This is a genomic window from Paraburkholderia sp. J63 (assembly GCF_905220245.1).
Classification (GTDB): Bacteria; Pseudomonadota; Gammaproteobacteria; order Burkholderiales; family Burkholderiaceae; genus Paraburkholderia.
Genome location: NZ_CAJMZF010000039.1, coordinates 1 through 57671, shown reverse-complemented (window position 1 = coordinate 57671; position 57671 = coordinate 1). Strand labels below are relative to the sequence as shown.

At 67.6% G+C, this 57671-nt stretch carries 47 protein-coding genes (1 of these 47 running past the window's edge); 27 read left to right on the top strand and 20 right to left on the bottom strand.

Annotated features, from left to right (window positions below):
* Together U5775_RS30260 and asd are read left to right on the top strand one after the other, a co-directional pair.
* A protein-coding gene (locus U5775_RS30260; RefSeq protein ID WP_322061801.1) for a hypothetical protein crosses the window boundary here: on the top strand, positions 1–37 show its final stretch. It extends 212 nt beyond the left edge of the window; the window shows 37 of its 249 coding nt (coding positions 213–249); the start codon falls outside the window, past its left edge; the stop codon is at positions 35–37.
* 82 nt (positions 38–119) lie between these two features.
* Entirely contained in the window at positions 120–1241 is a 1122-nt protein-coding gene (gene asd / locus U5775_RS30255) for an aspartate-semialdehyde dehydrogenase (protein WP_322061800.1), read from the top strand.
* A gap of 10 nt (positions 1242–1251) precedes the next feature.
* Here asd and U5775_RS30250 read toward each other — a convergent pair whose 3' ends face one another.
* On the bottom strand, positions 1252–1392 hold the full coding sequence (locus U5775_RS30250) for a hypothetical protein (RefSeq protein WP_322061799.1): 141 nt from the start codon (positions 1390–1392) through the stop codon (positions 1252–1254).
* A 70-nt stretch (positions 1393–1462) separates the two neighbouring features.
* Here U5775_RS30250 and U5775_RS30245 point away from each other — a divergent pair, with 70 nt between their 5' ends.
* The 12 genes from U5775_RS30245 to U5775_RS30190 all read left to right on the top strand — a co-directional run bounded on the left by U5775_RS30245 (position 1463) and on the right by U5775_RS30190 (position 15339).
* The gene (locus U5775_RS30245; protein WP_322061798.1) at positions 1463–3886 is read left to right on the top strand and encodes a FimV/HubP family polar landmark protein; all 2424 of its coding nucleotides are present in this window, start codon (positions 1463–1465) and stop codon (positions 3884–3886) included.
* 16 nt (positions 3887–3902) lie between these two features.
* Entirely contained in the window at positions 3903–4727 is an 825-nt protein-coding gene (gene truA / locus U5775_RS30240; RefSeq protein WP_322061797.1) for a tRNA pseudouridine(38-40) synthase TruA, read from the top strand.
* 97 nt (positions 4728–4824) lie between these two features.
* Complete coding sequence (locus tag U5775_RS30235; protein ID WP_322061796.1) at positions 4825–5511, top strand: phosphoribosylanthranilate isomerase; 687 nt, start codon at positions 4825–4827, stop codon at positions 5509–5511.
* A 61-nt stretch (positions 5512–5572) separates the two neighbouring features.
* On the top strand, positions 5573–6766 hold the full coding sequence (gene trpB, locus U5775_RS30230) for a tryptophan synthase subunit beta (protein WP_322061795.1): 1194 nt from the start codon (positions 5573–5575) through the stop codon (positions 6764–6766).
* A gap of 21 nt (positions 6767–6787) precedes the next feature.
* The gene (locus U5775_RS30225) at positions 6788–7723 is read left to right on the top strand and encodes a site-specific DNA-methyltransferase (protein ID WP_322061794.1); all 936 of its coding nucleotides are present in this window, start codon (positions 6788–6790) and stop codon (positions 7721–7723) included.
* A 58-nt stretch (positions 7724–7781) separates the two neighbouring features.
* Complete coding sequence (gene trpA / locus U5775_RS30220) at positions 7782–8597, top strand: tryptophan synthase subunit alpha (RefSeq protein ID WP_322061793.1); 816 nt, start codon at positions 7782–7784, stop codon at positions 8595–8597.
* Positions 8598–8720: 123 nt separating this feature from the next.
* On the top strand, positions 8721–9593 hold the full coding sequence (gene accD, locus U5775_RS30215) for an acetyl-CoA carboxylase, carboxyltransferase subunit beta (RefSeq protein ID WP_322061792.1): 873 nt from the start codon (positions 8721–8723) through the stop codon (positions 9591–9593).
* A gap of 272 nt (positions 9594–9865) precedes the next feature.
* The gene (gene folC / locus U5775_RS30210) at positions 9866–11176 is read left to right on the top strand and encodes a bifunctional tetrahydrofolate synthase/dihydrofolate synthase (RefSeq protein ID WP_322061791.1); all 1311 of its coding nucleotides are present in this window, start codon (positions 9866–9868) and stop codon (positions 11174–11176) included.
* A 48-nt stretch (positions 11177–11224) separates the two neighbouring features.
* The gene (locus tag U5775_RS30205) at positions 11225–12148 is read left to right on the top strand and encodes an SPOR domain-containing protein (protein ID WP_322061790.1); all 924 of its coding nucleotides are present in this window, start codon (positions 11225–11227) and stop codon (positions 12146–12148) included.
* An 8-nt stretch (positions 12149–12156) separates the two neighbouring features.
* Positions 12157–12651 (top strand): CvpA family protein, encoded by a 495-nt coding sequence (locus U5775_RS30200; protein ID WP_322061789.1) that lies wholly within the window; start codon positions 12157–12159, stop codon positions 12649–12651.
* A 127-nt stretch (positions 12652–12778) separates the two neighbouring features.
* The gene (gene purF, locus U5775_RS30195; protein WP_322061788.1) at positions 12779–14323 is read left to right on the top strand and encodes an amidophosphoribosyltransferase; all 1545 of its coding nucleotides are present in this window, start codon (positions 12779–12781) and stop codon (positions 14321–14323) included.
* A gap of 131 nt (positions 14324–14454) precedes the next feature.
* Positions 14455–15339: an MOSC domain-containing protein gene (locus U5775_RS30190; RefSeq protein ID WP_322061787.1), complete on the top strand. Its 885-nt coding sequence runs from the start codon at positions 14455–14457 to the stop codon at positions 15337–15339.
* A gap of 72 nt (positions 15340–15411) precedes the next feature.
* Here U5775_RS30190 and U5775_RS30185 read toward each other — a convergent pair whose 3' ends face one another.
* Both U5775_RS30185 and U5775_RS30180 read right to left on the bottom strand, forming a co-directional pair.
* Entirely contained in the window at positions 15412–16227 is an 816-nt protein-coding gene (locus U5775_RS30185; protein ID WP_322061786.1) for an AraC family transcriptional regulator, read from the bottom strand.
* Positions 16228–16277: 50 nt separating this feature from the next.
* Positions 16278–16619 carry an FKBP-type peptidyl-prolyl cis-trans isomerase gene (locus U5775_RS30180; protein WP_322061785.1) on the bottom strand — a complete coding sequence of 114 codons (342 nt, stop codon included), beginning with the start codon at positions 16617–16619 and terminating at the stop codon, positions 16278–16280.
* Between the two features lie 246 nt (positions 16620–16865).
* Here U5775_RS30180 and U5775_RS30175 point away from each other — a divergent pair, with 246 nt between their 5' ends.
* Both U5775_RS30175 and U5775_RS30170 read left to right on the top strand, forming a co-directional pair.
* On the top strand, positions 16866–17624 hold the full coding sequence (locus U5775_RS30175) for a HAMP domain-containing sensor histidine kinase (protein WP_322061784.1): 759 nt from the start codon (positions 16866–16868) through the stop codon (positions 17622–17624).
* 199 nt (positions 17625–17823) lie between these two features.
* A complete protein-coding gene (locus U5775_RS30170) occupies positions 17824–19284 on the top strand; it encodes a hemolysin family protein (protein WP_322061783.1) in 1461 nt (486 codons plus the stop codon).
* Between the two features lie 29 nt (positions 19285–19313).
* Here the strand turns inward: U5775_RS30170 and treY are convergent, their stop codons facing one another.
* From treY to U5775_RS30130, 8 genes are all read right to left on the bottom strand, one after another.
* Complete coding sequence (gene treY, locus U5775_RS30165; protein WP_322061782.1) at positions 19314–22226, bottom strand: malto-oligosyltrehalose synthase; 2913 nt, start codon at positions 22224–22226, stop codon at positions 19314–19316.
* Positions 22223–24532: a 4-alpha-glucanotransferase gene (gene malQ, locus U5775_RS30160; RefSeq protein ID WP_322061781.1), complete on the bottom strand. Its 2310-nt coding sequence runs from the start codon at positions 24530–24532 to the stop codon at positions 22223–22225. Before malQ ends, treY begins: the two co-directional genes overlap by 4 nt.
* Positions 24529–26439 (bottom strand): malto-oligosyltrehalose trehalohydrolase, encoded by a 1911-nt coding sequence (gene treZ / locus U5775_RS30155; RefSeq protein ID WP_322061780.1) that lies wholly within the window; start codon positions 26437–26439, stop codon positions 24529–24531. Before treZ ends, malQ begins: the two co-directional genes overlap by 4 nt.
* 21 nt (positions 26440–26460) lie before the next feature.
* Positions 26461–28698: a glycogen debranching protein GlgX gene (gene glgX / locus U5775_RS30150; protein WP_322061779.1), complete on the bottom strand. Its 2238-nt coding sequence runs from the start codon at positions 28696–28698 to the stop codon at positions 26461–26463.
* A gap of 78 nt (positions 28699–28776) precedes the next feature.
* The gene (gene glgB, locus U5775_RS30145) at positions 28777–30993 is read right to left on the bottom strand and encodes a 1,4-alpha-glucan branching protein GlgB (RefSeq protein WP_322061778.1); all 2217 of its coding nucleotides are present in this window, start codon (positions 30991–30993) and stop codon (positions 28777–28779) included.
* Positions 30986–34459 (bottom strand): maltose alpha-D-glucosyltransferase, encoded by a 3474-nt coding sequence (gene treS / locus U5775_RS30140; protein WP_322061777.1) that lies wholly within the window; start codon positions 34457–34459, stop codon positions 30986–30988. Before treS ends, glgB begins: the two co-directional genes overlap by 8 nt.
* Complete coding sequence (locus U5775_RS30135; protein ID WP_322061776.1) at positions 34456–38004, bottom strand: alpha-1,4-glucan--maltose-1-phosphate maltosyltransferase; 3549 nt, start codon at positions 38002–38004, stop codon at positions 34456–34458. Before U5775_RS30135 ends, treS begins: the two co-directional genes overlap by 4 nt.
* 392 nt (positions 38005–38396) lie before the next feature.
* Positions 38397–39053 (bottom strand): DUF1345 domain-containing protein, encoded by a 657-nt coding sequence (locus U5775_RS30130; protein WP_322061775.1) that lies wholly within the window; start codon positions 39051–39053, stop codon positions 38397–38399.
* Between the two features lie 290 nt (positions 39054–39343).
* On the opposite strand from U5775_RS30130, the gene U5775_RS30125 reads away from it, so the two are divergent.
* From U5775_RS30125 to U5775_RS30110, 4 genes are all read left to right on the top strand, one after another.
* A complete protein-coding gene (locus U5775_RS30125) occupies positions 39344–40051 on the top strand; it encodes a sugar dehydrogenase complex small subunit (RefSeq protein WP_322061774.1) in 708 nt (235 codons plus the stop codon).
* A 120-nt stretch (positions 40052–40171) separates the two neighbouring features.
* Positions 40172–41776 carry a GMC family oxidoreductase gene (locus U5775_RS30120; RefSeq protein WP_322061773.1) on the top strand — a complete coding sequence of 535 codons (1605 nt, stop codon included), beginning with the start codon at positions 40172–40174 and terminating at the stop codon, positions 41774–41776.
* Positions 41777–41882: 106 nt separating this feature from the next.
* Positions 41883–43247, top strand: coding sequence for a c-type cytochrome (locus U5775_RS30115; protein ID WP_322061822.1), 1365 nt, complete (start codon positions 41883–41885; stop codon positions 43245–43247).
* Between the two features lie 82 nt (positions 43248–43329).
* Entirely contained in the window at positions 43330–44064 is a 735-nt protein-coding gene (locus tag U5775_RS30110; RefSeq protein WP_322061772.1) for a metallophosphoesterase, read from the top strand.
* A gap of 48 nt (positions 44065–44112) precedes the next feature.
* Here U5775_RS30110 and U5775_RS30105 read toward each other — a convergent pair whose 3' ends face one another.
* Positions 44113–44964 carry a LysR family transcriptional regulator gene (locus tag U5775_RS30105; protein ID WP_322061771.1) on the bottom strand — a complete coding sequence of 284 codons (852 nt, stop codon included), beginning with the start codon at positions 44962–44964 and terminating at the stop codon, positions 44113–44115.
* A 115-nt stretch (positions 44965–45079) separates the two neighbouring features.
* On the opposite strand from U5775_RS30105, the gene U5775_RS30100 reads away from it, so the two are divergent.
* Entirely contained in the window at positions 45080–45463 is a 384-nt protein-coding gene (locus tag U5775_RS30100; RefSeq protein WP_322061770.1) for a tautomerase family protein, read from the top strand.
* A 91-nt stretch (positions 45464–45554) separates the two neighbouring features.
* Here the strand turns inward: U5775_RS30100 and ppk2 are convergent, their stop codons facing one another.
* Positions 45555–46526 (bottom strand): polyphosphate kinase 2, encoded by a 972-nt coding sequence (gene ppk2, locus U5775_RS30095; RefSeq protein ID WP_415913688.1) that lies wholly within the window; start codon positions 46524–46526, stop codon positions 45555–45557.
* A 377-nt stretch (positions 46527–46903) separates the two neighbouring features.
* Positions 46904–47122 (bottom strand): YdcH family protein, encoded by a 219-nt coding sequence (locus tag U5775_RS30090; RefSeq protein ID WP_322061768.1) that lies wholly within the window; start codon positions 47120–47122, stop codon positions 46904–46906.
* Between the two features lie 257 nt (positions 47123–47379).
* On the opposite strand from U5775_RS30090, the gene U5775_RS30085 reads away from it, so the two are divergent.
* Together U5775_RS30085 and U5775_RS30080 are read left to right on the top strand one after the other, a co-directional pair.
* Positions 47380–48945: a CHAD domain-containing protein gene (locus U5775_RS30085; RefSeq protein WP_322061767.1), complete on the top strand. Its 1566-nt coding sequence runs from the start codon at positions 47380–47382 to the stop codon at positions 48943–48945.
* 112 nt (positions 48946–49057) lie between these two features.
* A complete protein-coding gene (locus U5775_RS30080; RefSeq protein ID WP_322061766.1) occupies positions 49058–50014 on the top strand; it encodes a TOBE domain-containing protein in 957 nt (318 codons plus the stop codon).
* A 54-nt stretch (positions 50015–50068) separates the two neighbouring features.
* On the opposite strand, the gene U5775_RS30075 is transcribed toward U5775_RS30080, so the two are convergent.
* Positions 50069–50779, bottom strand: a complete 711-nt coding sequence (locus U5775_RS30075) for a phosphatase PAP2 family protein (protein ID WP_322061765.1) — start codon at positions 50777–50779, stop codon at positions 50069–50071.
* Positions 50780–51054: 275 nt separating this feature from the next.
* Between U5775_RS30075 and U5775_RS30070 the strand changes: the two genes are divergently transcribed.
* Both U5775_RS30070 and U5775_RS30065 read left to right on the top strand, forming a co-directional pair.
* Positions 51055–52257 (top strand): PHB depolymerase family esterase, encoded by a 1203-nt coding sequence (locus U5775_RS30070; protein ID WP_322061764.1) that lies wholly within the window; start codon positions 51055–51057, stop codon positions 52255–52257.
* A gap of 139 nt (positions 52258–52396) precedes the next feature.
* On the top strand, positions 52397–52576 hold the full coding sequence (locus tag U5775_RS30065) for a DUF3563 family protein (protein WP_322061763.1): 180 nt from the start codon (positions 52397–52399) through the stop codon (positions 52574–52576).
* 127 nt (positions 52577–52703) lie between these two features.
* On the opposite strand, the gene U5775_RS30060 is transcribed toward U5775_RS30065, so the two are convergent.
* The 3 genes from U5775_RS30060 to U5775_RS30050 form a co-directional block, all read right to left on the bottom strand.
* Positions 52704–53507, bottom strand: a complete 804-nt coding sequence (locus tag U5775_RS30060) for a BPSS1780 family membrane protein (RefSeq protein ID WP_322061762.1) — start codon at positions 53505–53507, stop codon at positions 52704–52706.
* Positions 53498–54520 carry a homoserine kinase gene (locus U5775_RS30055; protein WP_322061761.1) on the bottom strand — a complete coding sequence of 341 codons (1023 nt, stop codon included), beginning with the start codon at positions 54518–54520 and terminating at the stop codon, positions 53498–53500. The genes U5775_RS30060 and U5775_RS30055 overlap by 10 nt, the downstream gene beginning before the upstream one ends.
* 143 nt (positions 54521–54663) lie before the next feature.
* Positions 54664–55062 carry a hypothetical protein gene (locus U5775_RS30050; RefSeq protein ID WP_322061760.1) on the bottom strand — a complete coding sequence of 133 codons (399 nt, stop codon included), beginning with the start codon at positions 55060–55062 and terminating at the stop codon, positions 54664–54666.
* Positions 55063–55235: 173 nt separating this feature from the next.
* Here U5775_RS30050 and U5775_RS30045 point away from each other — a divergent pair, with 173 nt between their 5' ends.
* A complete protein-coding gene (locus U5775_RS30045) occupies positions 55236–56765 on the top strand; it encodes an AMP nucleosidase (protein WP_322061759.1) in 1530 nt (509 codons plus the stop codon).
* A gap of 87 nt (positions 56766–56852) precedes the next feature.
* On the opposite strand, the gene U5775_RS30040 is transcribed toward U5775_RS30045, so the two are convergent.
* Both U5775_RS30040 and U5775_RS30035 read right to left on the bottom strand, forming a co-directional pair.
* On the bottom strand, positions 56853–57155 hold the full coding sequence (locus tag U5775_RS30040; protein WP_322061758.1) for a hypothetical protein: 303 nt from the start codon (positions 57153–57155) through the stop codon (positions 56853–56855).
* A complete protein-coding gene (locus tag U5775_RS30035; RefSeq protein ID WP_322061757.1) occupies positions 57152–57337 on the bottom strand; it encodes a hypothetical protein in 186 nt (61 codons plus the stop codon). The genes U5775_RS30040 and U5775_RS30035 overlap by 4 nt, the downstream gene beginning before the upstream one ends.
* A 143-nt stretch (positions 57338–57480) precedes the next feature.
* Between U5775_RS30035 and U5775_RS30030 the strand changes: the two genes are divergently transcribed.
* A partial coding sequence (locus U5775_RS30030) for a hypothetical protein (protein ID WP_322061756.1) occupies positions 57481–57671 on the top strand: 191 nt, incomplete at its 3' end.

Sequence of the window (57671 nt, the reverse complement as noted above, 5' to 3'; positions counted from 1 at the left end):
GAAAACGACGATTACCAAAACGATCACCATTCGTTGATCGCTCGTCGTGCCCGCTCATCTTCCCCGCGCGGCCACGCCGGGCGAGCGAAGCGGGGAAGTGTCCATATCAAGGGTTAATCATGAACGTAGGTCTCGTAGGTTGGCGCGGCATGGTCGGCAGCGTGCTGATGCAGCGCATGCAGGAAGAACGCGATTTCGACCTGATCGAACCGGTGTTTTTCAGCACCAGCAACGCAGGTGGCGCAGCGCCGTCGTTCGCCAAAAACGAGACGAAGCTCAAGGACGCGAACAGCGTCGACGAGCTCAAGAAGTGCGACATCATCATCACTTGCCAGGGCGGCGACTACACCAACGAGGTGTATCCGAAGCTGCGCACGGCGGGCTGGAACGGCTACTGGATCGACGCGGCCTCGTCGCTGCGCATGAAGGACGGTGCGGTCATCATCCTCGACCCGGTCAACCTCGACGTCATCAAGGACGCGCTCGTCAAGGGCCAGAAGGACTTCATCGGCGGCAACTGCACGGTGAGCCTGATGCTGATGGCGCTCGGCGGCCTGTTCCGCGAGAACCTCGTCGACTGGATGACGGCCATGACCTACCAGGCCGCGTCGGGCGCGGGCGCGCAGAACATGCGCGAGCTGCTTTCGCAGATGGGCGCGCTCAACGCCGCCGTGGCGAGCGATCTGGCGAATCCGTCGTCGGCGATCCTCGACATCGACCGCAAGGTGCTCGCCACCATGAACAGCGACGCCATGCCCACCGCGAACTTCGGCGTGCCGCTCGCCGGTTCGCTGATTCCGTGGATCGACAAGGACCTCGGCAACGGCATGTCGAAGGAAGAGTGGAAGGGCGGCGCCGAAACCAACAAGATCCTTGGCAAGCCGGCCATGGGCGAGCCGGGCTCGATTCCGGTCGACGGCCTGTGCGTGCGCATCGGCGCGATGCGCTGCCACTCGCAGGCGCTCACGATCAAGCTCAAGAAGGATGTGCCGCTCGACGAGATCGACGGCATCCTCGCTTCGGCCAACGACTGGGTCAAGGTCGTGCCGAACCAGCGCGAAGTCTCGATGCGTGAACTTTCGCCCGCAGTCGTCACGGGCACGCTCTCGGTGCCGGTCGGCCGTCTGCGCAAGCTGGCGATGGGTGGCGAGTATCTCTCCGCGTTCACGGTCGGCGACCAGCTGCTGTGGGGCGCCGCCGAGCCGCTGCGCCGCATGCTGCGCATTCTGCTCGACAAGTGAATGAATTAAACTACGCGCCTAATGACGCGTAGACAGGGTGATAAAAGCGCCGCGCCAGTCGCGGCGCTTTTTTATTTCCGGCTTGCTGGCCGAGGTTGCCGGAAACCGGCGCATGGCCGGCGAGCTCACCCACCACGAATTCCCGTTTCATCGACTGCCGCGCGAGCGGTGTGCCAGGGCATCTGATGATCGTTCGATTTGAATCTGTTTCCAACGAAAACATGAAAGCGCGGAGGGTGCTGCGGACCGCCATGAACCTGGCCGCAGCGGCGCTGGTCGCGATTGCCGGTACTTGCGGCGTGGCTCACGCGCAAGGCGGCGGCAGTGCGGCAACGGCAACCACAGCGGCGAGCGGTGCGGCTGCTGCTGCATCGGGCGCTTCGGCCGCTGCGGCGGCGCTGCCCGTGATCGGCCAGTACACCGTCCGTGCGGGGCAGTCGCTGCACGATGTGGCCGTCGATGTCACGCTGTCGCATGACAAGACCGTGCTCGCGCGCGCGAGCCAGGCGCTGTTCGACGCGAATCCCGCGGCGTTCATGAAGCACGACCCGAGCCGCCTCAAAGTGGGCGCCGTGCTGAACGTGCCGGGGACGCCCGATATGGCGAGCGCTGCTGCTGGTGCTTCGGGGGCTTCGGAAGCGGCGCCCGGTGCTTCGGCGCCTGTCGCTGCGGCGAGCGCGCCGGCTAGTGCGGTGGGCGCGGCGCCGGCTTCCGGTGCTGGCGGCTCGCATTCCGCAGCCAATGCGGTAGCCAACACGGCGGCCAGCGCGGCCGCTGCTGCGCCGGCTTCCGCCGCCGCAAGCGCAGGCGCGAATGCCGGTGTGCTCGCGGCGAGCGGCGCGGCTGGCGCATCGGCGTCTTTGGAGGCGGGTGCGAGCGCAGCGGTTGCGTCGACGGCATCCGGTGCTTCGGCCGAGACGAGCGCAGGGCCCGCATCGGCGAGCGATGCCCATTCGTGGAGCGGCGCAATCCAGACCGTCCCGGCTGCGGCATCGGGGGCGTCTGCGACGTCGGGCGCGGCGGCTTCGGCGCCCGTCACGGTGTCGAGTCTGCAGCAGTTGCTTGCACTCAAGAACCGCGTGCTGATGGCGTTGCAGCAGCACGGCATCGGCAAGCAGGCGCAGATGGCCGGCGCCCCGGCCGGGACGGCCGGCACGCATGGCGGCGTTCCGGTGAGCGGCGCGGTGCCCGGCGCCAGCGCCGCACAGCCCGAGGTCTCGCCGGTCACGCTCGGTGTCGTGGCTGCGCTCGTGCTGGCAGTCGTCGCGCTGATCGTGCGCTTGCTGATGCGCAAGCGCCGCAAGCCGGCGTCCGCGTCTGCGATCGGCGAAACCGCGGCTGAGCCGCCGCGTTCGGTCGCTCCGCCGTCCGCCGCACTCCAGCCTGAGCGCGAAGATGCGCCGACGCCGCCCGCCGCGACCCTCGCAGCCGGTGCAGCCGCAATCGAGGCGAAAGCCGAAACGTCCGCCGAGCCGCCGCAACACGATGCCGCACTCGACCACGCCACGGATGCCGCGAGCCTCTCAGCCGCCGCCGAACTCGGTGGCGAGGCGCTGCCGCCGCTGGGGTTCGAGGCGCCGCAGGGTTCCGCGCAGGACGGTCCCGCCGAACTGCGCGCGGACCGCGTGGAGCGCGGCACGCACCCGCACGGTGTCGAGCCGGGCGAGCCGCAGTCGCTCGCCGACGCAACCGATGCCGCAAGCCTGGCCGCCGCGGCGGAGCTGGGCGCGTCGGCGCTGCCGCCCGCAGGGCTGGCGGGGCTGCGCACGGTGGGCGAAATGGAGGAACTGGCGCGCCAGGCCGAAGCGCAGGATGGGCCCAAAGCCGACGCGGCGCACGAGGCGAATAGCGCCGAACCGCACCCGATCGAGCTGACGATGCCGGGCGCCGAGGCCGAACGTCACGCCGAACATGAGGCAAAACACCCGCCCGAACCGCAAGCGCCCACCGCCGAGACTGCGCCCGGGGCGCCGACCGAACCCGCGGGGCCTGCTCTGGCAGCGGCGCCGCATCTGCAAGAACCCGAGAAGTTGGGCGACGAAGCCGCGCCCGAAGCGTCTCCAGAGTCGTTTGCAGCACCCGCTGTCCCACTAGAACAAAAAGTAGAAATGCCATACCAGGAAGTACAGCAGCAGGAAGTACAGCAGCAGGAAGTACCGCAGGAGTTCCCGAAGTCCGCCGTGGAGGCCCTCGGCGGCCTCGACATGCCGCTGCCGCCGCGCGTCGAAACACCGATGCCGATGCCCGGCGTCCCGCTCTCGACGGAGCCGGTCGCGACGCCCGAGACGATCGCGCGCCAGGCGCCGCCGTTTGCGCAGCCGCCCGAGCCGCCGGCCGGCGAGGCCATCGAGGCGGGCACCGCGGGCGCAGGCGCGATCGCGGGTCTGGGCGCACCGCGCTTCGGCACGCTCACGCTCGATTTCGACCTGAACCTCCCGGCCGATTCGGCCGAGCCGCTGCCGGTCTTCACGCCCGACCAGCTTTCGCGCATCGCCCGCAACAAGCTCGACCTCGCGCACGAATACATCGCGCTCGGCGACCTGGGCGGCGCGCGGACGCTGATCAACGAAGTGATCGAGTCGAACGACCACGCCACGCGCGCCGATGCGCAGGCGCTGCTGTCGACGCTCTCGCCGCTCTCCTGACGCCGCCGCCCGCCCTATGCGTATCGCCCTGGGAATCCAGTACGACGGGGCCGCGTTCTGCGGCTGGCAATCGCAGCCGCACGGCAAGACCGTGCAGGACGCGCTCGAGCGCGCGCTGCGCGAATTCGCGACCGTGCCGCTGCCCACCGTCGTCGCGGGCCGGACCGACACGGGCGTGCACGGCTTGGGCCAGGTCGTGCACTTCGACACCGATCTCGACCGCACGCCGTTCTCGTGGGTGCGCGGCACCAACGCGTTCCTGCCGCCGACGGTGGCCGTGCAGTGGGCGCAGCCCATGCCCGAGGCGTTCCACGCGCGCTTTTCGGCGTTCGAGCGCACCTATTACTATGCGCTCTACGTGAACCCGGTGCGCTCGCCGATGCTGGCGGGCCGCGCAGGCTGGATCCACACGCCGCTCGACGTCGACGCGATGCGCGAGGCCGCTGCCTGCCTGATCGGCGAGCACGATTTTTCGGCGTTCCGCTCGTCCGAGTGCCAATCGAAGACGCCCGTGAAGCACCTCTATCAGATCGACATCCGGCCGCTTGGCGACTTCATTCACTTCCGTTTCCGCGCGAACGCGTTCCTCCACCACATGGTGCGCAACCTGATGGGTTGCCTCGTGGCGGTGGGGCGGGGCCGCTATCCGGCCGCCTGGATGGCCGAGGTGCTGGCCGGACTCGACCGCAGGAAGGCCGCGCCGACCTTCATGCCGGACGGCCTGTATCTCGCGCAAGTAGGCTATCCTGACGAGTTCGCGGTTCCCGCGGCGCATACGGGCAGCGTGCCGTGGAGCACGGTCTGGGCCGATGCACCCGGCCTCGGCCGTGCCGCTCCTTAATCATGTGGGAACGTCGCGCAAATCGCGCGAAAAATGCATTAACGCGGCGCTAAAGCCTGCAAGCGTAATAGCGAAATCAGCCATCGAGCTTCAACCCATGACGTCAGCCGAGCAATCCGTCACCGCCGCCACCCACCGCACGCGCATCAAGCTGTGCGGGCTTTCGACGCCCGAGGCGGTCGCGCACGCGATCGACCTGGGCGCCGACGCCATCGGGCTCGTGTTCTACCCGCCGAGCGCGCGCTCGGTGAGCGTGGCCCAAGCGGTCGAGCTCACCCACGACATTCCGCCGTTCGTCTCGGTGGTGGGCCTGTTCGTGAACGCCACGCCGCAATGGATCAGCGAGGTGGCGAGCAACGTCTCGCTCACGCTCCTGCAGTTCCACGGCGACGAAACGCCCGCGCAGTGCGAGTCGCTGGCCTCGGTTGCCGGTTTGCCCTGGTTGCGCGCATTGCGGGTGGCGGCCGATACTCGCGAGGCTGATTTGATAGAATCGGCAAACCGTTATTCATCAGCCAGCGGCCTGCTTTTCGATACCCATGTCGAAGGCTACGGCGGCGGCGGGAAGGTCTTCGATTGGTCACTTATCCCCGCAGGGCTCGCGCGTCGGGCCGTTTTAAGTGGTGGCTTGAACGCGCAAAACGTCAGTGATGCGATTCGCCAGGTGCGTCCGTTCGCCGTCGATGTCTCCAGTGGCATCGAGGCGCCGGGCGCCAGGGGCGTGAAGGATCACGCCCGCATGGCGGCGTTCGTGCGCGCGGTGCGCGAAGCGGACGCGGGATAATTTCTTGGGCCAGCCAGCGCTTGGCGCACAAGGCGCTCCCGGCTGGCAGAGCGAGTGACTTATGTACAACTTACCCGATGAACGTGGCCATTTCGGCCCTTATGGCGGCGTGTTCGCGGCCGAAACCCTCATGCAGGCGATCGACGAGCTGCGCGGCGCCTACGCGAAATTCAAGGACGATCCCGACTTTGTCGCCGAATATCAGCGCGAGTTGAAGCATTTTGTCGGCCGTCCGTCGCCGATCTATCATGCGCAGCGCTGGAGCGAGCTGCTGGGCGGCGCGCAAGTCTATCTCAAGCGCGAAGACCTGAACCACACGGGCGCCCACAAGGTGAACAACGTGATCGGCCAGGCGCTGCTCGCGAAGCGCATGGGCAAGCCGCGCGTGATCGCGGAAACCGGCGCGGGCCAGCACGGCGTGGCCACGGCGACCATCGCTGCGCGCTTCGGCATGGAGTGCGTGGTCTACATGGGCGCCGAGGACGTGCGCCGCCAGGCCGCCAACGTCTACCGCATGAAGCTGCTGGGCGCGACCGTGATCCCGGTTGAATCGGGCTCGCGCACGCTCAAGGACGCGCTCAACGAAGCTATGCGCGACTGGGTCACCAACGTCGAAAACACCTTCTACATCATCGGCACCGTGGCGGGCCCGCATCCGTATCCGATGATGGTGCGCGACTTCCAGCGCGTGATCGGCGACGAATGCCGCGTGCAGATGCCCGAAATGACGGGCCGCCAGCCCGACGCCGTAATCGCGTGCGTGGGCGGCGGATCGAACGCGATGGGCATCTTTTACCCGTATATCGAGGATAGTTCGGTGCAGTTGATCGGTGTCGAGCCGGCCGGCGACGGCATGGAGACGGGCCGCCACGCGGCTTCGCTGGCGGCCGGCACGCCGGGCGTGCTGCACGGCAACCGCACCTATCTGCTCCAGGACGAGAACGGCCAGATCATCGAGACGCATTCGGTTTCGGCGGGTCTCGACTATCCGGGCGTCGGTCCCGAGCACGCGTGGCTCAAGGACAGCGGCCGCGCACAGTACGTGACCATCGACGACGAAGAAGCGCTCAAGGCGTTCCACGACTGCTGCCGCATCGAGGGCATCATTCCCGCGCTCGAGTCGAGCCACGCGCTCGCGTACGCGGCGAAGCTCGCGCCTACGCTGCCGAAGGACAAGGTTCTGCTGGTGAACCTCTCGGGCCGCGGCGACAAGGACATGCACACGGTCGCCGAGCGATCGGGCATCCAGTTCTGAGCGCCCGGAGCGATACCCGCGATGCGCGACGAGTTCGATGAGCCGCAAATGCCGGCGCCCGTGGGCGAGGCCGGTGCCGAAGCGGCTGCCCCGCAGGCAGCCGTGGAAGTTCCGGCTAACCTCGGCCTGGCCGCAGCGCGCTTGGCGCCTGCGGTGCCCGGCAGCATCCGGCTCCTGAACCGCGATTTCCTGACCGATGCGGCGAACTTGCCCGATGCCTCGATCGACCTGATCGTCGCCGACCCGCCTTACGGGCTCGGCAAGGACTACGGCAATGATTCCGACATGCGCTCGGGCGAGAACTTCCTCGCCTGGACGTATGAGTGGCTCGACCTGGCGATTCCAAAGCTCAAGGCGAGCGGCTCGCTCTATGTGTTTTGCACCTGGCAGTACGCGCCCGAGATCTTCGTTTATCTGAAGTCGAAAATGACGATGATTAACGAGATCGTCTGGGATCGTCGCGTACCCAGTATGGGCGGCACGACCCGCCGCTTTACCTCGGTGCATGACAACATCGGTTTCTTCGCGGTCTCGAAGGATTATTACTTCGATCTCGATCCCGTCCGCATCCCGTACGATGCCGTCACGAAGAAGGCGCGTTCGCGCAAGTTATTCGAAGGCAGCAAGTGGCTGGAGCTCGGCTACAACCCCAAGGACGTCTGGTCCGTCTCGCGGCTGCACCGGCAGCACGCCGAGCGTGTCGATCATCCGACCCAGAAGCCCCTTGAGATCGTCGAGCGCATGGTGCTCGCGAGCTGCCCGCCGGGCGGCCGCGTGCTGGACCCGTTCATGGGCAGCGGCACCACGGCAGTCGCTTGCGCGCGTCATCAGCGCGAATTCGTCGGCTATGAAATTAACGAAAGTTACTGCGCGATCGCGCGCGAACGCGTGAGCGCGGCCGCTTTTGCGGCTACCGCGCCCGCCGCCGCGGCCGCCATCGATGCGGCAGGCGCATGACGCGCCGCCGCCGTGGGCTTCGCGCCGCGCGGTAACGACCGAATCTGAGGACCTTGCTATGTCCCGCATCAAAACCACGTTCGAGGCGCTTGCCGCCGTCAACAAGAAAGGCCTGATCCCGTTCATGACGGCAGGCGACCCCGATCCCGCGCGCACGGTCGAATTCATGCACGCGCTCTCGGCGGGCGGTGCCGACGTGATCGAGCTCGGCGTGCCGTTCTCGGACCCGATGGCCGACGGCCCCGTGATCCAGCAGTCGTCGGAGCGCGCACTCGCGAAGGGCGTGACGCTCAAGAGCGTGCTCGCCGACGTCAAGGCGTTCCGCGAAACCGACAACCAGACGCCGGTCGTGCTGATGGGCTACGCGAACCCGATCGAGCGCATGGGCGCCGACGCGTTCGCCGCCGCCGCGAAGGACGCGGGCGTGGACGGCGTGCTCGTGGTCGACTATCCGCCCGAGGAATCGGTGGAATTCGCCGCGAAGATGAAGGCCGTCGACATCGACCCGATCTTCCTGCTCGCGCCCACCTCGACCGACGAGCGCATCGCCGAAGTCGGGCGCGCCGCGAGCGGCTATGTCTATTACGTCTCGCTCAAGGGCGTGACGGGCGCGGGGCACCTCGACGTCGCGAGCATCGCGAGTAAAATCCCGGCGATCAAGGCGCGCGTGCCGCTGCCGGTCGGCGTCGGCTTCGGCATTCGCGATGCGCAAACCGCGGCCGCCGTGGCGCAGGCCGCCGATGCCGTCGTGATCGGCAGCCGCATCGTGCAGCTGCTCGAACAGGCGCCGGCCGAGACCGCCGCCGAGGCGCTCACGCAGTTTGTGACCGATATCCGGACCGCGCTCGACGCGGTATCGGACAACGCGAAATAAGAGTGCTGTAAAATCGCTTTTTCGCCATGCGCGGTCGGGGTCGGAACCCGGTCGTCAAGACGCTGCCGTGTAGTCTGGAACCGGCCGCCGCGCCCGCGCATCACGATCAAGGAAAGAACATCAATGAGCTGGCTCGATAAGCTGCTGCCGCCCAAGATCAAGCAAACCGATCCGAAAAGCCGTAAAAGCATTCCGGAAGGTCTGTGGATCAAGTGCCCGTCGTGCGAAGCGGTCCTGTACCGCAACGACGTGGAAGCGAACCTGCACGTCTGCCCGAAGTGCGACCACCACATGCGCATCAACGCGCGCGAGCGCCTCGACGGCCTGCTCGATCCGGAAGGCCGCTATGAGATCGGCCAGGAAATCGTGCCGGTCGACGCACTGAAGTTCAAGGACAGCCGCAAGTACCCCGACCGCATCAAGGAAGCGATGGACGACACCGGCGAAACCGACGCCATGGTCGTCATGGGCGGCGCGATCCATACGTTGCCCTGCGTGGTCGCCTGCTTCGAGTTCTCGTTCATGGGCGGCTCGATGGGCTCGGTGGTCGGCGAGCGCTTCGCGCGCGGCGCGCAGAACGCGCTCGAGCAGCAAGTGCCGTTCATCTGCTTCACGGCTTCGGGCGGCGCGCGCATGCAGGAAAGCCTGCTTTCGCTCATGCAGATGGCCAAGACCACGGCCATGCTCACGAAGCTTTCGGACGCCAGGCTGCCGTTCATCTCCGTGCTGACCGATCCCACCATGGGCGGCGTCTCGGCGAGCTTCGCGTTCCTCGGCGACGTCGTGATCGCGGAGCCGAAGGCGCTGATCGGCTTCGCCGGCCCGCGCGTGATCGAGCAGACGGTGCGCGAGAAGCTGCCCGAAGGCTTCCAGCGCTCGGAATTCCTGATGCAGAAGGGCGCGATCGACATGATCGTCGACCGCCGCAAGATGCGCGAAGAAATCGCGCAATTGATGGCGTTGCTGCAGCGTCAGCCCGCCGACGCGGTGGCCTGAGTACGCGCCCGTACTGGCTTGAAGCGGGCTGAAGCGGGTTGAAGCGCCGCCGCAAGGCGGGAGCGACAACAGAGTTGCAAAGATAGAGGCCGGCGCGCGGAACTCGCAGCGTCCGCGCCTGGTCAGACGCGCCGCGAGCGAAAGCAAGCGGCGCGTTGTCATTTCCGCGATAATGCCGTTTTTTCGCAGCGGCTTGTGAGCGTGAGCGGCGTGCAGAACCTGCGCGCCACGGCACGACCGCACGCTGTGCATGGACTCCCTGAATCGTCCCGATGAGTACTTTTCCCACCCTCGACGCGTGGCTCACGCATCTTGAAACTGCGCATCCGGTCGGCATCGACATGGGCCTTGCGCGCATCCGCCAGGTCAAGGATGCGTTGAACCTGAAGTTCGAATGCCCGATGTTCACGGTCGGCGGCACGAACGGGAAGGGCTCTACCTGCGCGATTCTCGAAACCATCCTGCTGAAGGCGGGCTACCACGTCGGCTGTCATACCTCGCCGCATCTGCTGTCGTTCAACGAGCGCGCGCGCATCGACGGCGAGCAGGCCAGCGACGCCGACCTGCTGCCGCATTTCGAGGCTGTCGAGGCCGCGCGCAACTCGCTCGCCACGCCCGTCTCGCTCACTTACTTCGAGTTCACGACGCTCGCGATCATGCATCTGTTCGCCTCGCGCGGACTCGACGCGGTGATCTTCGAAGTGGGGCTCGGCGGGCGCCTCGACGCCGTGAACGTGCTCGACACCGATTGCGCGGTCATCACGAGCATCGACCTCGACCACACCGAATACCTCGGTGACACGCGCGAGAAGATCGGCTTCGAAAAGGCCGGCATCTTCCGCGCCGGGCGTCCGGCGATCTGCGCGGACCCGCTGCCGCCGCAGTCGCTGATCGACCATGCGGAAGCCATCGGCGCCGATCTGTGGCTCTTCGGCCGCGATTTCCGCTATGAAGGCCAGGCCGGCAGCGAGCGTCAGCAGTGGAATTACGTGGGCCGTTCTCAGCGCCGCTCGTCGCTCGCGTATCCGGCGCTGCGCGGCGCGAATCAGCTGATCAATACCTCGGCGGCGCTCGCCGCGCTCGAATCGATGCGCGATCGCGTGCCGGTGTCGGCGCAGGACATTCGCCTCGGGCTCGCCAACGTCGAGCTGCCGGGCCGTTTCCAGGTGCTGCCGGGCAAGCCGTCGATCATCCTCGACGTCGGCCATAATCCGCATGCCGCCGCCGTGCTCGGGCAAAATCTCTCCAGCATGGGCTATTTCCCGTACACCTATGCGGTGTTCGGCGCCATGCGCGACAAGGACATCGCGGGCGTGATCGCCCACCTGAAGGGCGAGATCGACCACTGGTGCCTGACCGATCTGCCGTTGCCGCGTGCGGCATCGGCGCAACAGCTTGAAGACGTGCTGCGCGAGGCCGGTGTGGAAGACGGCCCCGACAGCAGCATTACGCGCTATGAAACCCCGGCCGCGGCGTTTCAAGATGCGCTAAAACGGGCGACTGAAAATGATAGAATTATCGTTTTCGGAAGTTTTTTGACGGTTGCCGGGGTTATGGCCTGGCGAAAGTCGCAGCAGCACTGATCGCACGGCCCCCAACAGCCGCTACGCACAGGCCAAAAGCAGCCATACATGGGAATTTTCTCGTTCGGCAAGAAAGACGACGCGCCCAGCCGACGCGACGCCGAAGCCGGCTCCCGCCGCCGGAGCAGTCAGAACACGCGCGTGGAGCGGCGCAGCCGCCGGCCGTCCCGCTCCGGCGACGCCGAAGCGATGCTGCTCGATCCCACCCTGCCGGAGAAGCAGCGCGCGCGCCGACGCCTCGTCGGCGCGATTGCGCTGGTGCTGGCCGCCATCGTGATCCTGCCGATGGTGCTCGACTCGCACCCCAAGCCCGTCACCGACGACATCTCGATCGACATTCCGAGCCGCCCCGCGCCGAAGACCGCTGCGCGCAGCGACGAGGACACCCAGGCGGGCGTCGCCCCGGACAATCCGTCCGCGGCCGATGCCACGATGGGCGCCTCGGGTCTCGCGGCGGCGGCTTCGGGCGCCGCGCCTGCGCAGACCGCGCAATCAGCACAATCGGCTCAAGCGAAACCGGCCGCGCCGTCCAAGCCCGCGCCGTCCGCGCAAGCGCAAGCTCAAACTCAAGCGAATCCATCGACCCAGGCCGCGCAGGCGCCGCGTAGCACGGCCGCGAAGCCGTCCGCGGGCACGACGGCGCTCGCGTCGCGCGACAAATCCGCCGATACCGCCGCAGCCAACGCCGACACCAATACCGCAGACGAATCGGGCGCGCCGCCCGCGCCGCCGGGCTCGCGCTTCGCGGTGCAGCTGGGCGCCTTCGGCAGCGACGCCGCCGCGAACAAATGGGTCGCTAAGTTGAAAGCCGCGGGCGTACCCGCATATACCGAGCAGCGCAAGGAAGCCGACGGCACGACGCGCACGCTGTTGCGCGCGGGTCCGTTCGCCGACCGCGCTGCCGCCACGGAGGCGATCGCGAAGGTGCGCGGCGCCGGCCTGATGGCGGGTTCGAACGGCTCGGCGCAATAACGGCTCCGATGTTCACGGCATTCGACTACGCTGTAATGGCGGTGATCGGTTTGTCCGCGCTGCGCGGGGCGTGGCGCGGGTTCATCGGCGAAATTTTCGGGTTGATCGGCTGGATCGCGGCGCTCATCGTGGCGTGCCGCTACGTGGATCGCGTAGTGCCCTTCATTCCGGCCAACTGGCCGGGCGGGGCGCTGACCCAGTGGCTGATCGCCTTCGCGCTGGTCGTGATCGGCGTGGTGCTCGTGGCCGGAGTGGCGAACGCGCTGCTCGGCCGGCTGGTGCAGGTGAGCGGCCTGTCCGGTGTGGACCGCTCGCTCGGCATGATGTTCGGCCTCGTGCGAGGCGTCGTGCTGGTGCTGATTCTCGTCGTCCTCGCGGGACTGACCGAGCTGCCCCAGCAGGACTTCTGGCGCAAGGCGCTGCTGCGGCCCTATGCCGTGCAGGGCGTGCACGAACTGAAACCGTTCTTGCCCGAGACGCTCGCGGCCTACGTTCACGTCTGATCAGAAGCTGATCGCGTGACGCGAGGCGAAGCCGACCGGAGTTGCCCATTCGTGACACATTCCGCGGCATATCCCGCCGGTTCTTGCCGGTCGCCGTAACCGATTTCGCTTTTTTGAAGGACCTGCCATGTGCGGCATCGTAGGCGTAGTTTCCCGCTCTCCCGTCAACCAGCTCCTCTATGACGCGCTGCTGCTCCTGCAGCACCGCGGTCAGGACGCGGCCGGCATTGCCACCGCGAACGGCAGCACGTTCCATATGCACAAGGCCAACGGCATGGTGCGCGACGTGTTCCGCACGCGCAACATGCGCAGCCTGCCCGGCACCTGCGGCATCGGCCAGGTGCGCTACCCGACGGCCGGCTCGGCGTCGAGCGAAGAAGAAGCCCAGCCGTTCTACGTGAACGCGCCGTTCGGCATCGTCCTCGCGCACAACGGTAATCTCACGAACTGGCAACAGTTGAAGGAAGAGATGTTCCGTGTGGATCGCCGCCACATCAACACGCATTCCGATACCGAAGTGCTGCTCAACGTGCTCGCGCACGAAGTGCAACTCGCGACCTCGGGCCTCGAGCTCGACGCAGCCGCGCTGTTCAAGGCGGTTGCGGGCGTGCACCGGCGCCTGCGCGGCTCGTACGCGATCGTCTCGCTGATCGCCGGCTACGGCCTGCTCGCGTTCCGCGACCCGTTCGGCATCCGGCCGCTGTGCATCGGCAAGATGGAAACGCCCGAAGGCACCGAGTGGATGGTGGCCTCGGAATCGGTCGCGCTCGAAGGCATCGGCTTCGAGTTCGTGCGCGACGTGCAGCCGGGCGAAGCGGTGTTCATCGACTTCGACGGCAACTTCCACGCGCAGCAGTGCGCCACGGCGCCCACGCTCAACCCCTGCATTTTCGAGCTCGTCTATCTCGCGCGTCCGGATTCGGTGCTCGACGGCGTGCCCGTGTACAACGTGCGTCTGCGCATGGGCGACTATCTCGCCGAGAAGGTCAAGCGCGAACTGCCCGACGTGAAGATCGACGTGGTCATGCCGATTCCCGATTCGTCGCGCCCCGCGGCCATGCAGGTCGCGAAGAAGCTCGGCGTGGAGTATCGCGAAGGCTTCTTCAAGAACCGCTACGTGGGCCGCACCTTCATCATGCCAGGCCAGGCGATGCGCAAGAAGTCGGTGCGCCAGAAGCTCAACGCCATGGGCATCGAGTTCAAGGGCAAGAACGTGCTGATCATCGACGATTCGATCGTGCGCGGCACCACCTCGCAGGAAATCGTGCAGATGGCGCGCGACGCGGGCGCGACCAAGGTGATCTTCGCTTCGGCGGCGCCGCCCGTGAAGTACCCGAACGTCTATGGCATCGACATGCCCACGCGCGGCGAGCTCGTGGCGCACGGCCGCACGGACGAGGAAGTGGCGCGCATCATCGGCGCGGATTACCTCGTGTATCAGGACGTGGACGCGCTCAAGCAGGCTGTGCGCGACATCAATCCGGAGCTCAAGGAGTTCGAGGCCTCGTGCTTCGACGGCGACTACATCACCGGCGACATCACGAGCACGTATCTCGACAACATCGAGCTGGCGCGCCTCGCGCCCCAGGCGCAGTCGGACCGCGACGCCGCGAGCGACGCGATGGACGGCGGCACGCGCTCGCAACTGCATCTGCAGCTCTCGGTGGAGTAATGCACGTTTGCGGTGGGGACGCGAGCATAAGGCTCGCGTTCTCGCCGGGTTCGAAAGCCCGCTTTTTGTCGACGCGAATGCCGACGCAAAAGCGGGCTTTTTACTGCCTTTTTCTTGTTCGTGAGTTCGTCATGACCGTCATTCGCGCATTGTTCGTTTATCCGGTGAAGTCCTGCGGCGCTATCGCGCTCGATCGCGCGCAGCTCGAAGCGAATGGGCTGCAATGGGACCGCCACTGGATGGTGGTCGACGCATCGGGTCGATTTGTTTCGCAGCGCGAAATAGCGGCGATGGCGCGCGTCGTGCCCGCGTTCGTCGAGGGCGGCGTGCGTCTCACGATGACGGGCATGGATGCGCCGCTCCCGTTGCCGTTCACGCCGCGCGGCAACGAGGCGCGCGTGCAGGCCACGGTCTGGAAGGACACGTTCGAAGCGCTCGACGAAGGCGATGAAGCCGCGCAATGGTTTTCGCGGGCGCTTGGCGCGCCGGTGCGCCTCGTACGATTCGCGCAGGACGTCACGCGTCTCGCGAGCAAGAAGTGGACGAACGACGAGGACGCGCCCACGCAATTCGCCGATGGCTTTCCGCTGCTCGTCACGAGCGAAGCTTCGCTGGCGGACCTGAACGCGCGCCTCGCGGCGAAGGGCGCGCCGCCGGTGCCGATGAGCCGCTTCCGTCCGAACATCGTCGTGGACGGCGGCGAGGCGTTCGACGAAGACTTCATCGACACGCTCTCGATTTCCAGTACGAAGGAAGGGGAAGCGGGCGCGCACGAGGTGGTGCTGCGCTTCGTGAAGCCTTGTGCGCGCTGCCCGATCACGACGATCGATCAGCTCACGGGCGAGCGCGAGGCCGGATGGCCCGCCGAGCCGCTCGACACGCTTGCGGTGTTTCGCGCCGATCCGCGCGTGGACGGCGGTCTCACGTTCGGCCAGAACGCGATGGTCGTGGCGGGCGCGGGCGAGCGTCTCGCGGTGGGCGCGCAGGCGCAGTGGGAATACCGCTTCGAGGATTGAGCGCCCAGCGAAATTCCGCGCGATGGATCAGCGCGACAGCGAGGCGTTAATGCGAAGCTTGAATGCGCGGCTTCAGTGCGCAGGCAACGCGCGCCACTGCCCGGGCGCGAGGCCGAAACGCCGCGTAAAGGCGTGCGTGAAGGCGCTCTGGTCGCCGAAGCCCACTTCCAGCGCGATCTGCGTGAGCGTGAGGTGCGGCTCGGCAAGCAGCGCGAGCGAGGTGTCGAGGCGCAGGCGCTGCAGATAGCGATGCGGGGTCTCGCCGAATGCCTCGATAAAAAGCTGATGAAAGCGCCGCATGCCGAAGCCGCAATGCGCGGCCAGATCGGCGATACGCAACGGCTGCCCGAGATGCCCGCGCAGCCAGCGGTCGATGCGGGCGAAGTCGAGGCCCGCCGCGGCTTCGAAGGCTTCGTTGCTCGCGATGCCCGTTTGTGCGAGCACGGCCGCGCACAGTTGCGCCGAGGCGTCCCAATGAAAGCGCCGCGTGCACATCGTGTCGGCGCGTTCGCTTGTGCCGGAGGGCGGCGCGGCCAGCGCGGCGCGTTGCGCGATCTTGCGCACGAGCCCCGTGAGCGTGGGGTCGATGCGCACCGCGCGCGCCGTCTTGAAGAGCCGCTCGGGCACCGCGAGTGCGGCGGCGGGCAAGTCCAGCACGAGCTGGCGGTTCTCGCCGATGCCCGCATAGTCGTGCCGCGCGCCGGCCGGAATCAGCCACGCGGAACCCTGATCGATGCGCTCGCCGACACCGTCCACCGTCATCACCATCTCGCCGTCGAGGCCCAGCACGATCTGGTGAAAATCGTGCAGATCGGTTTCCTCGACGGCGCCGTAGCCGCGCAAGGCGATGCCGGGCGCGGTGACGGGAATGAGGTGATGCGAATTCATGGCGAACGATGCAGGGAGCGCGATGCGGCGGCGCGCAAGCGCGCGGGTGCTCAGACGTCGAGCAATTCCACTTCGAACACGAGCGTGGCGTTCGGCGGAATCACGCCGCCCGCGCCGCGCACGCCGTAGCCGAGTTGCGGCGGGATCGTGAGCTTGCGCACGCCGCCCACCTTCATGCCCTGCACGCCTTCGTCCCAGCCCTTGATGACCATGCCGCCGCCCAGCACGAAGGCGAACGGGTCGTTGCGGTCCTTGCTCGAATCGAACTTCTGGCCGTCCGTCAGCCAGCCGGTGTAGTGCACGCTGACGGTCTGGCCAGCCTTCGCCTCGGCGCCGCTGCCTTCGGTCAGGTCTTCGTACTGGAGGCCGGATGCGGTGGTCACGATGGACATGAAACACTCCTGAATCGGAAAAGGGAAAGCGCTATTGTAGGCGCTTTGCAGGCCGCGCGAGACGGCCGGTCCGCGCGCTTCGCGCCTCTCGGGCACGGCGTATGCGCGGGCTTCGGCGTCCAGCGGCGCGAGACGGAGCAGCCAGGCGCGCGACGCGCCATGCTACCGCCACGACGTCACCACGATGGGCGCCGCTGCCTATAATGGGGCCGGCCCGCTCCAGGCGGGCGAAAGAAGAGGAATTCGATGGCGTCCACACCCACCCCGACCGAACGCACGGCCCGCCTGTGTGCCGAAGCCGCGTTGTTCATGCGCGATCACGTGCTCTCGCGCGTGTCGCACGACTTGCGCAGTCCGCTCAACGCAATCCATAGCTGGGCCTACGTGCTCGAGCGCAAGATCGACAGCACCGACGCCTCCGCGCAGCGCGCGCTCACGGGCATCCGCACGGGCGTCGAGCAGCAGGTCTATTTGCTCGAAACGCTCGTCGATACGACGCGCGCCGAGACGCGCAAGCTGCACGTCGAACGCGCGCCGTTCGCGCTCGATGCGCTGATCGACGAGACCGTGGACGACGCGCGCCGCGCGCTCGCCGATGCGCGCGGCGTGAGCCTCGCCGTGCAGCAAGCATCCACCGGCGCGACGCTCGACGCCGGGCGCGAGCGCATCGGGCAGGCGCTCTGGCTCATGCTCGCGTTCGCCACCGAGGCGAGCGCGGCGGGCACGACGGTTTCGCTCGACGTGAGCGTCACGGCCACGGCGGCCCAATTCGAGCTGCAGTGGCCGGCGCATCGCGAGGCGCTCGCTGACGAGGCGCTGCCGCATCTGTTCGAACCGTTCGCCCGTACTCAGGCGCGCGAGCCGCAGGAGGCGGGGCGCGCGCCGTGGGTGCTGGCGTTGTGTCAACGCGTGGCCGAGGCGCACGGCGGGCGCTTCGAGGCGCCGCCGCTCGTGGACGGCGAAGCGGCCACGCTCACGCTGAATGTGCCGATCACCGGGGCTTGAGGGGAAACTGAGCGGCGCTTGAGGACACCACCCGCACGGCACCCTGAGCGATCCGCGCGCGCACCGGCTCCCCGCCGCAGGATACGCACGCAACCCGCACAAGCCGCACGGCCCCGGCGATCGGCCCGGACCGTGTACGTCTTACAAGCTTCTTTCACCCTTATACTGAGTGCTTCGATTTTTTTCGGAGCCTCTTCTCTTGATTCAGGTTATCGCTCTCGCCGGCGCGCTGTTGCTCGTTGCCCTCAACGGTTTCTTCGTTGCGGCGGAGTTCGGTCTCGTCAAGCTGCGCGCGACGCGCGTGCAGAGCCTCGCGACCCAGCACGGCTTGCGCGGGCGCCTGCTCGCCAAGGTCCACGGCCAGCTCGACGCCTATCTTTCCGCGTGCCAGCTCGGCATCACGCTCGCTTCGCTCGGCCTCGGCTGGATCGGCGAGCCGGCCTTCGCGCAGTTGCTCGAACCGGTTTTCGATCTGCTGGGCGTGCGCTCGCCGGAGTTGATCCACGGCATCTCGCTCGTGTTCGCGTTCACCGTGATCTCGTTTCTGCATATCGTGGTGGGCGAGCTCGCGCCCAAGTCGCTCGCGATCCGCGAAGCCGAGAAAATCTCGCTCTGGGCGGCCGCGCCGCTGTACGGCTTTTACTGGACGATGTACCCGGCCATCTGGGCGCTCAATTCGAGCGCCAATGCCGTGCTGCGGCTGGCGGGCCTTTCGTCGGAGCATGGCACCGAGGCGCATTACTCGACCGACGAGCTCAAGCTGATCCTGCGCAGCCGTCGCGCGGCGGCGCAGGCCGATGCGCGCGCGCTCGCGAATGGCCATGCCGCGCCGGCGGGCGGCGTGGCGCGCGTCAATGGCTTCGCGAGTCATGCTGCGAGCGCCGCGCGTGCCGTGGGCGCAGGCGCGGGAAGCGCCGCAAACACCGCAGCCAACACCTATAGCGCCGACGAATGGAACGCCCTCGCGCATTCGCTGGACTTCTCGCGCCTGACCGTCTCGGACTTGATGCGCCCCGCGCACGAGATGGTGGGCCTGCGCCGCGACCTGTCGCTTGCCGAGAACATGCAGATCGTCGCGCGCCATCGCTTCAGCCGCTATCCGCTCTTCGAGGATGCCTCGGGCGAGCGCGTCGCCGGGCTCATCCACCTGAAGGATCTGCTGCTCGCGCGCGAGGCGGGCCACGTGCTCGACGACCTCGGCAAGTTCGTGCGCCCTGTGCAGTACGTGAAGCCCGAGACGCCCGCGCTCGCGCTGTTCCGGCGCTTTCGCAAGGGCGCGCCGCACTTCGCGCTGGTCGGGCGCAAGGGCATGCGGCCGGGCGGTTTTCTCACGCTCGATAACCTGCTCGGCGCGCTGGTGGGCCAGATCCACGACGAATTCCATCAGGCCGACACCGACTGGACCCGCATGGACGACGGCACGCTGATGGGGCGCGGCAGCCTGCCCGTGGTGTCGCTGGAGCAGGCGCTCGGCATCGACATCGACGAAGGGCGCGCGGAATCGGTGGGCGGCCTCGTGATTCATGCGCTCAACGATCTGCCCACCGAAGGGCAGCGCCTGGAGTTCGACCGCTTCGACATCGTCGTGAAGAAGATGAAGGGGCCGCGTATCGTGCTCGTGCGCGTGTACCCGAAGGATCTCGAGGACGAGGGCGGTTGAGCCTGTTCGATGCCGGCTCGGGGCATGGCTCAAGCCGGCGCGAGATTCGAGAGTACCGCGACGGTCAGCGCGCTCAGCATGTCGCGCAGATATAGCACGTTGTCCTGATCATTGCGTGTTGCGGCGCGGGTCGCGTCGCTCAGCCAGTCGTGCAGATCCGCTGCCGGGCACCCTTTCGGCAACACGACCGCCGTATCGTCCCAGCGCGCGGCATCGACGAGCGGCAGATCGCCTTCGAGCAGCGCCGCCGCGTGCCGTGTACCGATCACGACAGCCCACGCATTGCCGTGCCTGCGAGCAAAGGCTATTGCGTGCGCGGCCTGCGTGCCACGCACTTCCAGCGGCCAGTACTCGCCTTCGCGCAGCAACTCCGGCGCGCGGGCGCGCAGCGCGAGCAGGCGCGCGACGACGGCCTGCTTCACGTGCCCGTCGCGCCAGTGCGCGAGCCTGGCGGCGGGCGCGCCCGTATCGAGTGCCGCCGCGCGCGACGCATAATCCACGGGCCGGCGGTTATCGGGATCGACGAGACTGAAGTCCCATAGCTCGGTGCCCTGATAGAGGTCGGGCACGCCGGGCGAACTCAGGCGCAGCACGGTCTGCAGCAGCGTATTGACGGCGCCCGCGGGCGCGATGCGTGCCACGAACGCGGTGAGCGCCTGGAGGAAGCCGTCGCGTCGCTGCGGCGCGAGAATGTCGAACAAAAATGCCTGGCAGTCCGATTCATAGGCCTCGTCGGGCTCGAGCCAGCTCGTGCGCAGCTTCGCCTCACGCAGCGCCTTCAGTTGCCATTGCGCGACCCGCTCGGCGAGCTCGCGCACGCGCGCTTCGTCGCCGGCGTCGAGATCGGGCGGCCAGCAGCCCACGAGCGTTTGATAGAGCATTGCCTCGGCGGCGGGACCAGGCGCCCATTCCTCCGCGGCCCCCGCCGATGACGACGACGGCGTCGTGTCGTTGCGCCGCTGCGGCTGGTTCAGCGTGGACCATGCGCGCAGCGTCGCGCCCCACTCGGGCGCGATTTCGCTGAGCACCGCGAGCCGCGCCCGCATGTCCTCGCCGCGCTTGTGGTCGTGCGTGGCCGTGGCGAGCAGCGCGTAGGGGAAGCGGCGCTGGCGCAGCGCATTGGCGGCGTGGAAGTCCTCCACGCTGTGCGCGAAGTCGTCGGGGTCCGCGCCCACTTCGTTGCGCGACAGCAGCCGGCCATAGCGATAGAACGCCGTGTCCTCGGTCGCCTTCGCCGCGAGCGGCGCGGTGAGTTGCGAGAACAGCGTGAGCGCCGTGCGCTGGGCGATGAGCGCATGGCTCAGCGGTGCCGCAGGAGGGTTTTGCGCCGCGTGCTTTGCCGAGCCCGAGCCCGAGCCAGCGGCCGCGTTGCCGCCTGCCTGCGCTACCCGCGCGGGCTTCGCGCCGTTGCCGCCCTCGGAGTCCGGCGCGCGCGCGCCGAGCCACGCATCGACCTGATCGAGCGCGGCAAGGCTCGCGCGCGGCAACGCCTCGCGCGCCGCCTGCCGCGCGAGATCGAACCAGGGGTTGTCCGCCGGGCCGCGCAGACCATTGGCCGGATAGATGCGATAGATGGGAAAGTGCATGGCGAGCTGCGCCACCACGCGGTGCACGCTCGCGTAAGTGAAGTCGCGCGTGGCGGGCTGCTCGCGGGCGATGCGGTGGAGCGCGCGCGCCACGTGATCGAGCTCCGCCGCGAGCGAGGCGGCCAGCACCTCGCGGCGCGCGTCGAGCGCCACGCGCGCGAACGGCGCGTCCTGTCCCGAGATCGCGGCCCAGGTCTCGGCGAGCGGCGCGGCGCCCGCCGGATCGTGCAGCAGCGCGCCCACGTCGTTCATGAAGTCGTAGCCGGTCGTGCCTTGCACGGGCCAGTCCTCGCGCAGCGTCTCGCCGGGCGCGAGAATCTTCTCGACGACGATCCAAGGAGGTTGTGCGCGCAACGAAGCGAGCCGATGACGCAGCCGCTCGCAATAGTCGCGCGGGTCGGCGAGTCCGTCGATGTGGTCGATGCGCAGGCCGTCGATCACGCCATCGGCATAGAGGCGGAACACGAGCTTGTGCACGGCCTCGAAGACGTCGTGGCGCTCCACGCGCACGCCCGCGAGCGCGCTCACGTCGAAGAAGCGCCGCCAGTTCACTTCGTCGGCGGCGGTGCGCCACCATGCGAGCCGGAAGTGCTGGCGCTCGAGCAGACGATGGAGGCGCTCGCGCCCGGCGGGATCGGCGCCCGACCACGATTGCAGCGCCGCGTCGATGGCACCCGTGCCTTCGCGCTCGACATGGGCACGCAGCGCGTCGCGCGCGGTGGCGGCGCGCGCCTGGTCGTCGGGCTGCGTGGTGAGGCCCTGGAATGGCGCGGCGAGCGCGTCGATATCCGCATGGCCGGCCGATTGCAGTAGCGTCGCGTAATCGGTCGGGCAGATCGGGCAGACGTGCGGACCGTATTGCACGTAGAAGCGCGCGAGCGCCGCGTCGAACTTCAGCACGATGCGGCCCGCCGCAAGCTCGTCGCCGTATTGCGCGCCGAGGAACGGCATCAGCACCTTGCCGCGCAGCACCGGGTCGGGCGAGTGCCAATCGACGTCGAAGTGGCGCGAGAACGCGCTGTGGCGCCCCCATTCGAGGATGTCGAGCCACCACGCGTTGTGCGCGCCGCCCACGCCCATGTGGTTGGGCACGTGATCCACGACGAGGCCCATGCCGCGCGCATGCAGCGCGTCGGCGAGGCGCCGCAGCGCCGCCTCGCCGCCCCGTTCCTCGCTCACGGTGCCGTAGTCGACCGTGTCGTAGCCGTGCGTCGAGCCGGGCTGCGAGGCCGTGATGGGCGAGAGATAGAGATGGCTCACGCCGAGCGCGGCGAAATAGTCGAGCTGCGCGCGCGCGTCGTCGAACGTGAAGCCCTCGTGAAGCTGCAGACGCAGCGTGGCGCGCGGGTGGCTCATGGCACGGACCGGGTGGAGGGGGCGGCGGGCGCGCCGCCTGGGCTGGCGGGGCCGCCGGAGTTGCTGGAGTCGCCCGAACTACCGGAGCTACCCGAACTGCCGGCGGCAACGCCGCTCGTCTCACCGCCCGCTTCATCCGCCATCGCGCCCGCGCGCGCCCGCACGACGGCCTCGACGCGCGCGGCGAACGCAGCATCGGCGAACACGGCGTCGACGGGCAGCGACAGGCGCCGGCGCCAGTTCGGGTGCTCGTCGATCGAGCCCGGCAGGTTCGGTTGATCGGCGAGACCGAGCAGGTCTTCGAGCGGGCAGGTCACGAGCGGGCTCGCGCTCGCGGCCACGTAGCCGAGCGCGCCTTCCACCGGCGCGTTGTCGGGCGGCGGCTCGGCGGCGTCGCGCGGCGCGAAGCCGGTCTCCTGGAGCGCGAGCCAGAGCGCCGCGCGGTCGGCGGCGCGCTGGGTGTGCTCGAGCGCGACGGCGTCGCGCCCGTCCGTGCGCGCCAGTGTTTGCCCGATGCGGTTGCGCCAGTCGATGTCGGCGCCGCTCCACCAGCCCGCGACGGTCGGCAGATCGTGCGTCGTGGTGGTGGCCACGCAGTGCGGGTCGTAGCGCGCGGGCGCGAGGAACGCGCCGCCCTTGCGCTCGAACCACAGCACGCGGATGCCATAGAGCCCGTGCGCGGCGAGCCGTTCGCGCAAGCCCGGCGGCACGGTGCCGAGGTCTTCGCCGATCACGATCGCGCGGTGCCGCCACGATTCGAGCGCGATGAGCCGCACGAGATCGTCGAACGGATAGCGCAGATACGCGCCGTGCTTCGCGCTTTCGCCGGCGGGCACGAGCCACAGGCGCCGCAGGCCGAGGATATGGTCGATGCGCACGCCGCCCGCGTGCGTGAACGCGGCGCGCAGCATCTCGATGAAGGCGCGAAAGCCGGTGTTGTGCATCGCGCGCGGCGAAAAGGTGGTGAGGCCCCAGCTTTGTCCGGCCTGGTTGAAGAGGTCGGGCGGCGCGCCCACCGAGACGCGCTGCAGCATATCGTCGGGCTGCGCCCAGACCTGCGAGCCCGCGCCGTCACAGCCCACGGCGAGATCGGCGACGAGTCCGACCGCCATGCCCGCTTCGCGCGCCTCGCGTTGCGCGCGCGAGAGGCCTTCGGCCGCGAGCCACTGGAGGAAGCGGTGAAAGTCCACTTCGCGCCGGTGCGCCGCGGCGAAGCTCGCGACTTCCGCGCTGCGCGGGTCGCGCAAGGGCGCGGGCCAGTCCTGCCAGTGGCGCGGGCCGCCGGGCTCTTCGAGCATGGCGGCCTGGAGCGCTTCGAAGCGCGCGTGATCTTCTAGCGCTTCGCCGCCGCGCGCGCAGAACGCCTCGAAGGCCTCCGCGCGCGGCGAGTGGCTGGCGCGCTCGGTGCTGTCGAAACGATCGAAGAGCACGCGCAGCACCTTGAGCTTGAGCGGCACCGCGCGCGGCCAGTCGATGAGCGGCAGCGCTTCGAGCTCGCGCCAGAGGTCGCCGGCCTGGGCCGCGACGCACGCATCGTGCGCGGCCTGCGCGCCGAACACGGCGGCGGGGTCGATATGCGCGACGTTGAGCCAGAGCCGCGAGGAGGGCGCGTACGGACTGAAGTGCCCAGGCACGGCGCTGAACATCGCATGCGTGGGGCTGACCGCGAGCGCATGGGCGCCGTGCCGCGCGCTCTGCGTGGCGAGCGTGGCCAGTGCGCTGTAGTCGCCGATGCCGCCATCGCCATTGCGTCGGAGTCCATACAATTGGGCGGCGATGCCCCAGAGCGGCGGCGTGCGTGCTGCGCCGCAGCTTTCGTTTTGATGGCTGCTATGCAGTGCGCGCCATGCGTCGTCGAGCGTATGGCAGCGCGGCGGCGCGACCGCGATCGTCAAGCGGTGATCGTGGACCGTGAGCGTGTGATAGCCGGGCTCGGAGAGCGGCGCGAGCAGCGCGGGCGCGTCGCGCGGCGCCGTGAAGCGGCCCTCGATGTGCTCGCCGTTTTCGAGGTCGATGCGATAGTGGCTGCCCGTGCGCACCGCCGAAGACGGCAGCTCGATCGCGCTCTCGTATTCGGCGGTGATGAGCGGCGGCAGGCGGCGCGACGACTGCTCCGCGTTCAGCGCCGACGCGCTGTGCCGCATCTGCGTGGCGTTCGCGCAGGGCAGCCCCGCGCATTCGAGCAGCGCGACGAGCGTGCTGTCGGGCACGCGCTGGACGAGGCCGCGCGCGTCGGTCCATTCGACCTCGAAGCCCGCGCGTTGCGCGAGGCCCGCGAGCGTCTCGCTGCGGCGTGCGGTGGTCATGCGAGCGGCTCCTCGCGCCGCACCACGCGCGCATCGTGATGCAGCGCGTACTCGGGCACTTCGCCGGTGAGCCACGCCACGCAGGCGCTTTCGGGCAGCACGCCGTTGTCGGTGAAATCGCGCGCGCGCTCGGGCGTCTCGAAGACGACCATGCCTTCGGGCTGCGAATCGGACTGAGAACCGAGCCGCACGCCGTCGTGACCGAGGTTCAGCGCGATCGTATAAGTCTCGCCGTCGGCGAGACGCCAGCGCGCGACGAGCGCATTCACGCCATTGCCGGCTTCGTCGGCGAGCACGGTGGCGCCGAGCGGCCGCGCACCGTGCAGGCGCGGCATCAGCAGATGCGCGCGCACCGCGAGCGCGGACTTGTAGAAGTGCATCCACGCGAGCCGTTCGTCGTCGGGCGGCGCATCGGCAGGCGGCGACGAATTCACGAACGTCTGCAAGTCGTTCGGATCGGGAATGCGCGCGCGCTGCGCCGCGTCGTGGAACGCGCTGAACGCCGCGAATTCCTTGCGGCGCCCTTCGCGCACTGCATCGGCGAGCGCGCCTTCGAACGCGGTGAAAAACTGGAACGGCTGCGTCGAGCCGTATTCCTCGTCCATGAACAGCAGCGGAATCTGCGGCGAAAGCAACAGCAGCGCCGTGGCCGCGCGCAGCGCGCCGTCGTCGCTCAGTGCGCGCAGGCGCTCGCCCAGCGCGCGGTTGCCGATCTGGTCGTGGTTCTGCAGGAACATCACGAACGCGGTGGGCGGCAGGTGCGCGCTCGGCTCGCCGCGCGGCCTGCCTTCATGCACGGGCGAGGGGTCGCCCTGGTACGCGAAGCCTTCGCCGAGCACGCGCGCGAGCTTGCGGATGGGGTCGTCGGTGAAGGCGCGGTAATAGCCCTCCGATTCGCCGGTCAGCATGACGTGCAGCGCATGGTGCGCGTCGTCGTTCCATTGCGCGTCGAAGTGCGTCTCCAGCAGATTTGCTTCGTTATGCTCATTTTCCAGCACGAGGTGCACGTGGCGGTCAGGCTCCACGCGCGCGTGCACGTGATCGGCGAGCTCGCGCAGCCAATCGGGGTCGTCGATGGCGTGCGCCGCGTCGATGCGCAGGCCGTCGAAGCGGTATTCGGTGAGCCAGTAGAGCGCGTTGTCGCTATAGAAGTCGCGCACTTCGGGGCGCCCGAAATCGAGCGCGTCGCCCCAGGGCGTGTGCTTGTCCGCCTTGAAGAACGGCTTCGCGTAGTGGCCGAGCCAGTTGCCGTCGGGGCCGAAGTGGTTGTAGACCACGTCGAGAAAGACCTGCAGGCCAAGGCCATGCGCTGCATCGACGAGCGCCTTGAGTTCGTCGGGCGTGCCGTAGGCCGCGTGCGGCGCGTAGGGCAGCACCACGTCGTAGCCCCAGCCGCGCTCGCCCGGGTAGTCGTTCAGCGGCATCAGCTCGATGGCGGTGATGCCGATGTCGGCGAGCGCGGGCAGCCGCTTCATGACGCCGCGATAGCCGCCAAGCGCGCCCACGTGCAGCTCGTAGAGCACGGTCTCTTCCCAGGGGCGCCCCTGCCAGTGCGTGTGCTGCCACGCATAGCCGCGCGCGTCGAGCACCTCGCTCGGGCCGTGCACGCCTTGGGGCTGAAAACGCGAAGCGGGGTCGGGCACGAGTTGTTCCTCGCCGATGCGATAGCGGTACAGCGTGCCTGAGCCGCACGGCGCCTGGGCTTCGTACCAGCCGTTGCCGGTGGGCGTCATGTCGAGCGGCGCGCAGGCCGGGTCTTCGAACACCACCTGGACCGCGCTGCACGAGGGCGCCCAGAAGCGAAAGCGCGTGTACGGTTGCGCGTGCGCGGCGCCCGTCAACTGCGCGCCGAACGGCAGGCAATGCATGTAATGGCGGACGTGCGGATCATGCGAAAGCGGGGCCATGGCCGATTCCTGGAGTCCTGTTCAGCGGTCTTCGTCTGCGCCTGGGTCGGCGTGCGTGGTGCCCGGCCGGCGCGGGTCGGGCGGCGGTGGCTCGCCGCCTTGCACTGGATCGCTCGCCGGAGCGTTCGCTGGGCTGTGCATCGCGGCGGCTTCGCCGTGGCGCGCGGGCCGCGCGCCCAGTACCACGAGCGCGTGCGCGGCGACTTCCACGCTCATGCCCGGCAACGCGTGCGGCGGCTCGCCGGGATGCGCGCTGTCGAGCAGCACGAACCAGGCGAGCGGCGGCGCAGCAGCCGTGAACGTCACCGCGTGCGCAGAGGCGTTCAGCATCATCAACAATACTTCGATTTCGCCGTCGAGTCCTGGCCCCGCGCGCCGCACCGCGAAAGCGCGCGCCTCGGGGTCCTGCCAGGCTTCGGGCGAAAGCGGCTCGCCATGTTCGTCGAACCAGTCGATGTCGTGCACGCCGGGCAGCACGTCGCGGTCGCCGAACAGGAACTGTGTCTGCCGCAGCAAGGGATGATCCCGGCGCAGCGCGATCGCGCGCGCGGCGAACGCGGTCATCGCTTCGCCTTGCGGCGTGGCGGCAAGCGTCCAGTCGAGCCACGAAATCTCGTTGTCCTGGCAGTAGGCGTTGTTGTTGCCGTGCTGCGTGCGGCCGGTCTCGTCGCCGGCGAGCAGCATCGGCGTGCCGAGCGCGATGAACAGCGTCGCGAGCGTCGAGCGCGCGACGCGCGCGCGCGTGTCGAGGATCGACGGATCGTCGGTCGGACCTTCAACGCCCCAGTTCGCGCTCCAGTTCTCGTTGTGGCCGTCGCGGTTGTCTTCGCCATTCGCTTCGTTATGCTTATGGTCGTATGAAACCAGGTCGGCGAGCGTGAAGCCGTCGTGCGAGGTCACGAAATTGAGCGAGGCCCAGGGGCGGCGCGTGCGCTTGTCGAAGAGATCGGCGGAGCCCGTGAGGCGCGCCGCGAGATCGGCGCGCTGGCCCGCGTCGCCGCGCCAGTAGCGCCGCACGCTGTCGCGAAAGCGGTCGTTCCATTCGGCGAAGCCCGGCGGATGATTGCCGAGCTGATAGCCGCCCGGCCCCACGTCCCACGGCTCGGAGATCAGCTTGACCTGCGAGAGCACGGGGTCCTGGCGCAGCACGTCGAAAAAGCCGCTGGCCGCGTCGAAGCCGTGCGCCTCGCGCCCGAGCGTCACGCCCAGGTCGAAGCGGAAGCCGTCGATGCCATAAGAGCCCACCCAGTAGCGCAGCGAGTCGGCCACCATCTGCAGCACGCGCGGATGCGTGAGATTGAGCGTGTTGCCGCAGCCGGTGTCGTTGATGAAGTGGCGTTCGTCGCCTGGCACGCAGCGGTAGTAGCTCGCGTTGTCGAGCCCGCGCCACGAGACCGTGGGCCCGACTTCGCCGCCTTCGCAAGTGTGGTTGTAGACCACGTCGAGAAATACTTCGATGCCGGCCGCGTGAAGCTGGCGCACGGCGATGCGCATTTCGTCGGGGTCGTGGCCCGAGAGATACGAGGGCTCGGGCGCGAACCAGGCGGCCGTGTTGTAGCCCCAGTAGTTGCGCAGGCCGCGCTCGAACAGAAAGCGCTCGGTCAGGAGCGCCTGCACGGGCAGCAGCTCCACGGCGGTCACGCCGAGCTTGTGCAGATGCTCGATGAAGCGCGGTGCGGCCAGCGACGCGAAAGTGCCGCGCGTATGCGAGCGCAGGTCGTGACGCATCATCGAGACGCCGCGCAGATGCGTTTCGTAGATGACGGTCTTGCCCCACGGCGTATTGGGGCGCACGTCGCGCGACCAGTCAAAGGCGTCGTGGCTGACCACGGCTTTGGGCATCGCGGGCGCCGAGTCGCGGCGGTCGAGCGAGAGGTCGGCGCGGTTCGAATGCACGCGGTAGCCGTAGAGCGTGTCCGACCAGCGAAACTGGCCGATGAGCCGTTTCGCGTAGGGATCGAGCAGCAGCTTGTGCGGATTGAAGCGATGGCCGTGATGCGGCTGATAGGGGCCGTGCGCACGCAGTCCATAGACGGTGCCCGGATGCGCGCCCGGCAGATAGCCGTGCCAGATTTCGTCGGTGCATTCGGGCAGCGTGTAGCGCGTGCGCTCCTTGCGCCCGGTTGGGTCGAACAGGCACAGCTCGATGCGCCACGCGTGCGCCGAGAACACCGCGAAGTTCGTGCCGAGCCCGTCCCACGTCGCCCCCAGCGGGTAGGGCTTGCCCGGCAGCAGCCGCTCGGGCTGGCCGTTAGCCATGTCGATGCTCCTTCTCGTGCTTCTTGTATTGCATCGGATTCCTGATTATTTGCCGAAGTGCTCATAGGCAGGCGGACCCTAGCGGCGCAGACGCAGTATCAGCGTGCCGAGCGGCGGCAGCACGATCGCCGCCGATTGCGGCTTGCCGTGGCTTTGCACGGGCTCCGTGCAAACGAGGCCCCCGTTGCCCAGATTCGAGCCGCCGTAGACTTCGGCGTCGGTATTGAGCGCTTCCTCCCACTGGCCCGGCTGCGGCATGCCGATCCGGTAGCCGTGGCGCGGCAGCGGCGTGAAATTGCACACCACCACGATCTCGCGGCCCGAGCCGTCCACGCGCCGCCACGCGAGCACGCTGTTTTCGCTGTCGTCGGAGACGAGCCATTCGAAGCCGCCCGGCTCCGTGTCGAGCGCGTGGAGCGCGGGCTCCTCGGCATAGAGCCGGTTGAGGTCGCGTACCAGCGTTTGCACGCCGCGATGCAGCGAGTCGTCGAGCAGATCCCAGTGCGGTGTGCCGTCGTGGTCGAATTCCGCCATCTGCCCGAACTCGCCGCCCATGAACAGCAGCTTCTTGCCCGGATGCGCCCACATGAAGCCGAAGTACGCGCGCAGGTTCGCAAAGCGCTGCCAGCGGTCGCCCGGCATCTTGCCGAGGAGCGACCCCTTGCCGTGCACGACTTCGTCGTGCGAAAGCGGCAGCACGAAGCGCTCGGACCACGCATAGACCATCGCGAAGGTCATCTCGTGATGGTGATAGCGCCGATGGATCGGGTCTTCGTGCATGAAATGCAGCGTGTCGTGCATCCAGCCCATGTTCCATTTGAACTGGAAGCCGAGGCCGCCGTCCTCGGGGCGCGCGGTGACGCCGGGCCAGGCCGTCGATTCCTCGGCGATGGTGATCACGCCGGGACGCTGCGGCACGTACTGGGTTTCGTGATTGAGGCGCTTCAGGAACGCGATCGATTCGAGATTCTCGCGGCCGCCGTAGATGTTCGGCACCCATTCGCCTTGCGCGCGCGAGTAGTCGCGATAGAGCATCGAGGCCACGGCGTCCACGCGCAGGCCGTCGACGTGATAGCGCAGCAGCCACGCGAGCCCCGAGGCGATCAGGAACGCGCTCACCTCGCGGCGCCCGAGGTTGTAGATCATCGTGTTCCAGTCGGGGTGATAGCCCTCGCGTGGGTCCGCGTGCTCGTAGAGCGCGGTGCCGTCGAAGTCGATGAGGCCGTGCGCGTCGTTCGGAAAATGCGCGGGCACCCAGTCGAGGATCACGCCGAGCCCGGCCTCGTGCGCGCGGTCCACGAAGGCCGCGAAGTCGAGCGGCGAGCCAAGGCGCGCCGTGGGCGCGAATTGCCCGAGCGGCTGGTAGCCCCACGAGCCGCCGAACGGATGTTCGGCGATGGGCAGCAGTTCGAGGTGCGTGAAGCCCATGCCCTGCGCGTAGGGAATCAGGCGCTCCGCGAGCGCTTGCCAGTCGGGCGCGGGGGCGTCCGCGCCATGCGTGGGGAGCCACGAGGGCGCGTGCACTTCATAGATCGACATCGCCGAGCGCGCATTCTGCCTTTGCGCGCGCGCGTGCAGCCATTCGCCGTCGTGCCAGTCGAAGTGGTCGAGCGCGTCCACGGGCGCGACCACCGACGCGGTGGCCGGCGACGCTTCGGCCTGGAACGCGCAGGGATCGGCCTTCAGCGGCAGCACCTCGCCGCGCGCGCCGAGAATCTCGTACTTGTAGCGCGCGCCCGCGGCCACGCGTGGAATGAACAGCTCCCAGACGCCGGCTTCGTGGCGCAGCCGCATCGGATGGCGGCGGCCGTCCCACGAGTTGAAGTCGCCCACCACGGAGACGCGCCGCGCATTGGGCGCCCACACGGCAAACCGCACGCCGGGCACGCCTTCGCAGGTAAGCGGGCGTGCGCCCAGGCATTCGAGCACCGCGTAGGGGTCGCCGTCGGCGAGCCGGTGCAGCGCGTCTTGCGAAAGCTGCGGACCAAATGCGTAGGGATCCTCTATTTCCTGAGTCACGCCATGCCAGTCGATCTCGAGCCGGTACGGCACGACCTCCGCGAGCGCACCGGCGAACAGCCCGGCCGGATGCACGCGAGTGAGCTCGGCGAGCGTATGCGCGCGGTCGCGCGCGAGCACGCGAACCTGCGTGGCGTTCGGCAGCCACGCACGCACGTAGGGCGCACCGTCGACCCAGTGGAGCCCGAGCAGCGCGAAGGGATCGGCGTGCCGCCCGTTGAGGAGCGTATCGATGTCGTGGTGATGCAGGCCGGCGTCGGGGGTGCGTTCAGCCATGTCCGCCTCCTCCCGTATGCGGATGCGTCTGCGTTGGCGTGAGACCGAGCACGCGGCTCGCGAGCGCGGCCAGTCCGCGGATCGGCAGCGCGAGCCAGCTCGGCCGGTTGGCGGCCTCGTAGCGGATCTCGTAGGCCGCCTTCTCGATCAGGAACAGGTCGAGCAGCGCCTGCTCGTGCGTGGCGCTCACGAGCGAGAGCGGTGCTTGCGAGACGGCCGCGCGATACTGGCTCAGGAAAGTCTCGGCGGCGTAGCCGCGAAACCGCTCGAACAGCGCGTGCTTGCGCTCGGTGATCTGCTGCGGCGCGCTTTCCGTGCTCGATTGCGCGGCGGCGCCCGCATAGGAAAGCGAGCGCAGCAGGCCCGCAACGTCGCGCAGCGAGCATTGCTTGGCACGCCGATATTCGAGCGATCGCGCGGGCTCGCCTTCGAAGTCGATCAGCCACGCGTCGCCGTTGGCCACGAGCACCTGGCCCAGATGGAAGTCGCCGTGAATGCGGATGCGCAGCGTCGATGCGTCGAGCGGCACAAGTTCGTCGACCTTGGCCATCAGCAGGTCGCGGCGCTCGACCAGGCTGCGCGCGAGTTCGCGCGTGTCGTCGTCGAGCGTATGCGAATTTTCGCTCGTGTGCTGCGCGACGATGTCGAGCGCTTCGGCGAGTAGCTTTTTCGTATCGGCGATCCATTGGGCCACGTCATCGCGCGTGGCGGCTTCGGGCGCGAAAGCCGGATCGTCGGTCGGCGTGGCGAGCACGGCATGCAACTCGCCCAGCCGCTTGCCGATCGCGCCGATCACGGCGGCGTAGTTCTGCATCACCTCTTCTTCGTGCGCCTGGTCGCCGGTGTCGCCGTCGTCGGTGGCGAGCGCCAGTTCGTCGACGGTGCGGCGCAGATAATCGAGCGCCCAGTCCCACGCGTTGCCTTGATTGTCGATATAGCCCTGCAGGATCGCGAGCGTATGCGGCACGCCCTGCGGGTCCACGCGCACGACTTCGCCATAGAGCGGCGCGGTGTTCGCGTAGCCGAGCTTCGTGAGGTAGCGGCTCATTTCCGCTTCGGGATGCACGCCGGCGATCAGGCGGCGCACGAGCTTGAGCACGATGGTCTCCGCCACGATGAGCGAGCTGTTGCTCTGCTCCGCGGCGAGCCAGCGTACTTCGGGTTCATCACCAAGATCGATTTCGTCGAGTTTGTCGGTGGGCTCGAAGCGGATCGTGCTGCCTTGCACCGTGGGCACGGCCGCGCGCTCGCGCAGCTTGCGCAACATGCCATAGGCGAACCATGGCAGCGAGAATGCGTCGGTGAGGTAGCCGATCGTGCGCCCGCGCCGCACACGCGAGAGCGCGAGCTGGATGTGCAGCGGCGTGGTGGTGTCCGCGCCCCAGGTGATGGCGATGGGCAGCACGTAGCGCTCGGTCGTGCCGTCCGCGAGTTCTGCCTCGATCTCGGTGAACGCGAAGCCCGCGCCGTGGATGGTGGTGAGCGCGGCGAGCCGCACGCCGCGCAGCGCCTTGTCCTTCGAGGCGAACCAGCGCCGCCGCGAGAGCCACGAGGGCAGCACCTCGGATTCGAGCAGGCGCACGTTTTCGGGCGTGGCCCCCGTCTGTCCCGCGCGAATCACGACGGTCACGAATTCGGGCAGTTGCTCGGAGGTCGGCTGGCTCCATGAGGGGCGCTGTTCGCCCGGGCACAGCAGGAACCACAGGAAGCCGTAGGGCGGGAACGTCAGCAGATACGGCAACTGGCCGATGGACGGGAACACCGAATCGGCGGTCATCTCGATGGGCGCCGTGCCCGCGAATTCGGAAAGATCGAGCTCGACCGCCTGCGGCGCGCGCGAGAGATTCGCCACGCAGAGGATCGGGGGTTCGCCCGGCATCTCGCGCAGATACGCGAGGATTTTGCGATTCGCGGGCCGCAAGAAGCGGATCGTGCCGCGCCCGAAGGCTTGCCTCGCGCGGCGCGTGGCGAGCATGCGCCGGGTCCAGTTGAGCAGCGAATGCGGGTCGCGCGACTGCGCCTCCACGTTGATGGCGTCGTAGCCGTAGAGCGAGCCCATCAGCGGCGGCAGCACCAGTTGCTCGGGGTCCGCGCGCGAGAAGCCGCCGTTGCGGTCGGACGACCATTGCATCGGCGTGCGCACGCCGTCGCGGTCACCGAGATGGATGTTGTCGCCCATGCCGAGTTCGTCGCCGTAATAGATCACGGGCGTGCCCGGCATCGAAAGCAGCAGCGAATTGATGAGCTCGATGCGGCGGCGGTCGCGCTCCATGAGCGGCGCGAGGCGGCGCCGGATGCCGAGATTCAGCCGCGCGCGCCGGTCGCTCGCATAGGTGTTCCACAGATAATCCCGTTCGGAGTCCGTAACCATTTCGAGCGTGAGCTCGTCGTGATTGCGCAGGAACACGGCCCACTGGCAGCTCGGCAGCAGATCCGGCGTCTGCTTCATGATGTCGATGATCGGGAAGCGGTCCTCGCTCGCGATCGCCATGTAGAGGCGCGGCATCAGCGGGAAGTGGAACGCCATGTGGCATTCGTCTTCCTGGCCGAAATACTCCTGCACGTCCTCGGGCCACTGGTTCGCTTCGGCCAGCAGCATGCGGTTGGGATAGTGCTCGTCGATGGTCGCGCGAATCTGCTTGAGGATCGCATGCGTCTCGGGCAGGTTCTCGTTGTTGGTGCCTTCGCGCTCGACGAGGTAGGGCACCGCGTCCAGACGCAGCCCGTCGATGCCCATGTCGAGCCAGAAGCGCATCACGTGCAGCACTTCGCGCAGCACGGCCGGGTTGTCGAAATTGAGGTCGGGCTGGTGCGAGTAGAAGCGGTGCCAGTAGTAGGCGCCCGCGACGGGATCGTGCGTCCAGTTCGACGGCTCGGTGTCGATGAAGATGATGCGCGTTCCCTGGTACCTCTGATCCGTATCGGACCACACATAATAGTTGCGGTGATTCGAGCCGGGCTTCGCACGCCGCGCGCGCTGGAACCACGGATGCTGGTCCGATGTGTGATTGATGACGAGCTCGGTGATCACGCGGATGCCGCGCGCGTGCGCCTCCTGGATGAAGCGGCGCACGTCGGCGAGCTGGCCGTAGTCGGGATGCACGTTGCGGTAGTCGGCGATGTCGTAGCCGTCGTCGCGGCGCGGCGAGGGATAGAACGGCAGCAGCCAGATCGCCGTCACGCCCAGCGACGCGATGTAGTCGAGCTTCGCGAGCAGGCCCGGGAAATCGCCCACGCCGTCGTTGTTCGAGTCGTAGAACGACTTCACGTGCACCTGATAGATGACCGCGTCCTTGTACCAGAGCGGGTCGTCGGAAAGCAGCGAGGGTTTGCCGCGCTTTTGCGCGCCATGCCGTTCTTGCTCGTCATGGGCGTCGTGGGCGTCGGTTTGGGCCGCGGTCGGATCGTGCGTGACCGGTGCTTCTGCCTGCGGCGGCGTCTCGTGGGAAGCGGGATCGCGTTTCATGTCGCTCCTCCGGGCGGGAAGTCCTGGTCCAGTTCGGGGTGGCCTTCTACGTGCTCGTCGGCCGCCTCGGGCGGTGGCGCCTCGCGTGGCAGGCCGTCGATGGGTGCGATGCGCCAGATCGCGAACGGCCGCGCGTGGGGATCGAGCCGTACGTGCTGCCAGCGGCCTTGCCATTCGAAACGCTCGCCCGTGATTTCGTCCACGACGGCAAGGCGCGCGTGATCGTCGATCTGCCAGTGCTGGAAGGTCGCCCACGACAGCTCGAAGTCGGCGCCTTGCTCGGCGAATGCGTCGAGGTTGATCGCCACGACCACGACGTTGTCGCGCGCGGGCGTGGCTTTCTCGAAGCACAGAATCGCGTCGCTGTGCGCGGGCAGGAAGGTGATGCCCAGATGCGTCTGCAGTGCGGGATTCGCGCGGCGGATACGGTTGAGCGCCGCGATCTCGGGCACGATGTTGCCGGGCCGGTCCCAGTCCCACGCGCGCAACTGATATTTTTCGGAGTCCATATATTCTTCGCTGTTGGGCAATGCGCGCGCTTCGCACAGTTCGAAGCCGCTGTACACGCCCCAGAGGCCCGAGAGCAGCGCCGCGAGCGCCGCGCGTATCAGATGGCTCGAACGCGCGCCGCCTTGCAGATAGCGCGGGTTGATGTCGGGCGTATTGACGAAGAAGTTGGGCCGGTAGAACTCGCGCACCTCGGTTTGCGTGAGCTCCGTGAGGTAGTCGATGAAGTCGCGCTTGGACTCGCGCCACGTGAAGTACGTGTACGACTGCGAGAAGCCGATCTTGGCGAGCCGGTACATCAGGCGCGGGCGCGTGAAGGCCTCGGAGAGGAAGATCACGTCGGGATGCCGCGCGCGCACGTCGCCGATCATCCATTCCCAGAACGGCAGCGGCTTCGTGTGCGGATTGTCGACGCGGAAGATGCGCACACCTTGGTCCACCCAGAACAGGATCGCATCGCGCAGCGCGAGCCATAGATCGGGTTTCGAATCGTGCGCGTAGAACTCGGGGTTGACGATGTCCTGATACTTCTTCGGCGGGTTCTCCGCGTAGCGCAGCGTGCCGTCGGGCCGCCAGGCGAACCAGCCCGGATGCGCCTTGAGCCACGGGTGATCGGGCGAGCATTGAATCGCGAAATCGAGCGCGATTTCGAGGCCGTTTTCGTGCGCGGCCGCCACCATGCGGCGGAAATCGTCGAGCGTGCCGAGTTGCGGATGCACGGCGGTGTGGCCGCCCTCGGCCGCGCCGATCGCGTAGGGACTGCCCACGTCGCCGGGCTGCGCGGTGAGCGAATTATTGCGGCCCTTGCGGTTGGCGAGCCCGATCGGATGAATGGGCGGGAAGTACAGCACGTCGAAGCCCATTTCGCGAATGCGCGGCATCTTGGCGATCACGTCGTCGAAGCTGCCGTGACGCGCTTCGTCGTCGCTCATCGAGCGCGGGAAGATCTCGTACCAGCTCGCGAAGCGCGCGGCGCCGCGTTCGGCGTCCACGCGCGGCACCTGCGTGTCGCGCGCGAGGAACGGGCGATGGCGCGCCGCGCGCACGGCGGCGGCCGTCGCGGGCGCGGCGAGCAGCGCGCAGCGCGTTTCCGTATCGGCGCCGATGAAGCGCTTCACGATCGCCTCGAGCCCATCGTGCTCAGTGCGCGTGCGCGCATGGTCTTCGTCACCGGCGTCCGACGTTTCCGTGGTCGCGAGCACGAGCGCGAGCAGACGGCTCGCTTCTTCGAGCTCGAGATCGACGGGCTGATTCGCCGCGCGCTTCTTCAGCAAATGGTCGACGAGCGAGGCGAAGTCGTCGCGCCAGGCGATCACGACGAACTCGTGGCGGCCCACGCGTTCGAGCGGAAAGTGGCCGCTCCACAAGTCGGTGCCCGCGGGCGGCATCGGCTTCATCGGCGCTTCGTGCCAGGCGGTTTCGTCGACGCAACGCCAGAGGAAGGCCGCGTCGATGCGGTCGTGGCCTTCGGCGAAGATCGCGGCGCGCACCTCGCAGCGCTCGCCCACGACGCGCTTGGCCACGAAGCGGCCATGATCGACCGAGGGCGACACGCTCTCGATGGCGATGCGCGGCGCGGCAATGGCGTCGAGCACGCTCTTGTGGCCGCTCGTGGGCGACTTCGCGAGGTCCTCGGGCGGCGCGAGCGCGACCATGGGACTCGCGAGCGCGCTGAACATCCAGCAGGCGCCCGCGGGCAGCGTGAAGGTCTCGGGCACGGCGCTCGCGTCGCGAGGCGCGCTTGCGCTTGTGCCTTGCGTGGTGCGAGCGCCGCGCAGCGTCTGCGCATCGAGCGGCGAGAAACGCGTGAAGCCGCCGGGCACGCCGTCGAGCAGGCGCGCCATGTTTACGCGCACGGGCGCGGCGAGCGAAGGATTGACGAGCGTGAGCAGCGCTTCGCCGGATTCGCGCAAATCGGCGTGGTCGCCGCGCAGCAGGGCCGCCACGGGCGCGCCGGGACCGTTGAGCGCGCGCAGCTCGCCGTTGGTCTGCAGCGTCCACGTCTCGCGCTGCAAGGCGTTGGCGTGCGCGATGTCGGCGGAAAGATCGAGCGGCGCGCGCGCTTTCGCGGCCTCCCAGGTGTGCGCGCCCGGCGCGGGCCCCGCGCGGTGGTCAGTGTGAGCGCCGTGGCCGATCGCTTCGTCCATGCCGTATTCGAAGCCCATCGGCACGAGCCAGCCCGTGCCGAGCGCCGCCGCCGCGCGCAGCATGCGTCGATAGGCGCGCTCGACGGCGCGCGCATCGCCGGCGCCTTCGAGGTCGTGGGCGAGGCGCGGACCATAGGGCGCCTCGGGGAACGCGATGGGCGAGCCCACGCGCCGCATGACCGCATGCTCCTCGACGAGCCAGCTCGACGAGAAGTCCCACCAGCGCAAGGACGTGAACGCGGCATCGAAGCCCGCGTCCTCGAGTTGCACGAGGTCCTCGCGCGCGAGGCCGGGCGTGGCCGCGAGCCAGCGCGTTTGCGGATGGCTCGCCCGCACCGCGTCGAAGATCGCGCGCAGCACGTTCGCCGGTGCGCGATGCGGCGAGTCGATGCGAAAGCCGCCGATGCCCGCATCGGCGAGACGGCTCGCGAGCTGCGTCCACCAGACCGCGAGCGGGGCGCCCGCGCGCGCGAAGTCGGCATAGGCGACGTTCGCGTCGCGATGGCCGTGGCGCGGATCGAGCCGCGCGTCCTCGGGCTCGAACGGGTGGAACCATTCGGGATGCTCGGTGTAGAGCTTGCCGTCGGCGGCGGTGCGGTCGAGCGTGAGGTCCGCGAGCAGCGTGATGCCGCGCGAGCGCGCGGCGGCCGCGAGCAGGCGCAGCGCGTCGTCCACGTGCTCCTGCGTGCCGAAGGCGGGATGCAAGCGAGTGTGATCGGCGACGATGCGCTCGTCGCCCGAGGCGCCCGGCACGAACAGCGCGCCGATCAGTACATGGTCGAAGCCGAGTGACGCGGCATGCGCAAATTGCGCAGGCCACGCGTCGAGCGCTCCGACGAGGACGGAATGAACGAAATAGATCCGCGGCGCATAGGCGTTGGGAGCTTCCATCGGTCGTTTCCAGATTCGTCGGGCGACGTGGATGCAAGGCCGATGTGACACCGGTTGCGATCACGTTGCCCGTGGGCTGCCGGAGCGGGCTGCGCAATACCGATACGCCAATACGCGCGGCACGCCCTGTTCAGAGTAGTGCAATAGCTGGCCGGAGCCAAACCGGAACCCACGCAGGCTGCACGCGGTGTCCGGGCACCGGCGAGAATCAGCAAGGCATGTGCCCGAGGCTGTGTGCGATGGCGTGTAGTGGCGTTCGGGGCCGTTGGGGCGTGGCTGGCCGCCCTTGGCGGCGCGCGGCGGTGCAAGGCCGCGCTTCAGGCGGCTAGTGGCGTTATCGGTATTTGCCGGCGCTTAGGGGAGTTTGGGTGCTCGTTCACGCCCAGGGGCGCTCAATTCCCCACCATGCTCGCGGCGATGTTCACGCACAGGCCGAGCACGGCCACGTTGAAATAGAACGAGAGTATCGATTGCGCGAGCACGCCGCGCCGCGCGTTGCGGCCGCGCAGCCCGACGTCGGCCGTTTGTGACGCGCACGCGATCGTGAAGGAAAAATACAGGAAGTCCCAGTAATTCGGCTTGAGCTTGTGGTCGGGGAACGCGAGCGCGGGCGCGGTGGGATCGGAGCCGTAGTACACGCGTGCATAGTGCAGCGTGAAGATGGTGGGAATGAGGAACCACGCGCCGATCAGCGTGAGGCCCGTGAGCACCGAATGCAGCACCTTCGACGCCGTGTTCAGATCTTTGGTGGTGCCGAGCTCGAGCACGATGGCGACGATGCTCGCGACCGTCGCCGTGCACACGAGAAAGAGCACCGTGCCGGCGTTCTGGTCTTCGCGCTGGGCGTTGTGGCGCACGTTCTCTTCGCTGGCGCGCACCATGTGAATCCAGATCAGCACGAGGTAGGTCCAGATCGCGGCGTCCCACCCGACCAGCACGCGCGCCACGGGTCGTATCGCCACGGGCGCGAGCGCGCCGAGCACGATGCCCACCGCGATGCCGACCGTCATATGCGGGCGATTGCGCAGGACTTGCGGAAGGACATTCATCGTATTGATCGGCAGCGATTCGGAGGATAGGGGCGGCAATGTTGCAGCGATTTTAACCGGCTCGCCGATGTGGCGTTATTTCGGGCATCGCAGCTTACGGTTTGTCGAATCGGCCTGGGAAACGCTATATTGCTTGCGCGATGCGTCATCCGCACCTTTCATACGTAACGCGATTCGACACGCGTATGTTCGAGCACGATTGCAAACTTTTCCCGTATGCATCGTCGCCGGTATCGGCGGCAAGTGTGTAGCCCCGCTCGCGCGGGAGAGACCCTTCGCCTGGAGCATTCATGACCGATGTGACGCAGGACGGGCCCGCTCATTCGGATGCCGGCGAGGCCGCCGACCGCGCCGACCGTATTGCGCGTCCGGGCCGCCGCCATTTCGTCGCTTTCGTGACGGGCGGTTGCGCTAGCGCCGCGACGCTCGCGTTCGCGCTGGCTGGCCGGCGGGGCGCGCGGTTCGCCACACAGTACGCTTTCGGCATCGCGGGGGCGTGGGCTGCCGATTCGTCAGCAAGCGCGCCTGCCACCTCGGACGCCAGCGTCGCAGCCTTGCCCGCGCAAACCGGCTACGACGCCTTCATCGCGCTCTCCCAGCACCTGACCGGCCGCACGCACTTCGACGCCGTGCTCGGCCAGCGCATCTACGCCGCGCTCGCGCACGCGAGCAGCCAGTTCGAGCAGAACGTGGGCGCGCTCAACACCTGGATCAAGGCGCATGGCGGCGTGCCATCGGACACCGTCACGGCCGCGCTCAAGACCGACCAGCCGGAGCTGGCCTCGACCGTCGGCGACATCATGCGCGCGTGGTATCTCGGGCTCGTGGGCGAGATGCCGAACGTGCAGGTCGTGGCCTACGAAAAAGCGCTGATGTTCGACCCGGTCAGCGACGTGCTGACGATTCCGTCGTATTGCCGCGACGTGCCGTTCTATTGGACAAAGAAGCCCGCAGACATGCCCGCCACGACCGTGGCCGCGCTGCTTGCAGCGAAATAACGCAGTAGGCGGGGCGGCTCGCGCGTGGCGCGGGCCGGTCGGGGGCACGTGCGAACCTCGCGCACGCGTCCACCGGCCGGCATCCTCACAATACGAAAGCCAGAACAACGAGGGACGACAATGGCGATAAAGCTCTCTGCCGATGTAGTCGTAGTCGGCTCCGGCGTGGCGGGCAGTCTGGTCGCGTACCAGTTGGCCCAGGCCGGCGCATCGGTGATCGTGCTCGAAGCCGGGCCGCGTCTCGCGCGCTGGCAGATCGTCGAGAACTTCCGCAATTCGCCGGCCAAGGCCGACTTCGTCACGCCATACCCCGCCGCGCGCTATGCGCCGCATCCCGAATACGCGCCGCCCAACGACTACCTCGTGCAGAAGGGCGACTATCCCTACAACTCGCAGTATCTGCGGCTCGTGGGCGGCACGACGTGGCACTGGGCGGCCGCGGCCTGGCGCCTCCTGCCCGCCGACTTTCGCCTGAAGACGCAGTACGGCGTGGGCCGCGACTGGCCGTATCCGTACGAGACGCTCGAACCGTGGTACGTGGCCGCCGAAACCGAGCTGGGCGTCTCGGGCCCCGATCCGGCTCAGCACGACCTCGGCTCGCCGCGCTCGACGCCCTATCCGATGAACATGCTGCCGCTCTCGTACATGGATCAGCGCTTCAGCGACGTGCTCAACGCCAACGGCTTTCACGTGGTGCCCGAGCCCGTCGCGCGCAACAGCCGCCCTTACGACGCGCGCCCGACTTGCTGCGGCAACAACAATTGCATGCCCATCTGCCCGATCGCGGCGATGTACAACGGCGTCGTGCATGCAGAGAAAGCCGAGCGCGCCGGCGCGCAACTGATACCCCAGGCCGTGGTGTACCGCATCGAGGCCGATAACAAAGGGCTCGTCACGGCGGTGCATTACAAGGACCCGCACGGCAACAGCACGCGCGTGACGGGCAAGCTCTTCGTGCTGGCCGCGAACGGCATCGAGACGCCCAAGCTCATGCTGATGTCCACGAGCGACGCGTTTGCCCACGGCATCGGCAACCGCTCGGACCAGGTGGGCCGCAACCTCATGGATCATCCGGGCACGGGTGTCGCATTCCTCGCCAACGAACCGCTCTGGCCGGGGCGCGGGCCGATGGAGATGACCTCGGTGGTGAACTTTCGCGACGGCGCGTTTCGCTCCGACTACGCCGCGAAGAAGCTGCATCTCTCGAACGCCGTGGCTACGCCGGCCGTGACCGCCGCGCTGATCCAGAACGGCGTGACGGGCGCCGAGCTCGACCGCGAGATCCGCGACCGCGCCGCGCGCACGCTCAACATCAACAGCTTCCACGAGCATCTGCCCGAGCCGCAGAACCGCGTGCTGCCATCGGGCGAGCACAAGGACGCGCTCGGCATTCCGCAGCCCGAGATCTACTACTCGATCAACGACTACGTGAAGAAGAGCGCCGCCAACACGCATGATCTCTACGCGCAGATCGCGCAGCTGTTCGGCGGCACCGATGTCACTTTCGACGACACCTTCGCGCCCAATAACCACATCATGGGCACGACGATCATGGGCGCGAACCCGGCCGATTCCGTCGTCGACGCCGACTGCCGTACGCACGATCATTCGAACCTGTTCGTCGCCGGCAGCGCGGTGATGCCGAGCGCGGCCTCCGTGAACTGCACGCTGACCGTGGCCGCGCTAGCGCTGAAGCTGGCCGACAAACTGCGTCGCGAGCTTTGAGGCGTTCGACAGGATACCGACGATGAACCCAGGAAAGTCCTCCGCCCATCGCGCCCATCGCAGCGATCGCGCGGGTCACACCGATTGCACCGATCTCGCCGGTCGCATGCATCGCACGCAGCGAGCTCGCATTACGCTCGCCGCGCTGCTGTTCTGCACGTTCGCGCTCTATGTGGCGTGGCACGCCGCGCACGACGCGGACACGCGCCCCGTCGACGAAGTGCCGCTGCCCGCCGCCCACGGCGAAGGCCCGGCCGCGTCCGGCGACGCCGCCGCGCAGCCCGAGATCGTCAAGCGCGGCGCCTACCTCGCACGCGTGGGCGACTGCGCCGCGTGCCACACCGCCGAAAAGAGCCGGCCATTCGCGGGCGGCCTCGCGATCGCCACGCCGTTCGGCAAGATCTACACGCCCAACATCACGCCCGATCCCGACACCGGCATCGGCCAATGGACCGACTCCGACTTCATGCGCGCGATGCACGAGGGCGTGGGCAAGGGCGGCGAGCGGCTCTACCCCGCGTTTCCGTACGTGGAGTTCACGCGCGTGACGGAGCAGGACGTGCTCGCGATCCGCGCGTACCTGAACACGCTCGCGCCGATCCATTACAAGCCGCCCGCCAACGAGTTGCGGTTCCCTTTCAATCAGCGCTGGCTGATCATTTTCTGGAACCTCTTCAATTTCGACGAAGGCCGCTTCGTGCCCGATCCGCAAAAGAGCGCCGAATACAACCGCGGCGCCTATCTGGTCGAAGGGCTCGCGCATTGCGAGGAGTGCCACACGCCGCGCAACTTCATGCAGGGCCTGAAGTCGGGCGCACGCCTTTCGGGCGCGACGCAGGCGGGCTGGCAGGCATACAACATCACGCCGGACCGCATGGGCGGCATCGGCGGCTGGAGCGATGACGCGCTCATGAGCTATCTGGCCACCGGCGTGGCCGCGGGCCACGCGAACGCGGCCGGGCCGATGGCCGAGGTCGTGCAGAATTCCACGCAGTATCTGAATAACGAGGACCTGCGCTCGATCACCGCTTATTTGCGCGGGCAACCGCCGATCGCGGGCGGCGTGACGCGCTCGCGCGATTCGTTCGGCCAGCCCGCCAACGACGACGTCACCGCGCTGCGCGGCACGACGATCACGAGCGTGAACGGCACGCAACTGTTCGTGGCGAACTGCGCGAGCTGCCACAACTGGACCGGCGCGGGAGTGGGCGCGAGCGCGCCGCTCGCGTATCCCTCGCTGATCCACAACAGCGTGGCGGGCGCGGCGAGCCCGAACAACCTGACGATGACGATCCTGCACGGCGTGCGGCGACAGACCCAGAACGCCGACGTGCTGATGCCGGCATTCGGCGACGAGCTCAGCAACGACCAGGTGGCGGCCATCGCGAACTACGTGACGAAGCAGTTCGGCAATCCGCAGGCGAGCATCACGCCGGACGAGGTGGCGGCGCTGCGCGCGCAGCCGCAGTAGGGCGCTCAGGCGACCCCAAAACCGCTCGCGAAAAGATAATTGGCGCGCATACGTGTCGCCCATGCGGCGCTATGATGAAGCGATGACGCCCACTCTCGCTCCTGTCGTCCAGCATCACGCGGCCAATGCGGCCGGTCGCGATTTCGTGATCGGCGACCTGCACGGCTGCGTGGACGCCTTGCGCTATCTGCTTCATCAAGTCGGATTCGACGCCGCGCGCGACCGCCTGTTTTCGGTGGGCGATCTGGTCGACCGCGGCGACCAGTGCGAAGAGGCGCTCGCGCTGCTCGACAAACCCTGGTTCTACGCCGTGCTCGGCAATCACGAAGACGCGCTATGCGCCGTCGCGGAGGGACGCCTCGCGCGGCATCGCTGGTATGGCATCGGCGGGGGCTGGGCGCATGGGCTGCCCGATCACGCGCTGGCCGCGCATGCGAAGCGGCTGCGCGAGCTGCCGCTCGTGCGCGTGGTGGGCGAGGGGACGACGCGCTTTAACGTGCTGCATGCGGAATTCTTCGGCGACGATGCCGAGCTCGACGCCGGCAAGTTCGATGCGCAAGTGCGCGAGCGCATGTTGTGGGGACGCGAGCTGGCCCTCAACGCGGCCACACAGCCTCGCCATGCGCTTTCGCTCACATACTGCGGACACACACCGATGCGCGAGCTACGCCAGATCGGCTCGCAGATGTTCATCGATACCGGCGCGTTCATTCCTGAAGGACGCCTGACGATAGTCGAGGCGCTCACGCCCCGGCATTGGTCGGTTTCCGTGCAGACGGCGCGCGCGAAAGGCGCGGCCGGGATGGCGCTGCCCTGAGCGCGCTAGCGTCGCGCAGTCATCCCATCCGCTCAAGCAATCCGCCCTTCAAGCACTGCCAAGGCTCGACGCGAGCAACTGCAGCGTCGCGGCCGAGCGCGGCTCGCGCACGCGCGAATGGAGCGTCACGCGCGAGACCGGCAACGGCGGCAAATCATGCTTCGCCCCGACATCGACGAGCACTCGCGGCGCCACGCGCCGCGCCAGCGCCGATACGGCGAGCCCCGCCTCCAGCGCCGCGCCAACCGCGGCCACCCCGCCGCCCACGAACACCTCCTGCCACGCGATGCCGGCCGCGTCGAGCGCGTCGATCGCCGCCGCGCGCACCGCGCACGGCGCGGCGAGCAGGGCGAGCGGCAGCGGGGTGCCGGGCTCCCACTGCCATTCGGGCGAGGCGAGCCAGACCAGCGGCTCGTCGAAGAGCAGCCGTGCGTCGCCGCGCGGCGCCTCTTCGGCTTCCTGGCGGACGATCGCGGCGTCGAGCCGCCGCTCGTCGAACTGCGCGAGCAACTGCGTCGAAAGCCCGAGATGCAGCGCGATCACGAGCCCCGGATCGTGGGCGCGCAAGAGCGCGAGCTGGCGGGCGAGTTGCGCATCGGCAACGTGCTCGCTCAAGCCCAGCGCAAGACGCCGCGAATCGCCGGCGAGCGTGCCGAGCGCGCGCTCGTGCGCGCCCAGCAGCTCGCGCGCCGCGCCGAGAAACGTGCGCCCGTCCTGCGAGAGCCGCACGATGCGCGGGGTGCGGTCGAGCAACTGCCGCCCGAGATGGGCTTCGAGCCGCTTGAGCTTGAGGCTGACCGCGGATTGCGTGGTGTCGAGCGCCTCGGCGGCGCGCGTGAAGCTGCGCAGTTCGGCGACGAGGACGAACGCGCGCACGGCATCGAGATCGAGCGGTTTCATTTCAGATGAAAATGAATGAAATATCCAGAGATATCTGTTGATTATAGCCGAGCGCGCCTAAGCTGGTGTCGTGGCAGTTCACTCGTCACCCCATCCAACGCTGAAGGAGCCCGACATGCCATTCACCCGTATCGCCGTCCGCGCAGGCAAGCCCGCACCCTATAGAAAGGCGCTCATGCAGGGCGTGCATCTTGCGCTCATGGAAATCTTCAAGGCGCCCGAGGACGACCAGTTCATGATCGTCACCGAGCACGATGCCGATAATTTCGTTTTCGGGCGGCACTACCTCGGCATCGAGCGCAGCGACGACCTCGTGATGATCCAGATCGCCGTGAACAATACGCGCGGACAGGATCAGAAGAAGGCGCTGTTCGCCCAGATCGCTGACAACCTTGCGCGCGATCCCGGCGTCCGGCGCGAGGATGTCTTCGTCAATCTCGTGGATGTCGCGCGCGAGAACTGGTCGTTTGGGAATGGGGTTGCGCAGTACGCGACGTGAGGTTGCCGCGCGTCGCCGTACGCACTTGAGGTATGGCGCCCCAAGTGCGCGGCGGCGCGGGATGTTGCAGATGCAGCCGGTTTAGCGGCGCTTAAAGCGCGCGACTCACCAGCAGCGGGTCGACGGGACCGATCGAAGTGGCATCGCGGCTCGCATAAGGCAGCTTGTGCAGGATGTAGCGCATGGCGTTCAGCCGCGCGCGCTTCTTGCAATCCGAGCGCACCACGGTCCAGGGGGCGTCGGCCGTATCGGTCTGGGAGAACATCGCTTCCTTGGCTTGCGTGTAGTCGTCCCATTTGTCGAGCGAGGCGAGATCGACGGGGCTGAGCTTCCACTGTTTGAGCGGATGCACGCTGCGCTCCTGGAAGCGGCGGCGCTGTTCCGCTTGGCTCACCGAGAACCAGAACTTGATGAGGTGAATGCCGCTGCGGATCAATTGACGCTCGAATTCCGGCACCTGCAGCATGAAGTCCGCGTATTCCTCGGGCGAGCAAAAGCCCATGACGCGCTCGACGCCCGCGCGGTTGTACCAGGAGCGGTCGAACAGCACGATTTCGCCGGCCGAAGGCAGGTGCTGCACGTAGCGCTGAAAGTACCACTGGCCGCGCTCGACCTCGGTGGGCTTTTCCAGCGCCACGACGCGCGCGCCGCGCGGATTCATGTGTTCCATGAAGCGCTTGATCGTGCCGCCTTTGCCGGCCGCATCACGCCCCTCGAAGACGATGACCACGCGCTGCCCGGTCTCGCGCACCCACGCCTGAAGCTTGAGCAACTCGACTTGCAGGCGATATTTCTGCCGCTCGTAGGCACGCCGCGACATCAGGTTGCGATACGGATAGGCGCCGTCGCGCCAGTCCGCGGCAAGCTCTTCGTCGGGGTGGCGCGCTCGCATCTTGCGCCAGTCGGCCGGGTTGCCTTCCAGGATCAGGCTGCGCAGTTGCGTGGCCTCGTCGGGCGACAGGCCCTTCATGAGCGCGGCGATCGAGTCGAGCAGCGATTGGGGCGATTCGCCTTGCGCTGCGCCATTGGCGGCGACGATATCGTGCATCGCGCCCGCGATCATCTCGGTGGCGGCTTCGACGGCACTGTCGACGGTGCGCAGCTCGGCGCTGTGCGGCGTGAGGCCGGTCCGGTGGACGGACGCGTCGTTGTCGCGAGATAGGTTTTGTGACGGGTCTTGCGCGGTGGGCGTGGGATTCAGGGTGGCGGGGCGAGTGGCCATCTTGGGGATCTATTGGTTTTTGCTACGACGACCGCCGGACCTCGGTTGAACCGGGACCGCCTGCGCAATGGCCGGCGATGGGTGTCAGCGACGCGAGCGGTATCAGGATCAGGAGGGAGGCAACGCCATGGCTGGAAGGGCAGGACCACGGCGATGCGGGCGAGCGCCGCATCGCGCGGCCTGCGCTACGCGGCACGTTTCGGTGCAGGCGCGGGCGCTTACACGCTCTCGGCTTTGCGCAGGATCTGGTAGAGCGAATCCTTGAGCTGCAGTTTTTCTTTCTTGAGTTGCTCGATGGCTATGCCGTTCGCGGGGACGATGCCCGCTTCCATGTTTTTGATCTGTTGATCCAGGTCGTTGTGGCGATGGAAGAGCCGCGCGAAATGGTCGTCATGGGTTTTGAGTCGTGAGATCAGGTCTCTGAATTCCGGGAACACTCAACACTCCTTATAGAAACACGACAGGTCGATGTGTAAGTATTTTTCCACTTTCGCCTGGCTGCGGTCTTGATCGCGGTCATTCCGCGGCGAGCGGGTCCGGGCCGCCACGGAGAGCGCCTGCGCGGATGCGCGTGTACTATCGGGTGCGACAACAGCGGGGTGCGACAACGGCGTCGCTGTCGGTTTAGTCTTGCCTGTTCATACTTGCCCTTTTTCACCGCTTTCTGCCGCCCCACCGACCCCTCGGAGCGTTCATGAGCCGTGTTCTGGAAATCGTGCTGGATGTCGTGAGTGCGCCGTCTCAGGTTGCGTCCGAGGCCACCGTCCCTCCCGGGCAGACTCCATCCGGTTTCGACGCGACCATCGGCGCTGTTTTGCCGCAGCTCGTGCCTCAAGCCGATGCGCACGAACCTGTCACGACTGTCATGTTCGACGCGGGCGGCGCGCTCGCCAGGGCCGGCTGGCGGATCGTTGTCGAGACGCGCGGCACGGCGCATTGCGTCGTCGTTTCCAGCCGGCGCGCATGGACGCCGGGCATTACCATCGTCGAACCGGTTTTCGAGGCGCATCTCGAGGCGAGCGATCTTGAAACCGCACTCTTCGATGCGGCGCCCGAGGCGTTTCGCGAGGCGTTGGCGGCAACCGGGCCACTCAAGCCGTCGGCGACGCTGTCGTCGGTGCGCAGCCGCTGGCAGTGGCCTCGCGACGGCATCGGCGCCGATCTCGTGCTCGATGCCGACCTGGTTGCGCACGCGGGCGCGAGCCTGCACGAGCTGCGCGTCGCCGTGCCGTGGGCCGAAGGCGAGGACAATGCGCCGCTCGTCGACGCGCTGTTCGCCTGCGCGCATGAACTGGCCGACGCGCCGCCCGCGTTCGTGCGCCTGGGCGACGCGCTCGAGCGTGCGGCGGCCGGCAGCATTGCCGGCGACGCCTGCGCGGTGCGTGCGGAGCCCGTCGATCTGGACGGCGCGGGCACTGCCGAGGCCGCGCTGGTGGCGATCGGCGCCAACCTCAGCGCGCACTGGCTCGGCAACGACTGGGGCGTGCGCGATTCGGCGAGCATCGAATTCATCCATCAGATGCGTGTGGCGCAGCGGCGCCTGCGCACCGCGATGCGCATCTTTTCGCATTGTCAGGACGAGACCTGGCGTGCGCACATCAAGCCCGAGCTCGATTGGCTGGGCGGCCTGCTCGGCGATGCGCGCGATCGTGACGTGTTCGTCGAATCCACGCTGCCCGCGCTCGCCGCGGCCGACGACGAGCCCGCGCGCTGGCGCGCCGTGCTCGACGAGGCCCAGGCGCAGCGGCTCGTGGCGCGCGCACGGTTGCGCGAGGCATTGACGTCGCCGCGCTACGCGCATGCCGCGCTGGCGTGGCTGCAGTGGCTGGAGGCGTTTGCACGTCGCACGCGAGCGGGCGGCGAGGGCACGCACTCGTTGCATCGGCACGCAAAAAAACGCGTGCGCCGCTATTACCAGCAACTGGCGCAGTCGCAAAAGCTCACGTCCATCGACGACGCAGGCCGCCATCGCGTCCGCATCAACGCGAAGTATTTGCGCTATACGCTCGAGTTTTTTGCACCAATCACCTCGCGCCGCACGCGCTCGGACACGACGCGCACGCTCACTCGCCTGCAGGGCGTGCTCGGCGACGGCAACGACGCCGCGGTGGCCTTGCGCTATCTCGAGCGCATGGATGCGCAGCCGTATCAGCTCGGCTTCGCGCGCGGGTGGTGCGAGGCGATGAAACGCTATACGGCGAAAGAGGGTGAGCGGCTTCTGCGCGAGTTGCGCCAGCCGAAGGTGCTGCGCGGCGCTTGATCGGCGTCTGGTTTGTGCGTGAGCGCGAGCGTGGCGTAGAGGGTGGCGTCGAGGTCGCGCGCCCCGTCTCTATAATCGACACAACGTTTGCCCACGACAAAAGCTCCACGCGATGACGACCTCCTCTTCGACTTCTCCCCCGTGCGGGCCGGCCGTTGCCGGCGAAAGTGCCGGCGCTGAAACCGGCGAGCCGCCGCGCACGGAATCGGCCGAGCTGGGCGTGGGCGGTTCGGTCTGGTTTCAGGCCGGCCCGCAGGTGCTCGGCGGCGCGGCCCGCATCGCGCTGCTCGCGGCCATCCGCGAAACAGGCTCGATCACGGGCGCCGCGAAGGCGGTCGGCATGAGCTACAAGGGCGCGTGGGACGCCATCGACGCCATGAACAACCTCGCGGGCGAACCGCTCGTCGTGCGCGCGACGGGCGGTAAGGGCGGCGGCGGAACCACGCTCACGCCGCGCGCGCAACGCCTCATCGCCACGTTCGGGGCGATCGAGCGCGAGCATCGGCACTTTCTCGAGCGCGCGGCCGCGGCGGTACACGCGCTCGGCGTCGAGGCCGATGCTGATCCCGACGCGGCCACGGCAGGCAATCTGGGCAAGGATCTCGCCGTGCTCGGCCGCTTCGCGTTGCGCACCAGCGCGCGCAATCAGCTATTCGGCACAGTCGCGGCGCTCGTGCGCGGCGCCGTCAACGACGAAGTGTCGATCACGCTGCCGGGCGGTCAGCGGATCGTCGCCGTCGTCACGTGCGAGAGCGCCGAGGCGCTGGGCCTCGCCTTGGGCGCGGCGGTGGTGGCGCTCGTCAAGGCTTCGTCGGTCGTGCTGGTGGCGGGCGGGGCGCTTTCGACGGACCCCGCGGCGCGGCTTTCGGCGCGCAACCGCTTGAGTGGTGTGGTGAGCGGCGTGCGCCGCGGCGAGGTCAATGCGGAAGTGACGCTCGAATTGCCGGGCGGCGTGGTGATTGCCGCCGTCGTCACGGACGCGAGCGTCGACGCGCTCGGTCTCGAAGCGGGGGCGAGCGCGACGGCGGTGTTCAAGGCGTCGAGCGTGTTGCTCGGCGTTGGCGGTTGAGCGACGCAGTTAGCGTGTCCGCCGCATGGTGGTCACCACGGATTGCGGTGGAGTTCAGGCGTGTTGCTGACGGGGCGGCGTGAGCGTGTTGCGGGTCTGCGAGACCGGCGCGTTGAGTGCGCCGGGCTTGCGCAGCGGCCGGTTGGCCTTCCACTTGGCGCGAATATAGGGCTGATCGTGCCCCGAGACGGTCAGCGCGAGATGCGTGACCCAGCGATGGGTGGGCAGACGCACGTCGTGCAAGCCGAACGTGAGCGCCGCGAGGCTTAGCGTGACCACGGCTGCCGAGAGCCGGCCCGATTGCGCGTCCCACCAGTAGCGCACGAAAACGAGCGCCGTCAGCGCGCCGACGATGCAGCCGGTAACGGCTTCCGACGGCGAATGCGCCTCGAGCACGACGCGCGAGAATCCGACCGCGATGCCGATGGCGAGGCCAACGACAACGCCGCCGATACGCAACGCGGGCCGCACGCCCTGCAGCATCAGGAAAAACGCCACCGGATAAACCGCCGTCGACAGCATGGCATGCCCGCTCAGGCCCGTGAAATCGTACGAACGCACGCCGACACCCCAGCCGAGGAAGGCGATCTTCGTGAGCGTGACGAGGCCAATTGCCGCACCCAGGAGCAGCAGCCAGCTGGCCGCCATGCGCCAGGAATAGCCCGTTGCGAGCCATAGCGCGATGGCCAGCGCGAGCGGAAGCGTAAGTCCGGCGCCGCCGAGGTTGGTGATCGAGTACCAGAGGTGAAGGGGTAAATCAAGCATGACTTGGCGCCGCTGCGGCGCGTTCCAGAAGGCATCATTCGACTAACGTTCGAGTGCCCAATCAGGGCGACAGGAACAACGTCCAGTGTTCCAGTATAGCGGTGTTCGGGGTCGATTAATGCGATGCACCGTACCCCGCCGGCCCGATGGGAAATTCGTTACAGCAGCCAGAACTCGTTACAGCAGCGTTCGGTGATTGGTGTTATTGTGCGTCGCACAATGAAGAGCCGCGGCGGTTTGCCTCGGCGTATTCGACCCCTTTCACGAGGCCCCTGATGACGAAAAATCTGACGAAGCTGTGGGCGGGTGGCATGCGACGTCTGCTCGCCATCCAGAGCCGGACTGCCCGCGAGGCGTTGCGCGAAGCCGGCCGCCACGTGCCCGACGCGCAGGCCATGTGGCGCACCGCCCAGCCCGCCGCGGCACACGCTGCCGGCGTGGCGGCTGCGCCCGCCGCAAGCGAAATGCCTGCACGTCCCGCGCCCGCTGCGCGTAGCGGCGCGCCGGTGCGCGAGTCGCGCGTGGGACCTCGGGCCGCCGCATGGGCAGCGGGCGAATGGCTGCGCGCCGAGCATCTGGCGAAGGGCGCATCGCGCGCGCTCGCCTATGGACTCTATGTGCCGCCGGGCCAGCGCACGGCCGGTATGCCGCTCGTCGTGATGCTGCATGGCTGCAAGCAAACGATGGACTCGTTCGCCGAGGGCACCCGCATGAACCTGCTCGCGGACAAGCACGGCTTTGCCGTGGTCTATCCGGAGCAATCGGTGCATGCGCATCCGCATCAGTGCTGGCACTGGTACGACGCCCGCCAGCCGGCGGGCGGTGGTGAAGCTGTGGCGATCGTTTCGCTCGTCGATGCGCTCGTGCAGGAGTATGGTTTCGATCGTTCGCGCGTCTATCTGGCGGGTCTGTCGGCGGGCGCGGGCCTCGCGGCGCTGCTGGCGGTGAGCGCGCCGGGCCGCTTCGCGGCTGTCGCGCTTCATTCCGGGCCGGCGTTCGGCGAGGCGCGCTCGGGCGTTTCGGCGCTCGACGTCATGCGGCGCGGGTTGCACCACGACCCGGTTGCGCTCGTCGAGCGCGAACTCGCGGGCCACCCGCATCCCGGCATGCCGGCGCTCATCGTGCAGGGCGGCGCCGATGCCGTTGTCGCGCCGGTCAATGCAGAGCAACTCGCCACGCAGTTCCTGCGCCTCAATGATCTCGCCGATGCCAACGGCGTGCGCAAGGGTGTGGTTTCGCACGAGCACGACGGTGATGGCTACACGGTTCAGGACTACGGGCGCGACGGCGCGAGCGTGGTGCGTCTGTGTCAGGTGAGCGCGCTGGATCACGCCTGGAGCGGCGGCGACGATACGGTGCCGTTTCACTCGGCGACCGGCCCGGACGCGAGCGCGATGATCTGGGACTTTTTCGAGCCGCAGCGGCGCGACGTGATCGACGACGCCTGGGGCGACGAGCTGGCCGCCGGCGCGGGCTGAGCGCACGGTGCGGGGTGTCGCGGGCGCCCGAAGGAGCTGCGACAATCTGCAACATACCTAGGGTTTACCATAATAATGGTTTACCCTATAATGCGTCTGTTCATTCCGAGGGCATGTGCCCGATTACCGGAGCCAGACCATGTACCTGCTCAGCCGCCTTTTCCTGTTCCTCACGAAATCGTACGAAACCGCTCAAAAGGAGCGTGAGGAAGCCTATCTGGCCGAATCGGCCGATATCTACGATCTCGAATTCCGCATGCGCAAGCTCGACCGCGAGAAGGCCGGCCGTAGCCCGTCGTGGATGAATCACTACGGCTAAGCAGCCAGGCATTCACGCCGGTCTGAAGTTTCAGGACGTTTCAGAAACCCAACGGGGCGCACATTGGCGCCCCGTTGGTGTTTGTGCTGCTTGATGCCGCGCGAGTCGGCCGTTTGATCCGTTCCGCTCAGCGTCCCGAGCCCGGCATTTCGGCGGCCGTTTTTTCCTGCACGCCGTAGCAGCCGCGATAGGTCGCGTAGAACGAGCAGTAAAGCATCGTCGTCACGAGGATGAGCGCCGGCATCAGGATCGCCAGCGCGTAGTCGCCTGCGCCGAGCGCGCGCAGCAACGTCGAAAGCCCCAGCGAAACGCCGATCGACACCGCAAACCACAGCGCGCCGTACACCACGAACGCCCCCTTGTTGCGCCAGCAGCTCACGATGCTGAAGAACATCGCCTTGACCGGCGGCACCTCGTGCCAGGCCGTCAGCACCGGCGCGAACCAGAACAGCATCGAAACCGGCACGTAGCACGCGAGCGACGCGAGCACGGCGAGCGGCACATTGCCGTTTGCGACCGCATCGGTGTCGAGCGAGCCGCCCAGCGTCATCAGGCGCAGGAGCGCGCCGCCGTCCACGAGCGCCGACGCCGCGAGCACCAGCGTCATCGCCACCACATAGATCCCGCCCAGCACGAACAGGTGTTTGGTGACCGTGTGTCCGTACGAGCGGAAACCGTCGACGAGGATGGTCGGAAGCACCGGCTTGCCCGCCACGGTGTCGCGGCACGCGGCCATGAAGCCGACGGCCACGCCTGGCACGAAGATGAGCGGCAGCACGCCGCCGATCACCGGAATCGCGGAGATCAGCGTCATCGCAAGCAGATACGAGAAGAACAGCGTGAGAAACGCGAGCGGATTGCGCCGGAACAGCCAGATGCCCTGGCGGAACCAGACGTAGCCCTGCTTCGCGGGGACTTCGATCAGTTGCATGGGCGGGGCAGGTAAGAGAGTGCGTGGTGAGCGCCAGGCGTGCCGGCCGCGCTACCGGCGCGGCGCTCGCGCAGGATGCGCTCGAAATGGCCGGGGTCGTGCGGTTTGAGCAGTTCCGCCGAGCGCGGCAGATAGAAGTCGTACAGGCGCGATACCCAGAAGCGGTACGCGCCGGCGCGCAGCATGTCGACCCAGTGCCGGCTCTCGGCGGGCGTGAACGGGCGCACCGTCTGGTAGGCGCGCAGCAGCGCCTCGACGCGCGGCGCGTCGAGCTTGCCCGTCGCGAGGTCGACGCACCAGTCGTTCACCGTGACCGCCACGTCGAACACCCATTTGTCGCAGCCGGCGAAATAAAAGTCGAAGAAACCGCCGAGGCGCACCGTATGACCCGTTTCCGGCTTGACGTGCGCGAACAGCGCGTTGTCGCGGAAGAGATCGCAATGGCACGGGCCGCCGGGCAGCGCGGCGTAATCGTCGCTCGCGAAGAAGGCCTGCTGGTGCGCGAGCTCGCTCGTGAGCAGCTCGCGCTGGGCGTCGTCGAGGAACGGCAGCACCGTGGGCACGGTCTCTTCCCACCACGGCAGGCTGCGCAGATTCGGCTGGCCGGGCGCGAAGTCGCGGCCCGCGAGGTGCATGCGCGCGAGCATCTGTCCCACTTCCGTGCAGTGCTCCACGCTGGGGGCGAGCTCGGGCGCGCCGTCGAGCTTCGTGACGATGGCCGCGGGCTTGCCGTGCAGCAGGCCGAACAGGGTGCCGTCGGCGCGCGGCATCGGGTCGGGCACCGGCACGCGGTGCGAGGCCAGATGGCGCATCAGCTCGAGGTAGAACGGCAGCTGTTCGGCCGTGAGCTTTTCGAAGATCGTGAGAACGTATTCGCCGCGCGTCGTCGTCAGGAAGAAGTTACTGTTTTCAATGCCCGACTGGATGCCGCGAAAATCGACTACGTCGCCAAGATCGTAGTCGCGCATCCATTGGGCAAGCTGGGGTTCGGTGACAGCGGTGAAGACGGCCATGCCAGAGGTCGTGTGGTTATCGTAATGGGAGCCCTGCTCACGGGCGCGGCCGCTTGCGCGGAAGACGTTTTGGAGCGGCTTCGCGCTCGGGCAGGAGGCGGGGCGCGGGACAGCGCACGCCGCCCGCGCGCGGGGGCGGCGTATCAGTAATGCAGGTTGATCGACGGCAGGCGCGTGCTGGCCTGGCCGTTCGGACGGACTTGCGGCGAGGTATCGGGATTCGCGCTCATCGAGTAGTGCGTGCCGAAGCCGGAATGCACGTTGATTTCGACGGGCTTGCCCTTGTCGCGGTATTCGGTGATCTCGGTGCCGCCCGGGCTCACTTCGTGAAAGCTCGGCGTGCGCGGCACGTCATTGATGTTGACCTTCGAAGTCACGCGCGCGGTCGGAGCGTTGTTGATCGCGGCCAGATCCGGCAAGCCGGCCCGCTCATTGGCGGACTGGGCCTCGACCGCGGTCTTCGCGTCGTCGGCTGGCGTGGCCATGGCGAGCCCGCTGAACGCGAGCGTCGCTGCGAGGGCGGCAAGAAGGTGCGACTTCATGGTGATTCTCCGATAGGAACTTCAATTCTAGCAAATCCGCGTCCCGTGCCCCGTGTCCTCCAGCCGTGGCGCCCCGGGCTGCTGCGCCCGAATCTCCCGCACGCATGAAGGGCGTTGTCAGAATGTCCTTCTTCCGTGCTAATGTCGTTCCATATGACCCGAGGCGAACGAACATGAACAACGAGATTCACCGGCGCACTTTCATGACGCCCCCACACGATTTTCCGGCCGACGAAGCCTTCGACGATGCCGCCGACGCCGTCGCGCGCCTGTCCGCCATCTACGAGGCGAACACCTCGTTCCTGCGCGACGCGTTCGCGCGCTATCGGCGCGGCGAATCGTTCGACCGCCGTGTGCGCGCATGCTACCCGTTCGTGCGCATTCGTACCGACGTCAATACGCACATCGACTCGCGGCGCTCCTATGGTTTTGTCGCGGGCCCCGGTGTGTTCGAGACCACCATCACGCGTCCCGACCTGTTCGGCAACTACTATCGCGAGCAATTGCGGCTTCTCTCGAAGAACCATCACGTGTCGATCGAAGTCGGGGTCTCGGAGCAGCCCATTCCGATTCACTTCGCATTTGCCGAGGGCATCCACCTCGAAGGCGATCTGGACCGCGAGCGGCTCTCCGCGATGCGCGACGTGTTCGATACGCCGGACCTTGCCGAGCTCGATGACCGCATCGTCAACGGCACGTTCGAACCGGCGCATGGCGAGCCGCAGCCGCTCGCGCTCTTCACGGCGCCGCGCGTGGACTTCTCGCTGCATCGCCTCAAGCACTACACGGCGACCTCGCCCACGCACGTCCAGAACTACGTGCTCTATACGAACTATCAGTTCTATATCGACGAATTCGTGAAGCTCGGCCGCGCGATGATGGCGCACACCGACGACGCCGATCTGCGCAATTACCGCAGCGAGTACACCTCGTTCGTGGAGCCGGGCGACGTGGTCACCTACAACGCGAATCTCGGCGAGCAGGACGACGAGGGCACGACGCCCGCGCGTCTGCCTCAGATGCCCGCTTATCACCTCAAGCGCGCGGACGGCAGCGGCATCACGATGATCAACATCGGCGTGGGACCGTCGAACGCGAAGACGATCACGGATCACATCGCGGTACTGCGTCCGCATGCGTGGATCATGCTCGGTCACTGCGCGGGACTGCGCAACACGCAGCGTCTGGGCGACTACGTGCTCGCGCATGGTTATGTGCGCGAGGATCACGTGCTCGATGCCGATCTGCCGCTGTGGGTGCCGATTCCGGCGCTGGCCGAAGTTCAGGTGGCGCTCGAGCGCGCGGTCGCGCAGGTCACGCAACTCGACGGTGTAGAGCTTAAGCGCGTGATGCGCACGGGCACGGTGGCGAGCGTCGATAACCGCAACTGGGAACTGCGCGAGCACCGCGAACCGGTGCAGCGTCTTTCGCAGAGCCGCGCGATTGCGCTCGACATGGAGAGCGCGACGATTGCTGCGAACGGCTTTCGCTTTCGCGTGCCGTACGGCACCTTGCTATGCGTTTCCGACAAGCCGCTGCACGGCGAGCTCAAGCTGCCTGGCATGGCCGATTCGTTCTATCGTGCGCAGGTGGATCAGCACCTGCAGATTGGCGTGAAGGCGATGGAGATCTTGCGCACCAATGGCCTGCACAAGCTTCATAGCCGGAAGCTGCGCAGCTTTGCCGAGGTGGCGTTTCAGTAAAGTAGATGAGGCTGTCCGGCGCCTGGACGGTGTCAGAGCGCCGGACTTTTTGCGCAAGTGCACCGGGGCGGACTGGCAGCCCGGTTTTCAGCTCGCAGGCGCGTGATCCAGCATGAGCGACGGATAGGCGTACTTGCCGCCGTCGAGCTTGAGCGCGAGGTTTTTCGTCTTCACGGCCACGGCGATACGCGTGTATACGTCAACAGGCAGCGACGTGGGCTGCGCATAGACGACGTTTGGCGTACGCGATGTCCGTTTTGACCGTGCCGCGAGCGCCTCATCGCGCGCGATCGAACGCTGCAGGCGGCGCAGGAAGTACGACAACACGATCCCGACGAATATCCCGATGGCAGGAATGCCGATGATGTCGATGACAGGCGAGTAGGTCATTTTTCCAACCGTTCGAGAGTGGCTTCTAGCAAGGTCAGACTGGCCGCAATGCCGTATGCGATGCAGCTTTCCTTTTGTGGCGTTCCCCACGTATTGGCGATGCTAGCACTGCCGTCGGGGTGAAGACGCAACAGCCAGAGCACAAATATGCCGCAGGACAGGAAAAGCGCGAAGATCGACACGCCGATATTCGCGTACCAGACGTATCGCGTCTTCCGGTTCTGACGAATAGCGGATTGGTGGGCGCTCGCCCATTGCCTGCGAGAGGCCAGATTAAAAATCGAAGGAGGCTCGGGCAGCGCTATCAGCTTGGGCAGGACGCCGAATGCTCGATCGCGATTTCGTGTTCGGCCTCAGCCAATTTGCAAACCCTTGTTTCGTCGAATTCGGGACATTCGAGTCTATAGGGCTTGCCTTGTGCTTCGCCGGCATGACGCGGACACGCAACCGCTTGCGCTGGGCCGTCCTGCTCCAGCATAAGGTCCGATCAGATAGTTCTACGAAATGGCCTCGATT

Bases quoted from the DNA above. Each gene is read 5' to 3' on its own strand.
- trpB (WP_322061795.1), top strand. From the start codon at position 5,573: ATGTACAACTTACCCGATGAACGTGGCCATTTCGGCCCTTATGGCGGC.
- U5775_RS30105 (WP_322061771.1), bottom strand. From the start codon at position 44,964: ATGAAACCGCTCGATCTCGATGCCGTGCGCGCGTTCGTCCTCGTCGCC.
- U5775_RS30085 (WP_322061767.1), top strand. From the start codon at position 47,380: ATGAGCCGTGTTCTGGAAATCGTGCTGGATGTCGTGAGTGCGCCGTCT.
- U5775_RS30225 (WP_322061794.1), top strand. From the start codon at position 6,788: ATGCGCGACGAGTTCGATGAGCCGCAAATGCCGGCGCCCGTGGGCGAG.
- U5775_RS30075 (WP_322061765.1), bottom strand. From the start codon at position 50,779: ATGCTTGATTTACCCCTTCACCTCTGGTACTCGATCACCAACCTCGGC.
- U5775_RS30055 (WP_322061761.1), bottom strand. From the start codon at position 54,520: ATGGCCGTCTTCACCGCTGTCACCGAACCCCAGCTTGCCCAATGGATG.
- U5775_RS30100 (WP_322061770.1), top strand. From the start codon at position 45,080: ATGCCATTCACCCGTATCGCCGTCCGCGCAGGCAAGCCCGCACCCTAT.
- U5775_RS30135 (WP_322061776.1), bottom strand. From the start codon at position 38,004: ATGGAAGCTCCCAACGCCTATGCGCCGCGGATCTATTTCGTTCATTCC.
- U5775_RS30130 (WP_322061775.1), bottom strand. From the start codon at position 39,053: ATGAATGTCCTTCCGCAAGTCCTGCGCAATCGCCCGCATATGACGGTC.
- truA (WP_322061797.1), top strand. From the start codon at position 3,903: ATGCGTATCGCCCTGGGAATCCAGTACGACGGGGCCGCGTTCTGCGGC.
- glgX (WP_322061779.1), bottom strand. From the start codon at position 28,698: ATGGCTAACGGCCAGCCCGAGCGGCTGCTGCCGGGCAAGCCCTACCCG.
- U5775_RS30185 (WP_322061786.1), bottom strand. From the start codon at position 16,227: ATGAATTCGCATCACCTCATTCCCGTCACCGCGCCCGGCATCGCCTTG.
- U5775_RS30175 (WP_322061784.1), top strand. From the start codon at position 16,866: ATGGCGTCCACACCCACCCCGACCGAACGCACGGCCCGCCTGTGTGCC.
- trpA (WP_322061793.1), top strand. From the start codon at position 7,782: ATGTCCCGCATCAAAACCACGTTCGAGGCGCTTGCCGCCGTCAACAAG.
- U5775_RS30200 (WP_322061789.1), top strand. From the start codon at position 12,157: ATGTTCACGGCATTCGACTACGCTGTAATGGCGGTGATCGGTTTGTCC.
- asd (WP_322061800.1), top strand. From the start codon at position 120: ATGAACGTAGGTCTCGTAGGTTGGCGCGGCATGGTCGGCAGCGTGCTG.
- glgB (WP_322061778.1), bottom strand. From the start codon at position 30,993: ATGGCTGAACGCACCCCCGACGCCGGCCTGCATCACCACGACATCGAT.
- malQ (WP_322061781.1), bottom strand. From the start codon at position 24,532: ATGACCACCGCACGCCGCAGCGAGACGCTCGCGGGCCTCGCGCAACGC.
- U5775_RS30245 (WP_322061798.1), top strand. From the start codon at position 1,463: ATGAAAGCGCGGAGGGTGCTGCGGACCGCCATGAACCTGGCCGCAGCG.
- U5775_RS30190 (WP_322061787.1), top strand. From the start codon at position 14,455: ATGACCGTCATTCGCGCATTGTTCGTTTATCCGGTGAAGTCCTGCGGC.
- U5775_RS30040 (WP_322061758.1), bottom strand. From the start codon at position 57,155: ATGACCTACTCGCCTGTCATCGACATCATCGGCATTCCTGCCATCGGG.
- U5775_RS30060 (WP_322061762.1), bottom strand. From the start codon at position 53,507: ATGCAACTGATCGAAGTCCCCGCGAAGCAGGGCTACGTCTGGTTCCGC.
- purF (WP_322061788.1), top strand. From the start codon at position 12,779: ATGTGCGGCATCGTAGGCGTAGTTTCCCGCTCTCCCGTCAACCAGCTC.
- treY (WP_322061782.1), bottom strand. From the start codon at position 22,226: ATGAGCCACCCGCGCGCCACGCTGCGTCTGCAGCTTCACGAGGGCTTC.
- U5775_RS30070 (WP_322061764.1), top strand. From the start codon at position 51,055: ATGACGAAAAATCTGACGAAGCTGTGGGCGGGTGGCATGCGACGTCTG.
- U5775_RS30235 (WP_322061796.1), top strand. From the start codon at position 4,825: ATGACGTCAGCCGAGCAATCCGTCACCGCCGCCACCCACCGCACGCGC.
- accD (WP_322061792.1), top strand. From the start codon at position 8,721: ATGAGCTGGCTCGATAAGCTGCTGCCGCCCAAGATCAAGCAAACCGAT.
- U5775_RS30125 (WP_322061774.1), top strand. From the start codon at position 39,344: ATGACCGATGTGACGCAGGACGGGCCCGCTCATTCGGATGCCGGCGAG.
- U5775_RS30045 (WP_322061759.1), top strand. From the start codon at position 55,236: ATGAACAACGAGATTCACCGGCGCACTTTCATGACGCCCCCACACGAT.
- treS (WP_322061777.1), bottom strand. From the start codon at position 34,459: ATGAAACGCGATCCCGCTTCCCACGAGACGCCGCCGCAGGCAGAAGCA.
- U5775_RS30250 (WP_322061799.1), bottom strand. From the start codon at position 1,392: ATGAAACGGGAATTCGTGGTGGGTGAGCTCGCCGGCCATGCGCCGGTT.
- U5775_RS30205 (WP_322061790.1), top strand. From the start codon at position 11,225: ATGGGAATTTTCTCGTTCGGCAAGAAAGACGACGCGCCCAGCCGACGC.
- U5775_RS30110 (WP_322061772.1), top strand. From the start codon at position 43,330: ATGACGCCCACTCTCGCTCCTGTCGTCCAGCATCACGCGGCCAATGCG.
- U5775_RS30050 (WP_322061760.1), bottom strand. From the start codon at position 55,062: ATGAAGTCGCACCTTCTTGCCGCCCTCGCAGCGACGCTCGCGTTCAGC.
- U5775_RS30180 (WP_322061785.1), bottom strand. From the start codon at position 16,619: ATGTCCATCGTGACCACCGCATCCGGCCTCCAGTACGAAGACCTGACC.
- U5775_RS30115 (WP_322061822.1), top strand. From the start codon at position 41,883: ATGCATCGCACGCAGCGAGCTCGCATTACGCTCGCCGCGCTGCTGTTC.
- folC (WP_322061791.1), top strand. From the start codon at position 9,866: ATGAGTACTTTTCCCACCCTCGACGCGTGGCTCACGCATCTTGAAACT.
- U5775_RS30120 (WP_322061773.1), top strand. From the start codon at position 40,172: ATGGCGATAAAGCTCTCTGCCGATGTAGTCGTAGTCGGCTCCGGCGTG.
- U5775_RS30065 (WP_322061763.1), top strand. From the start codon at position 52,397: ATGTACCTGCTCAGCCGCCTTTTCCTGTTCCTCACGAAATCGTACGAA.
- treZ (WP_322061780.1), bottom strand. From the start codon at position 26,439: ATGGCCCCGCTTTCGCATGATCCGCACGTCCGCCATTACATGCATTGC.
- ppk2 (WP_415913688.1), bottom strand. From the start codon at position 46,526: ATGATCGCGGGCGCGATGCACGATATCGTCGCCGCCAATGGCGCAGCG.
- U5775_RS30080 (WP_322061766.1), top strand. From the start codon at position 49,058: ATGACGACCTCCTCTTCGACTTCTCCCCCGTGCGGGCCGGCCGTTGCC.